General features: G+C 31.5%; 66 protein-coding genes (1 of these 66 cut by a window edge). 24 read left to right on the top strand and 42 right to left on the bottom strand.

Annotation, left to right across the window (positions count from 1 at the left end):
• Positions 1-770, top strand: the end of a protein-coding gene (locus C6368_RS03560) for an efflux RND transporter periplasmic adaptor subunit (RefSeq protein WP_199851585.1). 988 nt of this gene lie to the left of the window's left edge; only the last 770 of its 1,758 coding nucleotides appear in the window; its start codon lies off the left edge, out of view; it ends in the stop codon at positions 768-770.
• A 241-nt stretch (positions 771-1,011) separates the two neighbouring features.
• Here C6368_RS03560 and C6368_RS17610 read toward each other — a convergent pair whose 3' ends face one another.
• The 3 genes from C6368_RS17610 to C6368_RS03545 form a co-directional block, all read right to left on the bottom strand.
• A complete protein-coding gene (locus C6368_RS17610) occupies positions 1,012-1,233 on the bottom strand; it encodes a T9SS type A sorting domain-containing protein (RefSeq protein ID WP_107037806.1) in 222 nt (73 codons plus the stop codon).
• A 260-nt stretch (positions 1,234-1,493) separates the two neighbouring features.
• Entirely contained in the window at positions 1,494-1,934 is a 441-nt protein-coding gene (locus C6368_RS03550; RefSeq protein WP_107037805.1) for an SRPBCC domain-containing protein, read from the bottom strand.
• Between the two features lie 204 nt (positions 1,935-2,138).
• Complete coding sequence (locus C6368_RS03545) at positions 2,139-2,492, bottom strand: hypothetical protein (protein ID WP_107037804.1); 354 nt, start codon at positions 2,490-2,492, stop codon at positions 2,139-2,141.
• 291 nt (positions 2,493-2,783) lie between these two features.
• Here C6368_RS03545 and C6368_RS03540 point away from each other — a divergent pair, with 291 nt between their 5' ends.
• Positions 2,784-4,919 (top strand): catalase, encoded by a 2,136-nt coding sequence (locus C6368_RS03540; RefSeq protein ID WP_107037803.1) that lies wholly within the window; start codon positions 2,784-2,786, stop codon positions 4,917-4,919.
• Between the two features lie 256 nt (positions 4,920-5,175).
• Here C6368_RS03540 and C6368_RS03535 read toward each other — a convergent pair whose 3' ends face one another.
• Positions 5,176-6,345, bottom strand: a complete 1,170-nt coding sequence (locus tag C6368_RS03535; protein ID WP_107037802.1) for a baeRF3 domain-containing protein — start codon at positions 6,343-6,345, stop codon at positions 5,176-5,178.
• Positions 6,346-6,782: 437 nt separating this feature from the next.
• Here C6368_RS03535 and C6368_RS03530 point away from each other — a divergent pair, with 437 nt between their 5' ends.
• Entirely contained in the window at positions 6,783-7,031 is a 249-nt protein-coding gene (locus C6368_RS03530) for a DUF7218 family protein (protein ID WP_107037801.1), read from the top strand.
• Positions 7,032-7,042: 11 nt separating this feature from the next.
• The gene (locus C6368_RS03525) at positions 7,043-7,894 is read left to right on the top strand and encodes an SDR family oxidoreductase (protein WP_107037800.1); all 852 of its coding nucleotides are present in this window, start codon (positions 7,043-7,045) and stop codon (positions 7,892-7,894) included.
• 129 nt (positions 7,895-8,023) lie between these two features.
• Here the strand turns inward: C6368_RS03525 and C6368_RS03520 are convergent, their stop codons facing one another.
• Both C6368_RS03520 and C6368_RS03515 read right to left on the bottom strand, forming a co-directional pair.
• Entirely contained in the window at positions 8,024-8,407 is a 384-nt protein-coding gene (locus C6368_RS03520; RefSeq protein ID WP_107037799.1) for a hypothetical protein, read from the bottom strand.
• Between the two features lie 479 nt (positions 8,408-8,886).
• Positions 8,887-9,297, bottom strand: coding sequence for a hypothetical protein (locus tag C6368_RS03515; protein ID WP_159038417.1), 411 nt, complete (start codon positions 9,295-9,297; stop codon positions 8,887-8,889).
• Between the two features lie 351 nt (positions 9,298-9,648).
• Here C6368_RS03515 and C6368_RS03510 point away from each other — a divergent pair, with 351 nt between their 5' ends.
• From C6368_RS03510 to C6368_RS03500, 3 genes are read left to right on the top strand one after another with little or no spacing between them, the layout of a single operon-like run.
• The gene (locus C6368_RS03510; RefSeq protein WP_234369078.1) at positions 9,649-11,478 is read left to right on the top strand and encodes a flavohemoglobin expression-modulating QEGLA motif protein; all 1,830 of its coding nucleotides are present in this window, start codon (positions 9,649-9,651) and stop codon (positions 11,476-11,478) included.
• Position 11,479: 1 nt separating this feature from the next.
• A complete protein-coding gene (locus C6368_RS03505; protein WP_107037797.1) occupies positions 11,480-12,532 on the top strand; it encodes a glutathione synthetase in 1,053 nt (350 codons plus the stop codon).
• Positions 12,533-12,543: 11 nt separating this feature from the next.
• The gene (locus C6368_RS03500) at positions 12,544-13,449 is read left to right on the top strand and encodes a M14 family metallopeptidase (protein ID WP_107037796.1); all 906 of its coding nucleotides are present in this window, start codon (positions 12,544-12,546) and stop codon (positions 13,447-13,449) included.
• A 196-nt stretch (positions 13,450-13,645) separates the two neighbouring features.
• On the opposite strand, the gene C6368_RS03495 is transcribed toward C6368_RS03500, so the two are convergent.
• The 4 genes from C6368_RS03495 to C6368_RS03480 form a co-directional block, all read right to left on the bottom strand.
• On the bottom strand, positions 13,646-13,990 hold the full coding sequence (locus C6368_RS03495) for a hypothetical protein (RefSeq protein ID WP_107037795.1): 345 nt from the start codon (positions 13,988-13,990) through the stop codon (positions 13,646-13,648).
• A 332-nt stretch (positions 13,991-14,322) separates the two neighbouring features.
• Positions 14,323-14,676, bottom strand: a complete 354-nt coding sequence (locus tag C6368_RS03490) for a DUF4180 domain-containing protein (RefSeq protein ID WP_107037794.1) — start codon at positions 14,674-14,676, stop codon at positions 14,323-14,325.
• A gap of 6 nt (positions 14,677-14,682) precedes the next feature.
• Positions 14,683-15,039 carry an iron chaperone gene (locus tag C6368_RS03485; RefSeq protein ID WP_107038021.1) on the bottom strand — a complete coding sequence of 119 codons (357 nt, stop codon included), beginning with the start codon at positions 15,037-15,039 and terminating at the stop codon, positions 14,683-14,685.
• A gap of 343 nt (positions 15,040-15,382) precedes the next feature.
• The gene (locus tag C6368_RS03480) at positions 15,383-16,414 is read right to left on the bottom strand and encodes a helix-turn-helix domain-containing protein (RefSeq protein ID WP_107037793.1); all 1,032 of its coding nucleotides are present in this window, start codon (positions 16,412-16,414) and stop codon (positions 15,383-15,385) included.
• 386 nt (positions 16,415-16,800) lie between these two features.
• Between C6368_RS03480 and C6368_RS03475 the strand changes: the two genes are divergently transcribed.
• Both C6368_RS03475 and C6368_RS17230 read left to right on the top strand, forming a co-directional pair.
• On the top strand, positions 16,801-17,712 hold the full coding sequence (locus C6368_RS03475; RefSeq protein ID WP_107037792.1) for an AraC family transcriptional regulator: 912 nt from the start codon (positions 16,801-16,803) through the stop codon (positions 17,710-17,712).
• A 120-nt stretch (positions 17,713-17,832) separates the two neighbouring features.
• Positions 17,833-18,030, top strand: coding sequence for a hypothetical protein (locus tag C6368_RS17230; RefSeq protein WP_159038416.1), 198 nt, complete (start codon positions 17,833-17,835; stop codon positions 18,028-18,030).
• On the opposite strand, the gene C6368_RS03470 is transcribed toward C6368_RS17230, so the two are convergent.
• Positions 18,007-18,438 (bottom strand): hypothetical protein, encoded by a 432-nt coding sequence (locus C6368_RS03470; protein WP_107037791.1) that lies wholly within the window; start codon positions 18,436-18,438, stop codon positions 18,007-18,009. The two genes, C6368_RS17230 and C6368_RS03470, sit on opposite strands and share 24 nt — an antisense overlap.
• Before the next feature lie 181 nt (positions 18,439-18,619).
• Between C6368_RS03470 and gntA the strand changes: the two genes are divergently transcribed.
• On the top strand, positions 18,620-19,267 hold the full coding sequence (gene gntA / locus C6368_RS03465; RefSeq protein ID WP_107037790.1) for a guanitoxin biosynthesis heme-dependent pre-guanitoxin N-hydroxylase GntA: 648 nt from the start codon (positions 18,620-18,622) through the stop codon (positions 19,265-19,267).
• Positions 19,268-19,272: 5 nt separating this feature from the next.
• Positions 19,273-19,860: a DUF1989 domain-containing protein gene (locus C6368_RS03460; protein ID WP_107038020.1), complete on the top strand. Its 588-nt coding sequence runs from the start codon at positions 19,273-19,275 to the stop codon at positions 19,858-19,860.
• A gap of 112 nt (positions 19,861-19,972) precedes the next feature.
• Here the strand turns inward: C6368_RS03460 and C6368_RS03455 are convergent, their stop codons facing one another.
• Positions 19,973-20,356 carry a hypothetical protein gene (locus C6368_RS03455; protein ID WP_107037789.1) on the bottom strand — a complete coding sequence of 128 codons (384 nt, stop codon included), beginning with the start codon at positions 20,354-20,356 and terminating at the stop codon, positions 19,973-19,975.
• Between the two features lie 323 nt (positions 20,357-20,679).
• On the opposite strand from C6368_RS03455, the gene C6368_RS03450 reads away from it, so the two are divergent.
• Positions 20,680-21,024: a PRC-barrel domain-containing protein gene (locus C6368_RS03450; RefSeq protein ID WP_107038019.1), complete on the top strand. Its 345-nt coding sequence runs from the start codon at positions 20,680-20,682 to the stop codon at positions 21,022-21,024.
• 239 nt (positions 21,025-21,263) lie between these two features.
• Here the strand turns inward: C6368_RS03450 and C6368_RS03445 are convergent, their stop codons facing one another.
• The 3 genes from C6368_RS03445 to C6368_RS03435 form a co-directional block, all read right to left on the bottom strand.
• Positions 21,264-21,773, bottom strand: coding sequence for a hypothetical protein (locus C6368_RS03445; protein ID WP_107037788.1), 510 nt, complete (start codon positions 21,771-21,773; stop codon positions 21,264-21,266).
• A 140-nt stretch (positions 21,774-21,913) separates the two neighbouring features.
• Entirely contained in the window at positions 21,914-22,603 is a 690-nt protein-coding gene (locus C6368_RS03440) for a LytR/AlgR family response regulator transcription factor (RefSeq protein WP_107037787.1), read from the bottom strand.
• Positions 22,600-23,376: a sensor histidine kinase gene (locus C6368_RS03435; protein WP_159038415.1), complete on the bottom strand. Its 777-nt coding sequence runs from the start codon at positions 23,374-23,376 to the stop codon at positions 22,600-22,602. The genes C6368_RS03440 and C6368_RS03435 overlap by 4 nt, the downstream gene beginning before the upstream one ends.
• Before the next feature lie 442 nt (positions 23,377-23,818).
• Between C6368_RS03435 and C6368_RS03430 the strand changes: the two genes are divergently transcribed.
• Both C6368_RS03430 and C6368_RS03425 read left to right on the top strand, forming a co-directional pair.
• Complete coding sequence (locus C6368_RS03430) at positions 23,819-24,430, top strand: porin family protein (RefSeq protein WP_107037785.1); 612 nt, start codon at positions 23,819-23,821, stop codon at positions 24,428-24,430.
• A 224-nt stretch (positions 24,431-24,654) separates the two neighbouring features.
• Positions 24,655-25,212 (top strand): DUF4382 domain-containing protein, encoded by a 558-nt coding sequence (locus C6368_RS03425; RefSeq protein ID WP_107037784.1) that lies wholly within the window; start codon positions 24,655-24,657, stop codon positions 25,210-25,212.
• 241 nt (positions 25,213-25,453) lie between these two features.
• Here C6368_RS03425 and C6368_RS03420 read toward each other — a convergent pair whose 3' ends face one another.
• Positions 25,454-26,083, bottom strand: a complete 630-nt coding sequence (locus tag C6368_RS03420) for a hypothetical protein (RefSeq protein ID WP_107037783.1) — start codon at positions 26,081-26,083, stop codon at positions 25,454-25,456.
• A gap of 183 nt (positions 26,084-26,266) precedes the next feature.
• Here C6368_RS03420 and C6368_RS03415 point away from each other — a divergent pair, with 183 nt between their 5' ends.
• The 5 genes from C6368_RS03415 (at position 26,267) to C6368_RS03400 (ending at position 28,220) form a co-directional block, all read left to right on the top strand.
• Positions 26,267-26,476 carry a hypothetical protein gene (locus tag C6368_RS03415; protein WP_159038414.1) on the top strand — a complete coding sequence of 70 codons (210 nt, stop codon included), beginning with the start codon at positions 26,267-26,269 and terminating at the stop codon, positions 26,474-26,476.
• Positions 26,477-26,629: 153 nt separating this feature from the next.
• The gene (locus C6368_RS17225; protein ID WP_159038413.1) at positions 26,630-26,794 is read left to right on the top strand and encodes a hypothetical protein; all 165 of its coding nucleotides are present in this window, start codon (positions 26,630-26,632) and stop codon (positions 26,792-26,794) included.
• Positions 26,795-27,082: 288 nt separating this feature from the next.
• Positions 27,083-27,460 (top strand): hypothetical protein, encoded by a 378-nt coding sequence (locus tag C6368_RS03410; RefSeq protein WP_159038412.1) that lies wholly within the window; start codon positions 27,083-27,085, stop codon positions 27,458-27,460.
• A gap of 75 nt (positions 27,461-27,535) precedes the next feature.
• Positions 27,536-27,739, top strand: coding sequence for a hypothetical protein (locus tag C6368_RS03405; RefSeq protein ID WP_107037780.1), 204 nt, complete (start codon positions 27,536-27,538; stop codon positions 27,737-27,739).
• Positions 27,740-27,749: 10 nt separating this feature from the next.
• Positions 27,750-28,220, top strand: coding sequence for a hypothetical protein (locus C6368_RS03400; protein ID WP_107037779.1), 471 nt, complete (start codon positions 27,750-27,752; stop codon positions 28,218-28,220).
• 103 nt (positions 28,221-28,323) lie between these two features.
• Here C6368_RS03400 and C6368_RS03395 read toward each other — a convergent pair whose 3' ends face one another.
• From C6368_RS03395 to C6368_RS03325, 15 genes are all read right to left on the bottom strand, one after another.
• On the bottom strand, positions 28,324-29,532 hold the full coding sequence (locus C6368_RS03395; RefSeq protein WP_107037778.1) for a PDDEXK-like family protein: 1,209 nt from the start codon (positions 29,530-29,532) through the stop codon (positions 28,324-28,326).
• A gap of 82 nt (positions 29,533-29,614) precedes the next feature.
• Positions 29,615-30,745: a reverse transcriptase family protein gene (locus C6368_RS03390; RefSeq protein ID WP_107037777.1), complete on the bottom strand. Its 1,131-nt coding sequence runs from the start codon at positions 30,743-30,745 to the stop codon at positions 29,615-29,617.
• A gap of 170 nt (positions 30,746-30,915) precedes the next feature.
• On the bottom strand, positions 30,916-32,199 hold the full coding sequence (locus C6368_RS17690; protein ID WP_107037776.1) for a phosphoribosyltransferase-like protein: 1,284 nt from the start codon (positions 32,197-32,199) through the stop codon (positions 30,916-30,918).
• Between the two features lie 100 nt (positions 32,200-32,299).
• Positions 32,300-33,664 carry a restriction endonuclease subunit S gene (locus tag C6368_RS03380; RefSeq protein WP_234369076.1) on the bottom strand — a complete coding sequence of 455 codons (1,365 nt, stop codon included), beginning with the start codon at positions 33,662-33,664 and terminating at the stop codon, positions 32,300-32,302.
• The gene (locus tag C6368_RS03375) at positions 33,661-35,295 is read right to left on the bottom strand and encodes an HsdM family class I SAM-dependent methyltransferase (RefSeq protein ID WP_107037775.1); all 1,635 of its coding nucleotides are present in this window, start codon (positions 35,293-35,295) and stop codon (positions 33,661-33,663) included. The genes C6368_RS03380 and C6368_RS03375 overlap by 4 nt, the downstream gene beginning before the upstream one ends.
• A gap of 83 nt (positions 35,296-35,378) precedes the next feature.
• Positions 35,379-38,450, bottom strand: a complete 3,072-nt coding sequence (locus C6368_RS03370; protein WP_107037774.1) for a type I restriction endonuclease subunit R — start codon at positions 38,448-38,450, stop codon at positions 35,379-35,381.
• Between the two features lie 138 nt (positions 38,451-38,588).
• The gene (locus tag C6368_RS03365; protein WP_317045964.1) at positions 38,589-38,912 is read right to left on the bottom strand and encodes a DUF6804 family protein; all 324 of its coding nucleotides are present in this window, start codon (positions 38,910-38,912) and stop codon (positions 38,589-38,591) included.
• 197 nt (positions 38,913-39,109) lie between these two features.
• Positions 39,110-40,054: a hypothetical protein gene (locus tag C6368_RS03360; RefSeq protein ID WP_107037773.1), complete on the bottom strand. Its 945-nt coding sequence runs from the start codon at positions 40,052-40,054 to the stop codon at positions 39,110-39,112.
• 21 nt (positions 40,055-40,075) lie between these two features.
• Positions 40,076-40,837 (bottom strand): DUF6090 family protein, encoded by a 762-nt coding sequence (locus C6368_RS03355; protein ID WP_107037772.1) that lies wholly within the window; start codon positions 40,835-40,837, stop codon positions 40,076-40,078.
• A gap of 22 nt (positions 40,838-40,859) precedes the next feature.
• Positions 40,860-41,423 (bottom strand): class I SAM-dependent methyltransferase, encoded by a 564-nt coding sequence (locus C6368_RS03350; protein ID WP_107037771.1) that lies wholly within the window; start codon positions 41,421-41,423, stop codon positions 40,860-40,862.
• A gap of 56 nt (positions 41,424-41,479) precedes the next feature.
• The gene (locus C6368_RS03345; RefSeq protein ID WP_107037770.1) at positions 41,480-42,640 is read right to left on the bottom strand and encodes a YHYH protein; all 1,161 of its coding nucleotides are present in this window, start codon (positions 42,638-42,640) and stop codon (positions 41,480-41,482) included.
• A gap of 102 nt (positions 42,641-42,742) precedes the next feature.
• Positions 42,743-43,198, bottom strand: a complete 456-nt coding sequence (locus C6368_RS03340) for a hypothetical protein (protein ID WP_107037769.1) — start codon at positions 43,196-43,198, stop codon at positions 42,743-42,745.
• Positions 43,199-43,249: 51 nt separating this feature from the next.
• Positions 43,250-43,720: a hypothetical protein gene (locus C6368_RS03335; protein WP_107037768.1), complete on the bottom strand. Its 471-nt coding sequence runs from the start codon at positions 43,718-43,720 to the stop codon at positions 43,250-43,252.
• 135 nt (positions 43,721-43,855) lie between these two features.
• Entirely contained in the window at positions 43,856-44,593 is a 738-nt protein-coding gene (locus C6368_RS03330; RefSeq protein WP_107037767.1) for a hypothetical protein, read from the bottom strand.
• Between the two features lie 77 nt (positions 44,594-44,670).
• Positions 44,671-45,672 carry an NAD(P)/FAD-dependent oxidoreductase gene (locus C6368_RS03325; protein ID WP_107037766.1) on the bottom strand — a complete coding sequence of 334 codons (1,002 nt, stop codon included), beginning with the start codon at positions 45,670-45,672 and terminating at the stop codon, positions 44,671-44,673.
• 107 nt (positions 45,673-45,779) lie between these two features.
• Here C6368_RS03325 and C6368_RS03320 point away from each other — a divergent pair, with 107 nt between their 5' ends.
• Positions 45,780-46,157: a Fur family transcriptional regulator gene (locus C6368_RS03320; RefSeq protein WP_107037765.1), complete on the top strand. Its 378-nt coding sequence runs from the start codon at positions 45,780-45,782 to the stop codon at positions 46,155-46,157.
• A 208-nt stretch (positions 46,158-46,365) separates the two neighbouring features.
• Here the strand turns inward: C6368_RS03320 and C6368_RS03315 are convergent, their stop codons facing one another.
• Entirely contained in the window at positions 46,366-47,229 is an 864-nt protein-coding gene (locus C6368_RS03315) for an alpha/beta fold hydrolase (RefSeq protein ID WP_107037764.1), read from the bottom strand.
• Between the two features lie 56 nt (positions 47,230-47,285).
• On the opposite strand from C6368_RS03315, the gene C6368_RS03310 reads away from it, so the two are divergent.
• From C6368_RS03310 to C6368_RS03295, 4 genes are all read left to right on the top strand, one after another.
• Positions 47,286-47,912: a TetR/AcrR family transcriptional regulator gene (locus C6368_RS03310; RefSeq protein ID WP_107037763.1), complete on the top strand. Its 627-nt coding sequence runs from the start codon at positions 47,286-47,288 to the stop codon at positions 47,910-47,912.
• A gap of 85 nt (positions 47,913-47,997) precedes the next feature.
• Positions 47,998-48,255 carry a Crp/Fnr family transcriptional regulator gene (locus tag C6368_RS17575; protein WP_317045962.1) on the top strand — a complete coding sequence of 86 codons (258 nt, stop codon included), beginning with the start codon at positions 47,998-48,000 and terminating at the stop codon, positions 48,253-48,255.
• A 51-nt stretch (positions 48,256-48,306) separates the two neighbouring features.
• Positions 48,307-48,549, top strand: coding sequence for a cyclic nucleotide-binding domain-containing protein (locus C6368_RS17570; RefSeq protein ID WP_317045961.1), 243 nt, complete (start codon positions 48,307-48,309; stop codon positions 48,547-48,549).
• 407 nt (positions 48,550-48,956) lie between these two features.
• Positions 48,957-49,274, top strand: coding sequence for a DMT family transporter (locus tag C6368_RS03295; RefSeq protein ID WP_107037761.1), 318 nt, complete (start codon positions 48,957-48,959; stop codon positions 49,272-49,274).
• A 107-nt stretch (positions 49,275-49,381) separates the two neighbouring features.
• On the opposite strand, the gene C6368_RS03290 is transcribed toward C6368_RS03295, so the two are convergent.
• The 10 genes from C6368_RS03290 to C6368_RS03245 form a co-directional block, all read right to left on the bottom strand.
• Positions 49,382-49,792: an OsmC family protein gene (locus C6368_RS03290; RefSeq protein ID WP_107037760.1), complete on the bottom strand. Its 411-nt coding sequence runs from the start codon at positions 49,790-49,792 to the stop codon at positions 49,382-49,384.
• A 300-nt stretch (positions 49,793-50,092) separates the two neighbouring features.
• A complete protein-coding gene (locus C6368_RS03285) occupies positions 50,093-50,632 on the bottom strand; it encodes a cupin domain-containing protein (RefSeq protein ID WP_107037759.1) in 540 nt (179 codons plus the stop codon).
• A 4-nt stretch (positions 50,633-50,636) separates the two neighbouring features.
• Positions 50,637-51,419, bottom strand: coding sequence for a fatty acid desaturase family protein (locus tag C6368_RS03280; RefSeq protein ID WP_107037758.1), 783 nt, complete (start codon positions 51,417-51,419; stop codon positions 50,637-50,639).
• Between the two features lie 271 nt (positions 51,420-51,690).
• Positions 51,691-52,146 carry a DoxX family protein gene (locus C6368_RS03275; RefSeq protein WP_107037757.1) on the bottom strand — a complete coding sequence of 152 codons (456 nt, stop codon included), beginning with the start codon at positions 52,144-52,146 and terminating at the stop codon, positions 51,691-51,693.
• A 64-nt stretch (positions 52,147-52,210) separates the two neighbouring features.
• The gene (locus tag C6368_RS03270) at positions 52,211-52,777 is read right to left on the bottom strand and encodes a Crp/Fnr family transcriptional regulator (protein WP_107037756.1); all 567 of its coding nucleotides are present in this window, start codon (positions 52,775-52,777) and stop codon (positions 52,211-52,213) included.
• Positions 52,778-53,125: 348 nt separating this feature from the next.
• Positions 53,126-53,860: an NADase-type glycan-binding domain-containing protein gene (locus tag C6368_RS03265; protein WP_107037755.1), complete on the bottom strand. Its 735-nt coding sequence runs from the start codon at positions 53,858-53,860 to the stop codon at positions 53,126-53,128.
• Positions 53,861-54,100: 240 nt separating this feature from the next.
• A complete protein-coding gene (locus C6368_RS03260; RefSeq protein ID WP_107037754.1) occupies positions 54,101-54,700 on the bottom strand; it encodes a hypothetical protein in 600 nt (199 codons plus the stop codon).
• A 732-nt stretch (positions 54,701-55,432) separates the two neighbouring features.
• Positions 55,433-55,930, bottom strand: coding sequence for a YdeI/OmpD-associated family protein (locus C6368_RS03255; protein ID WP_107037753.1), 498 nt, complete (start codon positions 55,928-55,930; stop codon positions 55,433-55,435).
• Entirely contained in the window at positions 55,931-56,563 is a 633-nt protein-coding gene (locus C6368_RS03250) for a hypothetical protein (protein WP_107037752.1), read from the bottom strand.
• Positions 56,564-56,632: 69 nt separating this feature from the next.
• Positions 56,633-57,337 (bottom strand): helix-turn-helix transcriptional regulator, encoded by a 705-nt coding sequence (locus tag C6368_RS03245; protein ID WP_107037751.1) that lies wholly within the window; start codon positions 57,335-57,337, stop codon positions 56,633-56,635.
• Between the last annotated feature and the right edge of the window lie 180 nt (positions 57,338-57,517).

Genomic DNA, 57,517 nt, shown 5'->3' with positions numbered 1-57,517 from the left:
TGATTGTTGTTCCAAAATCTGCCGTAATGTGGACAGGAGAACGCTCAGTTGTTTACGTGAAAAACGCAAGTTCTGATAAAGTCAGTTTCTTGATGAAAATGGTCACTTTAGGCCCTTCATTGGGCGACGGATACCTCATTAAAGAAGGTTTAGAAGTCGGTGAAGAAATTGCAACAAACGGAACTTTTAGCATTGACGCAGCTGCACAATTGGCGGGCAAACCAAGCATGATGAATCCAGAAGGAGGAGTTCCTGTTTCAGGTCATAATCATGGAGAGACTACTCACTCAGAATCCATGTCGACTGAAGAAATAGCAGTAGGTCAAAAGGAAAAAGCAGCGCTCTCTCCTCTTTTTGAAGCGTATTTCAAATTAAAGAATAATTTGGTTAATGACAATTTCAAAGCTGGAATTTCAAGTGCAAAGGAAATGACTGCTTTTCTAAATAAAGTTGACATGAAAATTTTCAAAGGCGATGCCCATAACTTTTGGATGAAGCGAAGTGACGTTCTAAGCAAGGAATTAAAAAAAGCAATTTCGACTAAAGAGATTGGAGAGCTTAGAAAACCATTTGAGGAAATTTCGAATCAATTAATTATGATTCTGAAATCTTTTGGAGCGATGGACAAGGCCATTTACATCGAACATTGCCCAATGGTCAATAACAACAAAGGAGCAGATTGGTTGAGTTTAGAACCTGAAATAAAGAATCCATATTATGGAGATGCAATGTTGAAATGTGGGGAGGTAAAAGAAGTCATAGGTAAATAATATTTAATGTTAATTATACGTGTATGAATATGGAAATGAGTATCTTTGAATTCGATTCGCTCATTCAAATAAAGACATTTAACACGTGATTTAACGTGGTCTATGTGGTGGTCATTCTTTTTTAGAAGTCACCAAACCCTATTAAACAAGGCATTCAGAGGTTTTATAGTGTATCCCAGCGGGATCACTAAAAGCCTCTCATTCGAGAGGCTTTTTTTGTTTGGAAAAACAGAGTTTATAATTACTTAACTACCTTAAATATCCTCACCTCTTTCTCCGATCGCACAATCAAAATATAAACCCCAGCATTCAATTCGCCAATATTAAAAGTAAAACTCTTCGAATCCTTTCTAGAAACTACAACCACACTTCCTTTAGCATCAATCATCTCAACAGAAACCAACGCTCCGTTTTCGTTTTTGATGTTTAACTCATCTGAAATTGGATTTAGATAAACATCAATACCTTACTCGAAAGTTGGTGGAATTACTTTTTAACTCAAAATTGACATCCTGAAAATTATAAAAGACAATAAACGAAACGACTAAACAGCAACTTAAACCTTCGACTCCCCCTCAAATCAGTAAACTTTTAGCAGAAAGTTCGAGGCTATAGTTCTAAAATATGCGACTTTTGATTTTCTGCTAAAAGTTTTAAAACATCTAAAATAGTCAAACGCTTAGCAATTCGATCTACAACTGAAAATAGTGCTTGAACTAAGTATTAATTTTTCCTCATGAAATCATACGCTCCTTTTCGGAGTTGAATTCCATATTCCAAATAAGCTTTCAAACATGCTAAAAAATTAGCCCAACCTCCAGAATTTTCCAAAGCCCATTTTACGTTTTCCTCATTCAGTTCTTTACCTTTTTCGTTGATTCGAACGATTGTACTCTTGTCAGGTAATTGTTCTAGCGATATGTTGACAACAGTTTCTGGATCCCAAACGAATGAAATTGACTTATTCTCATCAATTTCAACTTCGTTAATTACAAATTGATCATCAAATTCAGGAAATTTCCATGTCACTTCTTTTCCTGATTCTAATCTACCCGTACTTTCCGAAATAAAATATTTGGTCATGATTTCTGGATTTACAATTCCTTCAAATACTTCTTCAATTGGTTTTTGAATTTGTAATATCGCTTTGGATTCTAATATCATATCAAATTATTAGTTTAATTACTTCGTAAGTTTATAGATGAAATTTCCACAAAAAAGATTCGCGAAAATACAGTGTAAAAAACTTGTATCAATTACAAAGCATTCACAAAGCAAAGTTCTTAATTGTGTTGATCCTTATCTAATTAGATTCAAATAAAAATCAAGCTGCACTGAGAGTAAAGCTTGATTTAAAAAACTTTATTATTATTTCTCCTCCTCTCCATCAGGCGGAAGCATGTAATCATTTTTTACATTAGATTTAGGAACACTGTTCATAAATTCATGGATAGAATTATTCCCATCAGATCCATAACTCGCTAAAATAGTTCCTCTAGAGCCATCCTTTGTTTCAATTGCATATAATAAGGACATGTCCGATGGATTACTCATTCCTTCATATCTATGCTCGTTTAAAATCGATACTTCTTGAGGTGTATATCTATGTTTAGTCTCCATATTTTCTAATTGATTTTCAACTACGTGAAATTGACAAGTAAAACCTTCTTTCTCATAACGTCTGATATAATCCATCTCATTTTTATCATATTCACTTTCCATAATATTGTGTATTAATTTGTATAAACAATTTCTACCTAGTATAGAAACACCTTCTAAATCTATGAAATAAATTTGGAATGTATTGGTAGTTTAAAGAATAATATTGAACCAAAAAAAATTATAATTGAACCAAAAAAAACAATTCTAAAACTTAGATAAATGTTAACATTATTTGGGTTTATTTTTCTTTTTGACAATTGATTAAAGTACACAAAATCCTTAGTTTCGAATAAAAAAAACTCAATAACTACTTAAAAACACATTACAAATCATTTTTTAAATTCAAAAATCATGGCGAAAAAGAAAAAGAAGTTTGAAACCGAAAAACAAAATCAATTAGAAAAATCTATTAAAGATGGTCAAGGAAAACCTCTAACAACGAATCAAGGTTTAAAAGTTAACGACACTAACAATTCTTTAAAATCTGGTGAGAGAGGATCAACCTTATTAGAAGATTTTTTATTACGTGAAAAGATTACAAATTTCGATCATGAGCGTATTCCTGAAAGGATTGTGCATGCTCGTGGAAGTGGAGCTCATGGATATTTTGAGTTATATAAAAGTATACCAGAATTATCTAAAGCTGGAATTTTTAATGACACAGAAAGAAAAACTCCTGTTTTTGTACGATTCTCAACAGTTGCAGGATCAAAAGGTTCTCCAGATTTAGCAAGAGATGTTCGCGGATTTGCCGTGAAATTCTATACGCAAGAAGGCACATGGGATTTAGTGGGGAATAATATGCCTATTTTCTTTATTCAAGATGCGATGAAATTTCCTGACCTAGTACATTCAGTAAAACCAGAGCCAAATAATGAAATTCCGCAAGCAGCTTCTGCTCATGATACTTTTTATGATTTCGTTTCTCATGCAACCGAAACATTGCATAATCAAATTTGGGTGATGAGTGACAGAGCAATCCCTCGTAGTTTGAGAATGATGGAAGGTTTCGGAATTCATACTTTTAGATTAATTAATGATAAAGGAGAATCTCATTTTGTGAAGTTTCACTGGAAACCAGTACTTGGCGTTCATTCTGTAACTTGGGACGAAGCAGTAAAAATCAATGGGGCTGATTCCGATTTTCATAGACGTGATTTATGGGATGCTATTGAGGCAGGACATTATCCTGAATGGGAATTTGGAGTTCAAATCGTAAAACAAGAAGACGAACATAAGTTTGAATTTGATTTACTTGATCCAACAAAGCTAATTCCTGAAGAAATGGTTCCTGTACAAATAATAGGAAAGATGACTTTGAATAAAAATCCAGAGAATTTCTTTGCTGAAACCGAACAAGTTGCTTTTTTACCAGGTCATATTGTTCCAGGAATAGACTTCACAAATGATCCATTACTCCAAGGTAGATTATTTTCCTACAGAGACACACAATTATCACGCTTAGGTGGTCCGAATTTCCATCAGATTCCTATTAATAGACCAGTTGTAGAAACACATAATAACCAGCGTGATGGAATAATGCAAACAGAAATTCCAAAAGGTCAAACAGCTTATTTTCCAAATACTTTAGGAGGTGGTTGTCCACATTTATCTAAAATGTCGGAAGGTGCTTTTGATTCTTATGAAGAACGAATTGATGCCAAAAAAGTGAGAGGAAGAAGCGAAAGTTTTAGTGATCATTTTTCTCAACCTGCTTTATTTTACAGAAGTCTTGCAAAATGGGAACAAGAACATGTGGCAGAAGCTTACATATTTGAATTAGGCAAATGTAATCAAGATCATATTAAACAACGCATGTTATGGATAATTGCTCAGATCAACAAGGATTTAGCGAAATCGGTAGCTAAAGGCTTAGGTTTAGCCGTTCCAAAAGAGATTGATAAACCAATTAATCAGGCCATAGGTGCAGACAATGACGGGACTAAAAATCAACCTCCAAAAGCTAAAAATTATTTGGATAGTGATCCAGCTCTAAGTCAGTCCAATACAAAATTCGATAGTATTGCAACAAGAAAAGTCGCATTTTTAATGGCGGATGGTTTTTCGATGAAACAATTCAAGAAAATGTCCAAAGACCTTAAAGAAAAAGGAGCCATGGTAGAAATTATCGCTCCACACGGTGGGAATTTGGTATGCGATGAAGATATGGAACATAAAATAGATGCCTCTATCTCTACAACAGAGAGTGTTTTGTTTGATGCTGTATATATTCCAGGAGGTAAAAAATCCATTAAAAAACTCAAAGAGGAACCTAAATTTGTGAAATTTATAACAGAAGCTTTTAAACACTGTAAAGCAATTTCCGTTGATGGTGAAGGTGAGGAATTACTTGATGACACAATCGTTTCAAAGCATAAGGACGACAAGTCGATTTTTATTAATCAAAAGCCAAATGACTTCATTGATGCAATAGCCAAGCATAGAAATTGGGAACGAATGGATATAGCAGCGAAAATTCCTGTATAATTAATTTCGAATTAACCCGATAAAGATTTAGAAAGAGAATCCTTCAAAATTGGAGGATTTTCTTTTTTTACAAAACTCTATAAATAGATTATGAAAGTTTTATTGTGTGGTAAAGCAGCTAAAATCACATAAAAGGATATGCATCTAAAAGCAATTTTTCCTTAAATATCGGAAGTAAATAAAACAATAGATGCAAGCAAAACAAGAATGAACAATAGCTCATTCTTGTTACTAATTCTTAAAAGAATTGATGATTTTAGAATCTGAAAGTGGCAGCCAATGTGAAATCTGATATTTGAATATCTTCTTCACTCAACGATACAACATTTCCTCCATTGTTTAAGGTTTCGATCACCGCGAAATTGATTAATTCATTATCTCCTTCAGATCTGTCTTTTGAAATTTCGACAGAATGATTTTTGGAATCATATTTTCCAAATTTCTCAACCTCCTCATTAATAAAAAGTGTCTCGACTTTACCCGAAATAATAGCCGGTATTATTTCTTCAATGTCTTTAGACCCCTGCTGGTGAGAATATAATTCATTAAATCTTTCAATTCTATCTTTTCTTCGTTTATCATCATACTTGGATAAAATACCTATCGCTTCTTCAGCCAATTCATCGATATTCACATTCTCTGGATTTCCTTTAATGAATTCCTCTTCTAAAAAGTTATAAGAATTCGCATCTTGGTAGATAGGGAAAAGATAATCTACACAAGCCACTACCAATGGTATTTTCTTTTGATTTAACCGTTTCTCCAAACCATTATTGATTTGATGGAAATATTGGAGCGCTTCCTTTTTCTTGACTGTATCGTTACTTCTACCATGTCCATGATAATTATCATAACTTACGCCTTGCGCTCCTCTATTACTACTGGCTCTACCCTCGAGATGTTTCTCTTCATAATCCTCCCCTACTGTATCGGTCATCTTGTTGGGAATAAGATTTCCTACATTTAGTTCGTTGACTTGATTTCCATCTAATTCAAAAAGTTTTACTTCATTTAAACTGAGCGACATTAGAAAACAGTTTTTTCTTTCGTTCATGTAGGAAATTAGAGGTTTAATGTAAAAATATTCACCTACAAAGGAGACTGCTTGAAATGAAGTAGGTAATTTGAATTTGTAAAATTGATCATTTGTTTGATATAATGCCAAACCGTCAGATTGATGAGCCCAAAAGTCTTCGTCCTCCAACATTTCATAAAATGGAGCTAATTTTTTATCAATTTCTTTATCATCTACCTTTTTATATTGAAGGTCATTAGAAATGTTCTTTAGTTCATTTTTTAAGGAAAGCTTGTCCTTTTCATATCCATTTTTGTTGTTAACTCTACTCGTTGGAATAAGGATGCTAATACAATTATCACCTTTTGTATTGGCTAAATCATTCAGTAATTCATTCGTTAAATTTTTCATAGCTTTTAAAATTAGTTGTTAGTAAATAAATAAATGAGCAGGAATTTATTAAAGCTTCACGACCTATTAATTAGTTCAAACAGAAGCGAGAAATAGATAATTCCATACATTCCTAATTTACGAAAATGAACTTTTTTTAAAACTTAGTTTAAAGCATTTTAACCTAAAAAATGTTAGAAAAAGTTCTAAAAGAACACCTCATCTAAAATTCTAAAATTGAAGGAGTAAAACATTGCTTAAAATGTTGATTTAACATGGGGTTATTCTAAAAAGACTACACATTATAGCTTAAAGAATAATATTTTTTTTTGCGTTAATTTAATTTTCCTTCAAGCTAATAAATTGCTTTATGATTGATTAATTTTAATTGAACTATTGTTAGCTGAAATTATCATCAGGTAAAGTTTAAAAACAATTATTAATTAAAATCTAAAAAGATGGCTAAAGATCATGGACCTCAAATTAAAAACGACGAACAATACGAAGCCCTACGCAATGAAGGAATGAGTAAGGAAAAAGCAGCGCGAATTGCTAATACTAAAGATGCAGGAGAAAAAGGCGGAAAAGCAGATAAATACGAAGATCGTACTAAAGCTGATTTACTCAAGCAAGCTAGGAAAATCGGAATTGAAGGTCGAAGTACTATGAATAAAGCAGAATTAATTAAGGCATTACGTAATAATTAAAAACCAATTAGATGAGTAAACCAGCAGAATTTCCTGAACAACAACAAGAATCTCAGCCCGGGAAACAGCATAAAATGCATCCCGAACCAGAGATAATAAGAAAAGGTTACAAAGGGGCTGAAAAACTTAAGGATAAGGTTGTAATAATCACGGGAGGAGATAGTGGAATTGGCAGAAGTATAGCAATTCATTTCGCCAAAGAAGGTGCTAAAGTTGCAATCATATATTTAAGTGAAGACAAGGATGCTGAAAAAACTAAACAAGAAGTTGAAAAAGAAAACACAAAATGCATCCTTATAAAAGGAGATGTGAAAGATGAAAAGTTTTGTGAACATGCCGTAAAATCGTGTATTGATACTTTCGGAACAGTGAATATTCTGATTAATAATGCCGCCGTACAATTTCCTAAAGATTCTATAAATGAAATTGAAACCCAACAATTTCATGAAACTTTTCAAACGAATATATACTCCTATTTTTACATGGTAAAAAATGTCCTACCTTATTTCGAAAAAGGAGACACAATTATTAATACCGCATCTGTTACCGCTTACAGAGGCAGTGATCATTTATTGGATTATTCGAGTACGAAAGGAGCTATTGTTTCTTTCACCAGATCACTTTCAAAAATGTTAGCAAAGAAAAATATACGTGTAAATGGTGTAGCTCCCGGTCCTATTTGGACACCTATGATTCCCTCCACTTTCGATTCAGTTTCAGATTTCGGACAAGACACACCATTAGGGAGAGCAGGCCAACCAAGTGAAGTTGCTCCAGCCTATGTGTTTTTAGCGTCCGAAGATAGTAGTTATATCACTGGACAATTTATTCATGTAAATGGAGGTGAAATTATTGGAAGCTAAATTTCAAGTGCGCTTTCTTTGATTGTGGATCAGAGCAAATCTCAATTTAAAAGGAGTACCTTCCATTGAAAATACTCCTTTAAATCAATCTTTTCATATTGTAAAAATCACATTCAACTTATAGTCTTCTTATTTTTTAGTAGAATTTGATTCGTCAGTACGTTTTCCATCATTGCTTTCATTTTCACGAGAATTCGTGTTTTGTGCACGGTGGTCTCCTGAAGGATTACTGTTACGGCGTTCTCTACCTTCTTGATCATGTTGATCACTTCGTGAATGATAATTCTTTCTGTCCCATCGGTCATTGCGTTCATTACGGGCCTGACGATCTTCTCTGTCCCAACGGTCATTGCGATCATTTCTTTTTTGACGATCTTCCCTTTCCCATTGGTCGTTTCGCTCATTACGGCGTCTGTTGTCATCATCGTAATTTTGATCATAAGAAGCTGTACTTTCTTCCTTTATGGCATTTTTTGTGTTTTGATCTTCCCGATCTTTTTTTGAATTACTCATAATACTATGTTTTTAATGTTATACAGTAAAACTAAACACATATCAAGTGAAATATTGACGCGAAACATCTTAAAATTATCACTATAAATAAATTAACTTAAAATGGCTACCTCATACTTAACAAGTAAACATATGTTGTGAAAAAAGTTGAAGTAGAGCTACAACTTTCAACTAACCAGTTTTTTGTAAATTATTATTATCCAGAAGTTGAAAGGAAATTTCACGTGGTCTCAATTTATCGGAATGAGTAGATTTATTTGGCTTGACAGGTTTAGAATGCGAATTTATTTCTTTTAGAAACACAGCTACTATAATTAGTAACCCAAAAATATTTTCTGATTGATCGGTTTTATCTAAAAATCATAGATTTGATTTTAGGAGCCAAAAAAATGATGTTCACATATTAAGTAAACATCATTTTCATCTAAAGTTAAATTTCAAATTATTCTAGCATAGATTCTATTACCTAAATAATCAGGTTATTTATTTCTTTCTTTCCATTCATTATAATCATTAAATTGGTCATCAGACAAAACAGATTTTAAAATTTGATCTTGTTTTTGTTCAATGCGTTTCTCTTTTTCTACCATATCCTGATTAGAATCTTTAATTCCTTTGATCGCACTGTTGTATTCCTTTTCAAAACGATAGATTTGTTCATCGGTCATTTCTAAATCATTATACATTTTATCCATTCCTGGACTATTTATCTCAGAATTTAAATCCTCTTCTCTATCAGCCATGATATTGTCATCATCCAAACTATTCTTATTATATGGTCTTTCTGTTTCTTTTACACCATCATTAATTAGTCTTTCATCTTTATTATCACAAGAGAAGAATATTAAGCTGAAGGTAGAGAACATGATAATTTTAGTAAAATACTTCATAATCTTAGCTTTTTGGTACGGAAATAAAGTTAGTATATACAATGATTTAATTTGTACTCATTAGAATAAATGTTTAACGCTAAAAAATAATTCACGCTTGTTATAAAAGCATTCAATTCAATTTTACACAATCTAGATATAGAACAATCAAACCAACTCAAAAACACACACAAGTCACTGAAATAACAACACTTAAAGATTAATACAATTAGAAAATTGAGTTCAAAACCACTTCTTAAAGACATCTTTAAACTGAATTTAGGAAAAATATTTTAGGATTAATTACAAAAAATTGATTGTCCTTTTAGAATTATACTTTTTATATTGAAAATCCAATACTCAAATTTTACCATGGAAATAAAGACAGAAACTGAAAGAATTATTGCGATGATTGATAAGGAAAAGAGAACAATTTCTGAACTTCCTTATGGTGGATTCTTATCCTTAGAGCATGATGTACCTTTCCTAATGATTTACAGAAATATTGAAAATGACGAAGGCACTTTAAGACTTGCCAGAAGTGGTGGTTCATATTTAATAATTAACGATGAAAACTTCCACTACTTTTATTCATTTCTTAACGCATTAAGTAAAAAAATGGCGGAAAAATATGGCGCATTCTTGATGCTTGAGTTGTTTAGTGGACCAGAGGATAGTAAGGAATTTGTCATTAAAGGTCCTTCGCATAAACTTCCAATTTCCTTGAATGTGATGGAAAAGAATCTAAAAAAGATAGAAAGTAAAGATTTAGATTATCAAATAACATGTAGAATAGAGCAAACAAATTTTCGACAAACTGATGAAAGTTTGCCACTTTTCGAAATAGAATCTTTAAAAAATAATGGAGCTACTCTTCTTGGTTTAGAAATTCCGCCAGTTTATAGAGATGAAAATGGAAAGCTTTTTCCAGTCTACTTTCGCGAATTTAGAGATAGTTTAACAATAGCTATTCAAAAAACGATATTTGAGTTTTTAAGAATACAAACTTCATCAGGAATAACCGACTATCATTTACTTGGAAGAGGAAGAATTCACGAAAAAGTTTTAGAAATAGATAAAGCGTTAACATCAATTCAAAAACAATATCAATTTCTACTTTTAGTTGCTCCAGTCAACATCCAAAATATACGTAAAACATTCTTTAAAAGCGATTTCAAGCAAATATTGAATTATCACTATCGTTTTTTACCCGTGGATCCAGATATTTTAAAAAGGGAACTATTTAATTTACGTATAGATGAAATTGATGATCCTGCAATTGCTTATTTATTTAACGAAAAGAGAGAAGAAATAGCACATGAATTAAGTATGCTAAAGGAAAGAGGGACTAAAAATTTCTTTTACAGTAGTGTAAGGTTGTATGAAGGAGTAACCACTGAGCTTGAGAACGAAGCAAAGCATATTCTAAATGATATTCCAGAATTAATTGAACCTGAAGATACTAATTTAATTGATGCTATTGGATTCAAAAGAATGGCTGAGGCAGAATTTAATTTTTTCAAAAGTCAAGATTCAAACTTCTCTTCAAAGGTTCATATAAAGGACAGTGTAAACATTATTATGGTTTCCAATGGAGAACTATACCTCCCTTCAGATTACACTATGAATGTAAAAGAGGCTCAAGCACTCATTCAACATGAAATCGGAACACATGTCCTCACCTATTTCAATGGTTGTCAACAACCTCTTAGTCAGTTATCAGTTGGATTGGCAGGGTATGATCCATTGCAAGAAGGTCTGGCTGTATTAGCTGAATATTTAAGTGGAGGATTAACGGGAAATAGATTAAGAATTTTAGCTGGACGAGTAATCGCAGGAGCTGCACTTTTAAAAGGAGCAGATTTCGCAGAAATATTCAATTCACTAAAAAACGATTATGGATTCAGTAAAGAAAATGCTTTTAATATCACCTCAAGAATGTTTCAAGGTGGTGGTTTCTTAAAAGATGTAATTTATTTAAAAGGGCTGTATAATTTGAAAGTCTATTTACAGAATGGAGGAGATTTTGAAATTTTATTGACCGGAAAGTTCGCACTTAAACACACGGATGCAATCAGTGAATTAGTTAATCGTGGTTTATTAAAAGCTCCAAAACTTTTACCGAAATATATGTATGAAGACCATTTTAAAGAAGCATTAGAAAAATTCAAAAACACAGAAACTCTCTCTAAACTAATATAATATAAAAATATGTTTTGTAGTTAGTACAATTGATGCAGAAACTGCTGGTACTACAATATTGATGATGAAAAAAGCGCATGAACGTGGTCACAAAACCTATATTATGGGAGTTGGAGACTTTAATTTTCATTATGATTCGCCAATAAGTATTTATTGTAAAGAAATTCCGAAGACATTTAAAGCGAAGAACAAAGAAGATTTTCTTTTAAAAATTCAAGATGAAAAATTAAAAAAGAAAAAACTTTGTACGAGTGAACTTGATGTACTTTTTCTGAGAAATAATCCAACGGAAGAGCCTACTGATAGACATTGGGCTGAACATTCAGGAATTGCATTTGGGAGAATGGTTCAGCAATCAGGTGTTTTGGTCCTCAATGATGCATTTGCACTTTCACATGCTTTTATAGACAAATTATATTTCGAAGAATTACCTCAAATTATAAAACCAAAAAGCATAATCACGCGATATAAAGCCGATTTGCTTGACTTCTATGAACAAAACGGCAATAAAATGGTGTTAAAACCATTAGAAGGTTCAGGAGGTCAAAATGTTTACCTCATTGATGAAAATGAACGTAATCTTAATCAAATCATTGAAACAATTAGTGAAAAAGGATATGTAATAGCACAGGAGTTCTTACCAGAGGTTAAGGAGGGAGATGTTAGAGTGATTCTGATGAACGGTCAAATTTTAGAAGAAAATGGAAGTCAAGCCATCATTCGAAGAATCAGTACTCGTGAAGATGAATTTAGAAGTAATTTATCCTTGGGGGCTAAAGCTGAGAAGGCAAGATTAACACCTGAAATGCAGAGAATTGTTGACATCACTGCGCCAAAATTGATAAGAGATGGATTATTTTTCGTCGGTTTAGATATAGTAAAAGATAAACTGATTGAAATTAATGTATTAAGTCCAGGAGGTCTAGATTACATACAAGGAACGAGTTTACCAGATTTCACGGAGACCATTATTCAATCCATTGAAAAGAAAGTAGAATACAAAAAGTTTTACAAAAACAGCATTAGTAATCGTGAATTAGCGACAATGAAATAAAGGAAGCAACTATGAATTTAGACAAGGATCATTCAAGAATTATTGGAGAATATACAAATGGGAAAGATGGCCCCTTACTTTTTATTAGCGCTGGAGTCCATGGAAATGAACCAAGTGGAGTTCTAGCACTTCAAAAAGTTTTTGAAGAACTAAACATATCAAAACCTAAAATTAATGGAGCAGTTGTTGGAGTTTTGGGAAACATTAAGGCTTTAGAAAAAAAGGTAAGGTTTATCGATGAAGATTTGAATCGAACTTGGACAAAAGAAAACATTACTAAGCAAATCACTGATTCTAGTGAGAAGGTTGAGATGTTTCAAATAATTGAGTTGTTGAAAAATTATCCTTTAGAGTCATATGAGAAAAGGTATTTTCTAGACTGCCACACTACCTCTTCAGACAGTTTACCATACATTTCCGTCCAAAATGTGAATGACAATTATCAATGGGCTGAGCATTTTCCAACACATATTATTCGTGGATTTAGCGATATTGTTTATGGTTGTATTGATCATTATTTAAGTAGAACCGGACTAACTGGATTTGTTTTTGAAGGTGGCCAACACGAAAGTAAATCTGCAATTATGAATCACGAAGGAATGATATGGTTGGCTTTAAAAAATGCGTGTTCGCTCGAATTTGATGAATTATCAAATTTTCCAAAAGCAATAGACCATCTTAATCAATTTAAACCGCAACAGAAGACCTTTGAAATACTTTATCGTCATGGATTGAAAGACGAAGATAACTTCGCAATGTTGAAAGGTTATACAAATTTTCAAAAATTAAAAAAAGGAGAAATACTTGCCTTACAAAATGGAAAGGAAATTATAAGTGAATGGGATGATTATATATTTATGCCATTTTATCAATCCCAGGGAAATGACGGTTTTTTCATAATTCGAGAAGTAAAATAAATTCAATATCTAGTTTAAAATCAATAGGTAATCAATTGATAAAACTGTAGATACATGACTTTTATTCACAAAAAAAACTTGGTTCTCACACGAACCAAGCTTCTCAACTGTTCATTGTCATATTAACTCCGATACGGGCCAATCAAAGCTTATATTTCGAAAAGTGCAGGAAATCAAAAAAATATTACTGTTTAATTTATTTTCCTTCAGGGCGCAACTTAGAACTTTCCTTTATACTAGTTTCTGGCACTTTTTCCATAAAATCATGAATTGATGTATTGGAATCCGAACCATAACTTGCTAAAATAGTTCCTTTGCTCCCATCATTAGTTTCAACAACATATAATAAATATACATCAGAAGAATTATTTATCCCTTCATTACGATGTTCAATTAAAGTAGTAATTTCATCGGGTGAATAACTTCTTTTAGTTTCTAAATTTTGTAATTTTTCATTTATAATTTGAAATTCTTCAGTATAGCCTGCAGCTTCATACTGGCGAACGTAATCTAACTCGTTTTTATCAAAATCACTTTCCATAATAGTTTTCTTTTGTTTTAGCTTTCGAAAATTAAAAAAGAAAACTTAAATTCATCAGTGTTTCATTGGAAACTTTTAACCCTCTAAAGTATATTATTAACCCAACAAAATAAATGATAAAGTTATCTCAAAAACGAAATTCGTAAAACAAATAATATCATTATTTATGCAGTACTATTCCAAACCTCTTCTATCGATTTAATATTTGAAAAAGTTCCTAAAATTAACTTCACATCAAATAATTCTGCATTTGATAAATCACAGTTTTTTATTTGATGCTGAGAAAATTCTGAAGCCTGAAGTCCGTAATTCTGAATTTTACTTCAGATCATTTAAACATTTTTTAAAGCTTCATCGACTGAAAACTGAAAATTAACTTGTTTTCCTTTATTGCTTTCGAAAATAAAGTCTTTTAAACTATTACTTGAATAATTTGAAAAATCTCCGATTATAGTTAACGGCATTCGATATTGAGTGAATTTTTGGAGTACGTCTCCAGCCAATTTTGTTTTTAAATCAAAAAAATCGGGTGAAATATTTTTCTCATGAAGCAACATTCTATCAAATCCCTGGTAATAAATATTTCCAATTAAATCCAAAGCATCCTCTATGCAATTAATCAGTATTTTATCAGAAATTACTTCAGCAATTTTAACCTCATTGTGCGAATGTTCTTTAATTTCCATCTGATCTTATTGTTCGTTTAGTTTTACCTGTTCTTTAATCAACTTTTTAAACTCAATTTTTGGTACTTTTTGATTGAATTTAATTTGTATAGTTTTCTTCCCTGTTTTATAACCCTTTTCTTCCAGTATTTCACGCATATCGTCGGTTAATGAATCTATTCCAAAACTGACATGCTTTTGAGCCAATGAAAATCCTGCAAGAACACCGTTTAGTTTGTAAATGGGTACATTCCAACTAATTCCACCCTCTGCATTTGGTGCTGTAGCTTCGATTAGTTTTTTGAGCGTCATCATAATATCTTGAGATTCTACAGGTGAATTATCGATATATTCATCCACTGTTTTAGGTTTTAATTCTTCCATATTCATCGTTTTCTATTTGCTGGACTAAAATACCAAGATACTAAAATAAGAACCAAAAAAACTCGAGGTAAAAGGTGGAGTTAACATTTCTCCAAATATCATATTTATAAATAACACATGCCATTACACCGAATAAACCTGCAAAGACCCATAATTTATACAATGATAAATTTGGAATAAGTTATGTTAGAACAACGGGGTTTTCCATAAATAAAAGAAGATTAGTAAATAACCAAGACTGCAAAAAAGGTTTATACACTTCTAATTTTCTTCTGTTTTTTCAATTAATAATTACCAACAAATAACATTCCCAATGAAAACAAAATTATAGCAGAAGGGAATTCTACTTTAGCCGTTTTTGATTTTTATTGTTTTTTCTTACTGTTGAAGGAGAATGACCATATTTCTCTTTAAATAGCTTTGAGAAATAGCTCTTACTAGATAAACCAATAAGATCTACAATTTCTGAAATTGTATATTCGGAATTCTTTAAAAAATTATTCGCTAAATCTAACCTTCTATCTTGAACATATCCATTTACGGTGGTTTGGTAGAGCACTTTAAAACCATTCTGTAATTTATTTACATTTATTCCTACTTTATTGGAGAGATCCTGAACACTTTTAAAGTTTAAAATTTCGCTATTGATAATTGAAGAAGCCTCTTGAACTAACATCATTTCCATTTTTCTTAAAACCAAACTATCTCCCTTGGGAGCAATATCGTCGCTATATTGTATTAATTGTAAACTCAATATTTTAAATGCGCTTCCTTCTAAAAAGAGGTTTCTAACAAAACTCTCTTCTGCAAATCCATTTATTTCATTAAAAAGATCTGCCATTCTCACGCTATAACTACCATGGTGATAAAAGGATTGGGTTGCCTTAACATCATTAAATAACAACTGAAGATGTTCATCCAATTGATTGATTTCACAACTTTTCTTTTCGGCAAATAATTCACGATTTACTTCCAAGCTATTGATAATAGTTTTCTGTGCTGCTTTAAAATTAATTATGTGTCCATTATGAGCTGAACTTGCAATAATGATATTTTCGAGTAAATCTATTTTATGTTCAACTTCATCATTTTCGAAATAATGGGTTAAATGACCAGCTTCACAGAACAAAAATTTTAAGGGATGAACTTCATTCACAATAAAACGAATTTCTAAATCAATATTAAAAGTACAGTTATAAATAATTATACCTAATCCATCTTTGAAATTGATACCACTAATTTTTCCTGAACCGAAAGGCGGTGGAATATTTACAGTGTATTCATCACAGTTTTCAGTATAAGAAGTTCCAAACTCTTCAGCTAGATCTCTAATGACTTCCTTTAATGGTATTGAATGAATTTGTATCGTAGTCATATTTAAAATTTAGTTCGCAAAACTAGAGTTAATAAAAATTTACTATTAACTGAATTCAATAAATTATTAGCAGAATTGATAATCGACTAGAATATTAAATCGAAATAGGTACACTCGCATAAACCTTTAATCTTAAGAAGCAAAAAATGTAGTGAAATCATAACATTTTTTATGTTAAATTGATTTAAACTGCATAAAAATATACAAGCTTGGTTGTAATTTAGGTGCATAAAATTTTGCCGCTTTATAATGTTAAAAGCTTTTAAAATTTCTTTTAGGTTAATTTTTATGCGTTTTTCATCATTATTACTTTGAAAAGATTCATAAAATTGATGAATATAAATAGTGCTTTAATTTCAATGAATATGTTTTAACGATTAAAGAAAATGGAACCAAATACAATTACTACTAATGAATTCCCTACTTCTTTCGCTTTCGAAAGTTGTTCTTTTGTTAATCATTCACTCAACGACTTCTATTATAAAGAGTATTCTTTTATAGGTGTGGACAATCATACATTTAATATAAGTTGCGAAAGTAAAATAGGACTGTATTTTATCTTTAGTTGGAAAGGAGGTCTGGATATAAGTTTTAATATTGACAAACAAAAGTCAATAACAGATTTTCAAAGTGCTGTAATTTATGATGACAATTTGGAAGGTGTTAACCTTTTCTTTGAAAAAAATAATTACTATCGATTTTGCATAATAGGATTTAATCAAAAGGCTCCAGATGAAAATTTTTCTTTCATGAAATTCGAAAATGCCTTCTTGTCACAGATTTCTTTTAATATCCCTATTTTCATTGGCAAACCCTATTCTAAATTAATCAATAATATCGATAAATTGTCTAATAGAATTCATGAAAATAAAGATTCGGAATTAATTTTAGAAGGTTTAATTTATCAAATCTTGGGATTGAAAGCAGAGTATTTCAAGGACTCTTTAAACAATGAACTCAAGAGTAAATCCATTTTGACGAATGAGGAATTGAAACGTTTTAACAAGGTTGCTGAAGAAATTAAAAATACCCCTTCTTTCGAATACTCTATTGAATATTTATGTGAAAAAGCTGCACTATCACCATTAAAACTTCAAGAAGGTTTTAAAGATATTTACGATTCTACTGCCATGGAGTATGTACGAAATAGCAGACTAGACAAAGCCGTTGAACTCCTAAAAAGCACCAATCTCAATATTTCAGAAATCGTTTATAGTATTGGATTAACAAGCAGAAGTTATTTTTCTAAGATTTTCAAGTTAAAATTCAAATGTTCACCTAGAAATTATAGGAAATAGGAGAATAATTTTACAAGATTGAATCTATAAGGTTAAACTAAATTCGTATTGAGTTAAAAAAAGTTAAGATTAAAGTCTATTTTTGATACACTATTACTATTCACTACTAATTAATATTATATGCGGACTTTAAGAATATTATCAAGTTTTGCCTTCATCATGATAGCTTATTCATGTAATGACACCTCTTCGAAAAGAGTTAATATTGAAAAAGAAGAAAAAGTAATTAAGAAATCTAATTTATTCGAACCAGATGAATTGGATGAGAAAGTAGAGAGCAAAAACGGTTATTATTTAGACACCACTTATATCAGATGAAAGACAATAAATAAGGGCTAAGGAATAAACAATGTGGACCAGAAAAATATGTAAAAGATATCCTAATTTAAACTTCTCCATTTTTTTATTACTTATTCCAATGATCAATCTCCAACCAATCATTCCCATTATTCCACAAATTACTCCATAGATTAATCCGTCATAAATTATATTTTCCGTTGATATATAGGAATCAATAAAAACCCAAATTAGAGCAAAAATATAACCAATTATAAAATGAATAATCCAAGAGATTAATTTAGGAATGAAACCATCTTTATTTGGAAAAAAGAATTGATTGATTTTCGTTGGGATAAAATAATTGGTTCCAATCAAAATTGAAAAGATTAGACTTGCAACTGTCATTAAAGCAGTTGCGATTAGCGAGGAAAAAACAATATTTAACATCTAATTGAAGTTTTTATTATTAAAAATAATAGAAAATAATCAGCTAAAACGACAAGTCATTGAATGCGTCAAAATAAAAACTTATCCCGTTAAAAACACCGATTTCACAAGGCTTCATCCAGTTTCAAAAACTCTAAATTTAAACTTATTCATTAAAAAAATAGGAATATAATTTCACATCATGGAAAGGGATATAGAATTAGAATTCAAAGCATTTATTTTACAAAACGACCATCCTTGTGTAATGGCTCAATCAGCTTTTGAACATGATCAAGTTATGATCAAAGATTTGGGTGAAATGAGATCTCTAAATGCTGCTCAAGAAATAATTGAAGGTTTGGAAGAATTTTTGAGAAATTTTGACACTGACACAAAAAAAGAGTTTTATTCTTTTATTGCTGTTTTCCCACAAGAAACTATAGATTCAGAAATTGAATTTGAAAAAAAACCATGGATGTTATTAAATCAAATTCATAAGTTAGATGAATCAGAATGGGATAATTCAGTGAGCAAAGATCCAGAAAATAATGAGTTTAGTTTTAGTATAAGCGGCAGAGCTTTTTATATTGTGGGAATGCATCCCAACAGTAGCAGATTTGCGCGACAAAGTCCATATCCATCTATTGCTTTTAATCTACATTCTCAATTTGAAAAGTTGAGAGAAGATGGAGTTTTCAAAGTTGTAAGAAATAAAATTAGACAAAGAGATAAAGCTCGTCAAGGCACGATTAATCCTATATTAAAGGATTTCGGTTCAGATAGTGAAGCAAAACAATATAGTGGTAGGGCTGTCAAAAAAGACTGGAAATGCCCATTTCATTCAAAATAATTCAAATGGAAAATAAAATAAACGAACAAACAGGAGCAGCATTTACCATTTCAAAAAATCAATATTTAAAAATTATTGACCCCAAAGGCGGACAAGTGAGTGATTTGGTGTTTTTTTCTGAAAAAGATAAAAAGGAAAAAATATCCGCTGGAAAAACAATGGATTTTGAAGAAAGTATCCTCATTACCAAAGGCAATTATTTATGGAGCAATCGAGGACGTAAACTTATGGAGGTTATTGAAGATACAAATGGCAGGAACGACATTCTCCTTGCTCCTTGTAGTCCTGAAACTTTTCAAATTATGTATGAGGTAGAAACATATCACCCGAGTTGCTTTGAAAATCTGTATAAAAACTTGGCTCCATTTGGAATTAGTCCTGATGATGTCCCCACCGCATTTAATGTTTTCATGAATGTCCAATTTTCGGAAGAAGGGAAACTATCTGTTTTACCTCCAACAAGTAAAGCAGGTGATTATTTAATCGTTAAGGCATTGGACGATTTGATCATTGGGTTGACAGCTTGTTCGGCGGAAGACAGTAATGGTGGTACATTCAAGCCCATACATTATGAAATCCTCAATTCAATTTAAAACCTTTTTTTAAAATCTTTAGGTCATAAGAAAACCCTCTCAATTGAAAGGGTTTTCCGTTTTCTATCAAATTTCATTGATTAATAACTTTTAAAATTTTGCTTTTAATCAATTAACTTGATGGACGCTCTTGAGATTTTTGAGTTTGATCCGTTGGTTGGTTTTGAGTTTTACCCTGTGTATCATTATCAAGTTGTGACATTTGATAATTATTAGAGCGATTTTCTCTTTCCCAACGATCATTATTGTCGTTTCTCGTTTGACGATCTTCTCTATCCCATCGGTCATTACGTTCATTACGGGCCTGACGATCTTCTCTGTCCCATTTGTCATTACGCTCGTTACGCATCTGGCGATCCTCTCTTTCCCAACTATCATTTCGCTCATTTCGAGCTCTCATGTCATTATCATAATTTTGATCCTTTCCATAGCTGTTTTCTACAGAATTTTCATTGTTTTGTTTTTGATCTTTTTGATCTTTTTTTGAAGTACTCATAATATTAATTTTTTAATGTTTGTACGACAAATTTAGAGTACTTATTTTCTTAAAATTGACACGAAACATTTAAGTTTTAACCCAAAAACTTTTTAACTTATTTTAATGAAACCGGCTTTTCAAAACCAACATAACCGACTGATTAAAAGCTAATTAACGCAATGAGCGATGAAATATAAAATAAAGGAAATTCCCAAAAAAAATTAAAAAACGAATCGCGTCAAAATATTTATTTTTCAAGTCAAAAATACAATTTCAACATCCTTAATTTCATGCAAAACAGGGGAAATAATTCCATCTGTAAAACTTTAAAATTTATTATTATGGAAAGTAGATTGTTATCATCATCAACATTAGTTGGAACATCAGTAGAAAACGCAACTGGGGATAATCTTGGTCAAATCGAAGATTTAATGATTAATTGGAAAGAAGGGAAAGTTGCTTATGCGGTTTTGTCCTTCGGAGGATTTTTAGGAATAGGCGATAAATATTTCGCTGTACCTTTAGAGTCATTTAAAACTTCACCAGATCCAGACAGAAATGTATTAGTTCTAAACGAATCTAAGGAGCGTTTAAAAAATTCGCCAGGTTTCGATAAAGATCATTGGCCAAGTACCGCAGACAATGTGTTTACAGAAAAAGTTTATAAACACTACAATGTTTTATAGAATCTAAATGAACATATGTTTTGCAATCAAAAATCTTTAAGGAGTCAAAAGTTTACCTTTTGACTCTTTTCATTTTAGAATGTGAAATCTTAGTGGGTCGATAGTTTTCCAAGCGCTAGTCCCGTATAGCTTTCGGGATTTTTGCTTTACTTTTTAGGGCAACCGACCGAAGGAAGCTCATGAATACAAACAAAAATAGACAGGAATGAATAATGCTAAAAAGTAAAAAAAACACAAAACTACAAAAAGCACTCCCCTACCATTCTTGAAAACGACTTTTTAATCCCCGCAGAAAGTGGTTCTACAAATCGCTTATCCGTCAGCGCTTCAACTTCATGATTCAACTCCGGATAACGTTTCGCTAATCCCACAATCACCTCAAATGCCTTTATTCTCACAGAAGACTGCTTTTTTATATCCAGCCAAATATCCACACAAACGTCAAACAGCAACCCTTCATCCTCTTCATCAACTTCCATCTTCAGTAAAATGTTAATCAAATTGCGTTGGTGTCCATCTTTACACTTCGGGAGTCGCTTTACTATCGCTGAAACAAAAGGCAGAACCCGAGCATCATTCTTCTTCATGCAACTCCATAACAACCACGTAGCGCGCCACGAATAGGGTTGTTTATCCGAAATGGTCAATTCAATCAATTCTCCAAAATCCCCAGGGTTTGAATCGATGTAAGAAAGCATATCCTGTTTGTAGGAATTTGTGAGAATGGATTCTAGAGGGGATGTTTGCATTTTGCATTGAAATCTGATGTATGGAGTATAAATATAATGAAGTGATTGGAAAAAAACTAAATTAATACCTGACTAGGTTATCATTAATGTGTTGGTATATTCCAAGTTGATATTTTATACAATTTCATATTTGACTTACATTAATTTTCTAAAACTTCCAACAACATTGCTTTTCGTTCACGAGAAATAGGCAAAACATGATCGACTAATTTGACTTGAAATCCTTCGATGGAAAGTATTTTATTAATTTGAATGACATATGAACGATGTATTTGGATGAAATCTACTTTGGAAAGTTCTTCTATTAAACTTTTTAAAGTTTTATGAACGATAATGCTTTGACCGTCTTCGAGATGAATTTGAACGTAGTTTTGTAAACTTTTTATGTAAATGATATCCTTTAAAATAATTCTTTTGTCGACACCGTTCTCCCTGAAAAAAATAAATTTTGAAACTTCGTTCTCTGGGTTCATTAAACCAAACATTTCCTTTGCTTTTATAACAGCTGCCTCAAACTCTTTGAAAAATATAGGTTTAATTAGGTAATCAATTGTATTCACTTTGTATCCCTTCAACGCATATTCTGGATAGGCCGTGGTAAAAATAATCATAGTTGATGAATTATTTATCTTCTCAGCAAATTGAATCCCATTAATATGAGGCATATCGATATCCAAGAATATAATATCAACTTGTTTGTTATTAATCAATTCCAATGCATGTAAAGCATTTCCAAAATCACCAATGCATTCTATAAAATCGAATCTTTTTAGGTATTCCAGAAGGCCTTCTCTAGCTATTCTTTCATCATCTATTACTATCGCTCTCATAACTGCTTTAAATTTAATTCTAATTGTACAGAATAAATTTCATTTTCCTGCTGAATGACCATTTTAAAATTGTTAGGATACAGTAATTTAAGTCGTTCTTTAACATGCTCTAATCCTACACCGTTTGGACGTTTACTGGTTATATTTTCATCATACGAATTACGAAGAATAAATACTAGATTGCTGTCTTGAGTAACCACCAATGATTGACTAACAAAAAATTCATTATTGCTATTTGGTTGCACATGTTTAAAGGAATTCTCTACAAATGCAGAAAGTATAAAAGGTGTAATCTGAAAATTATTTTCAATAATTCCCCAATGACAATTAACTGCTAAATCAGATCGGTGCCTATTGATTTCTAAATCAAAATACTCTTTCAAAAACATTATTTCACGTTCAAGAGTAATGTATTTCTTTTGAGATTCATAAACGTAATACTGTAGAATTTTGCTGTACCTTGATAGCATTGCCAACGCTTCATCTTTGTCTTTAATAATCAGAAACTGTAAATTATTCAGAACATTAAATGTGAAATGAGGACTTAATTGATTTTTTAGAATATTTATTTCCATTTCCAGTGCTTTTCTCTTAACCGTTTCCAACTCTTTCTCTTGTTCCATAAAGTGTTTGAATTGATTGAACGAGTAATTGAGTCCAGTCACCAAAACAACAAATAGAAATTGCCCAAAAAACAAGGATTTCCATTCTTCTATTAATAATTTAACTTCTTCCTCTCCCATAGTGAAATTAACGACTAAAAAACCTTCCATGGAGAGAATTAACGCAACAAAAAGGCATGAAAGAGTCAAAGTGAATATCAATAAAACTGAATTCAATTTGAATAGAAAAGCAGATACTTTTTGATTAAATATAAGCTGAGTATATAATTTAAGTGTGATAATAATCAATCCAGAATAAATCAATGCGGTAATGAAAGAAAATGTTTCATTGGATGATAGCTGCAAAAAGCTGATCAAAAATATAAATACCCAAAAGAAATTATTAATCCGGTTTATTAAGTTCATTATCCATACTTAGTTTAAAGCAAAATTAATCTATTTGCTTTAGCAGGACAATTCATTCATCAACAAAAATCGACTATTCGTCAAAGCTTAATTCGTTTGTCAATAAATGATTGCAACTGGTCAAAACGCATGTTAAAAACACTGGCAACGTACTACTTTTGGTCAACAAATTAAAAAAATAAGAAAAATGAAAACAAAAATTATTTTAACAATTGCATTGTTTGGTATAGCATTTCAACTCTTTTCTCAAGATGAAAAATCAAAATTTACGTTGAATTTTGGAGCTGGTGGAAATTACAATTTAATGAACTCAGGTAGCAAAATAAAAAATCATAATGCAATTAGAGGCTTGATCGATTTAGTAATTAAAGAAAGATGGGTTATAAATTATTCGCAACACGGCTCAGTAAATCAAAAAGGACTCAAAAAAGTAAAAGTTACAGAAGATGATCATTTTGGAATATATGAACACAGCTTTGGTTTTGGTTATAAATTTAATTTCGAAAACCAATTTTATGTGTTACCGACAACAAACATTGGAATCGGTCTATTAAAGTCAATAGAATATTACAACTCAGACTGGGAGGAAATAAAATCTGAATTTTCAAAAGAAGTAGAAGGCGCTTTCTTTGTTAGTCAAGAAGTAAGATTTGGATATGATTTCGGGAAGCATCTCGCATTGGAAACACACATAAATTACAGCTATTATTCTGATATTCATCTACCTTCAACAGTTTCTTCAAGCGATCTTAATGGACTAGGTTTTGGCTTAACCATTATTGGTAAAATTCCGTTTTAGTAAAGTATTCGCGTTCCTAGACTAAATTTTAAGTAGAATAAAAAGGACATTGATTGATCAAAAAATTAAAGAGCGGAATAACTCAAAACTTATTCCGCTCCTTGATTGTAAAGCGCTTCACTTTCTTTAAGTTAAAAGATTATAAAAGATAAAGTGTACTTTCTAATAGTATTTAGAAATTCATAGCTTTATAACTGAATCTAATATTATTAAAAAACAAAACTATGAAAACAATAATCAAAATTTTAGTTCCTCTACTTGTAATATTAGCTTTTTCATTTGCCTGTAAAAAAGAAGAAGACGGGAAAGGCCAGTTAAAAGTTCTATTAACTGATGACCCTGCAGATTTTACTGAAGTAAATGTAAATATTACAGAAGTTTGGGCGAATTATAATGGAAGTGGGAATTCTCAAAGTGGATGGGTTCAACTAGATGCCAACCCTGGTTTTTATGATTTGTTACAATTGCAAAATGGAGTAACAGATGTAATAGCAGATCCTACCTTAATTCCAACAGGTGACATAAATCAAATTAGATTAGTTCTTGGTGAAGACAATTATGCAGTTGAAATTATTGATTCAATCGAGGTGCAACATCCTTTGTTACTTTCTAGTCAAGATAAAACAGGAATCAAAATCAACTTAAACTCTGAAATAATAGCTAACCAGACTATTGAAGTAACCTTGGATTTTGATGCTGGAAGCTCTATCATAGAACAAGGTAATGGAGAATATAGATTAAAACCAGTGATCAAAGTTGAAAACGTTACCTATATCCCATAATTTTTCTAAGATAGAACCAGAATAATATGCGTAGTATCAACTGAAAATAGTTTTCTCCTAGTAATGTTTAAAACGTATTGACTTTCGTAACTAGAATATACCGACCGATTAGAAATAATTTCTAATCGGTTTTTTATTGTGTATTGTAATGGTTAGGAATTAATTATATAAACACAGATTTGAAGGTTTATATCAGTATTACCAAACAAATGAAGATAAAATTAAATTTAAGCAAGTGGTTTCAATCATCTAAATCATCTGAGAAATTTTCCTCTTCATCATAACGAAATTTCCAACTTGCATAAATAAACAGACCAAATAATCCGATTCCAATTAATACAAAAGCAATGCCCAAATATAAATTACTGTTCTTCCTCGACCTTTCTATCTGATTATACTCTTCCAAATCGAATAATTGTCGTTTTTTATAAGCGAAATAATAGGTCTGAGGATTGTCTCGTGATTCTATAAAAACATTACGCTCTTTATTCCAAAATCCGATATTTTGTGCTTTTTCTAATTCACTTTCAATAGTTCCCACCTCTATCATTTCTCCTTCTTCCAGGTAATCTAGCGCATTATTTTCATCTAAAATATTATACGAAGCATTGGAAATCTTAAAGGTGTAATCTGAAGTATTCAATTTATATCGAACGATGATATGCCTTTTACCTCTTCTTGTTCTTGTTCCTATTGTTTCTTCTTCAACGAAAATCACAGCTACTTTATACTTAACAATATCTGACTGCTGAAGATCTTCGTCGAAAAAGGATTTAACGAATCCACTGAATATTACCAACAGAATTAAAAGGGCAATTGAAGATCCAATTATCGTATTGACACTCTTTTTATTTAGTTTTTTGTTTTTCATGTTAGATAACAAAAGGAAAGACTGAATTTAAGAAAGTGATGACTGAAGGTCAGAATGACCACAATTCAATGAAATTAGGTTGTTTAATTAATCTCATAACTACTCGTCACTTCTATATCCGGATCCAACGACAAAAGAGCAGAACAATATTTTGTAATTGCTAAGTTAATTGCTCGCTCTAATTTGTCAGTAGAAAATGTGATGTTACTCTATCCCGGAGATCCCCGAAAAAACAAAGATGATGTTTTTGAAACGACAGACTTGGTTTCTTTTGCTAAAGGTGATTTCTCGCATAAAGGGTATTTGAGGTTTGTGAAGGTGGTTGAGGATGGGAAGTTGTTCGAGAAATTGGGAGAGAAGGTTTTGGATGGGTTTATTGAGATTAAAAAGTGAATTTTACAATGGTAATTATTTACAAAAATTTTGTCTTAATTAAAACTTAATGGATTGCTGTTCATAAACTTACTACTTGTACATCTTTTGTGCAATATTTGCGTATCTGCATTTTATTTACGTATATTTGCATCCAATACAAAGATATTAGCCATGGGAACAACACCTAGCTTAAATAGAGTTACAAAGCCAAAAACTGAATACTCGATGAATAAAGAGAATAAACTTCAAAAAAGATTAAGAAGTGAAAAATCTATTCAGGTAACTGCTAAACAACATGAAAGTTACAGGCTGAGCGCTTATGCTCCAGTAAGATAAAATTTACATTTTTTTTATAATATTATAGACCGTTAAATACGGTCTTTTTTTATGACTTCTAACCAACTTAAATACTGCCATTATACACCAATTCGAAACTCGAAACTGACGAGAAATATCTCTTTGCCCTTTCAAAAAGATAATCCAGACAGAATTAAGACATTTAAGATCAAAATAAAACGGAATCTTATCTATATCGTTGAAATCTACTATTACCTAGAGTATGCATTCATTAAGTTTCATCCTAAAATTCATGAAAACCACCCACACAAATATCAAATTATTGGTATGGGGTTATCCGTAGGAGAAATTAAAAAATTATTGAACACTTCATGTAAAATCATACTTGATGAAATAGATAAAAGTGATGATGAAAATATCGTCTATGCTTTCTTCGGACAATGGTATAAGAAAGACAATGAGAAAAATAGAATTGCCTCAAAGAGATTTAACCTTTATAGAAAACAAGTGAATACGTTTTTTACTTTAGATCGATTTGTTCATTCGGAAGAAGAAATAATTAATTTCTATTGTATTTCACCAAAACAGAATAAAAGATTCAATGATCAAATAATCAAGTTAAGGAACGAGCTTGCAAATGACCTAAGCTTAACGGAATTATTCATGACGGAAAAAGCAAAAGAAGATTTTTTGGGGTATGATTGATTTTCTGAAACTATCACCTAATGCAATGATTCATAACTTCACCTCAATAGTTCTAAATTATATGTTTGCAATGTAATGTTTTTCTATCTTGGTGATAACCGAAACAATACAATTGATGTTTTTGAAACGACGGATTTAGTTTCTTTTGATGAAGGTGATTTCTCGCATAAAGGGTATTTGAGGTTTGTAAAGGTGGTTGAGGATGGGAAGTTGTGTGAGGAATTGGGAGAGAAAGTTTTAGATGGGTTTGTGGATTTAATTACTATTTTTAAAATCTAAATTTACATAGATGAAAATAACTTTTAACAATTTAAAAAATGAGAAAGTAATTGGAGGCTCAGATAACGGAGTTATGGTCCTAACAAATCAAAGAATTCACTCAAATAATGGATCATTCTTTGGAGGAGAATACATGACTATGAATTTGGAAAATATTAGTTCTATGGAAGTTAGACATTCAAGTAATTCCCTATTTTTATATTTAGGTATTATTGGAATTATATTAACATTATTTTTCTACACTAATAATACTCAGCAACCAATCATAGTGGGATTATTTATATTTTCTGTTGTTTTTTTAGGTCTCTACTTTTCTTCTAGATCAAGGGTAATTTCAATATACTCAAATGGAGCTTCCAAAATGATCATTCAAGCAAACAACATGAATTCTGCTGCTATTTCAGACGTTCTGAATAAAATAGCTGAGGCCAAAAGTGAGAGAATTAATGAATTAAAACAGTTTCCTTCAATTCATATATAACATTTTGATCATCTAATAAAAAGTCATAATAATTAACTTAAATGTAAACCCTGTTTGAAAAATTAGATTTTAGGTCTTTAATTTTTATTTCATTTGCTTGTGTCTAAGTGTTTTCTTTTTTTTCAAAATCCTCAATCACACTCAAAGCCATGTCCAAAACATCCTTCATTTTTGATTCAAACTCTTCTTTAAATTTACCAAAAGCCATCTTGTATAAAGTATCTATGTCTCCCCAGTTATTATATTCTTGCCAATACGAATTACAAAGCCACCATTCATTTTGAGGATTTGGCTTATCCATTACATTTTTTGCTTCTTTAGCGATAATATGATAAATAGGTTTCTCAACAGGATTTATATTAATAAATGACAAACCATAAAACATATGACGATTCAAGTGGCCACCAAACTGAACAGATAAACGCAGACCATACTGACTTAACTTTTCATGAGAAAAGAAAAAGCCAACAAATTGTTTTCTTTCATTAATCAAACTCTCATCTAGATCATGAGCTTTCATATTGTTTTCACTTGCGAATTCTTTAAAAAAGGGCATTAGACTATCCTGAATAACATTTTTATAAATTTCATCCTCAGTTTTACGCATAGAACGATACGCTTCAAAGCTTTCTTTGCTCTTAGTGATTTTTTTCGCTATCTCTTTACTCATTTCTTTATTGATGTTTTGGAAGGTTAGTTTTTTGACCAAGTTTAAATATTGAACGATGCTCTCTCTGACTATTGGAACAGTTGCGCTTTTTTCAATACAGGCTTCCAACCATTCTTTAATATCCTTTTTATATGATATTTGTTGATAATCTACTCCTAAACGATCTAACTCTTCATGAACTCTACTTTCTTCACCTTTCAGCGTTAGGTAAATTAAGCGTCCCTGGTTTTTATAATTATGATACCTCAAAAGTTGATTTTCTTGTTCGCCTGCATCAATCTTATTTTCAATCTTAATTACTTCTCCTTTTACTGAACGGATAAGTAAATCTATGTTTCCTCCTCTCGTTTTGTCATCGCTTATTCTTCCAGTATAGTATTCTTTTAAACAAGTAGCTCCCTCACTATCGAAGTCTTTAATATCCAGTTGCTGCAAAAACAAATCTAAATACAATGTTTCTTGTTGATGCGAACCCTTTGGATTTAGTAACTCTGCAAGAAACATAGAGTGCAAAGGAACTTCTTCGTTCTCTTTTTTAAGAAGTGTAAATAGATTAAAGCTTTGTCCAGACATCTTATTGATTCTAGAATAACTATTCACAATCGTCTGTACTTGCAATAATAATGTGTTTACTTCTGTCATAAATATTAATTGATTTTGATTTGAAGAATTTGTATGATAACGAACTCCTTCATGATTAGGTTGAGTATTCTTTTAATGTAATTTATATTGTCCAAGTTATCTTTTTATACTCTTCTATCAATTTTTTATAACAATTTTCATTAATTGATTTGATATAACAAATATGACCATAAAGCCAATCATGAAAACTAAGTCTATTAAATCCAAACAAGGTCTTTTTGTTTTTGTTAAGGTGATTATCTACACCGTATTTCCTACAGAAATATAAGTGTCTTTCAATCATTTTTCTGTACTTTTTATTTACGTTAACTCCGTTTGCAATTGTTAACCCTGTAACATATTGAGCACATCCTTTATTAATAAACTTTGTTTTTTTCTTATTAACATAAAAACCTTCACTCTCTATTATTTGATAAATTACATTTAAAGATGGTAGTTTTTGACCTTTTTTAATTGAGAATGTTAAATCGTCTGCATATCTGGTATAATTAAACCCTAGCTTTTTAGATAGACCTCCAAAGCGTTTATCCATTTTTGAAGCAACAATATTTGCCAGAAGTGGGCTTGTTGGAGCTCCTTGAGGTAAAACCCTAGAAGAAGAGTTAATAGTTTGTCCAATTACACTTTTCACTTCCGAATCGACTTTCTTCCAATATTCTTTAGGGTGAACAACTGTGCATAAATTTGCAAAGTCATGACTAACATTACCAATATACCCCATTTTCTTAAAACAGTAGTAAATTCTTTCTACTTTTATTGTATCAAAAAACTGTAAAAGATCAATTTTTAAAATCGTTTCAGCAAACTCATGTTTTTTAGCATTATCTTTTATTGATTTTCCAATAATAAATCCTGTACAGCTATCTTCGAATTTATAATTATTCAAAATATTGAATTGTATCCATTTTTGCAAATATTTTAAATCCTCTTTAGGAGCCATGATTAATCTTTCACCACCATTCCTTTTTCTTAAAGTAAAGCATGAATATTTACTTTGAAGAACATCCTCAAAGTCCTCCCCATAATCATTCAATAAATAATCTATAAATGTAGACTGGATTTGCATCATTGAAGCCCAATGTTGCCTAGTGAAAATAATTGGAAAATCATTTGACTCAAGATTTTTAACATAATGAATCACAGAATTAATGTATTCTTGTGACTTATCCTTTGTTTTTGCTAGTTCAATAAATTCATTTAGAGGGAATTCCATTTTTACTACTTTCTTGAATGTTTATTTGTAATTCATCATTGAATGTTTGAGCTTTTCACGAGAACATTTAAGCATAAAATATAGATAAAGTTATGCTACCGTCAAAATCAAACCTCAACTTTATCTCTATACAAGGCACAGAGATTACCCGTAGGTAAAATGCTAAAAATCTAAGAACTCCCCCCAAATGTTTTTGGTAAAAATAAGTAATTTTTAATCGCTAAATTTGGTTTAGTTATTTTTCTTATTGATGATTTTTTTCTTTTATGTTTTAAATCTTTTATTAATTCTTCTCCTTCAACAGATATATCAAAACTATTTTTACGAATATACCCTTTACGTCTTCCTTCAACATAAATAATTCTCAATTCTTCTTTGGTAACACCAAAGAAGTTGCAAATAAATTGATTACACATATTTGGATCAGATTTATATTGGTGCTTTAAATAAAGTAAGCTCAGAAGAAAATAATTATTTTTTAATCGTAAAATGTTATTAACTTTCCTTTTATCCTTATCATCTGAAATAAGCTCAGCTCCACCTTCAATTTTAAGGTTTTCATGAAAAAAAGTATTAAGAAAATAAGAAAGATTCTTCTTTAAATCTTTAGCCTTTTCCATTTTTAATTTAGAATATCTAGGATACAATGGATACCAATTTTTTTCACCCCAAATAATAGGGAAATTATTGTTTGGGGCACCGTAATAAAAAGAAACTAGTGATTGAGAATTCTTATAACCTCTTGGTAAGAATTGTTTCGGCGGTCTGTTTACCTCAATTATTGCTCCGTATTTATCGATAAGATTTACTAACTCTTTACTTTTGGGTAATAATTTTAATGGTGATTTTTTACTTTCAATAAATTTAAATCTTATTTCTGAAATAATCTTCAAACCTCTTTTATTAATACAATTATACGCCTTTTCCATGATTATGGGGCACATCAAAATCATTTTATGATCATAATTATGAGTTTTTATGATCGTGTTATGCAATTTGAAATAGTCCAAAAAGGTTTTTCCAGAACCTACGAAATCATCTATAAAAATTATATAATCATAATTCTGAGTCCCTTTTAATTCACTTTCAAGATCATGAGAAAATTTAAAGTTGTTATTTTTCTCTTTATTTTTATACCGGTCAAGATGAGTCAATGGATAGGTTACCAATGTTGAACTTTTCCCAATTTTCCCAAACGGAATAAAAAGTAAATTTAAATCGGTTTTAACGTATTTAAACAAGTCTTTTAATAGATGATCGAATCTTAACAAAAGTTCTTCAGGACTTATATATTCATAAAACCTCAATAAATCTAGAGCTGTTGTGATTTCTTCTTCGTCAAAATTTTCAAGCCATTTGATTATATAACTAGGCAGCACCGAATATTTTAATCTGCCAAGAACACTTTCAAGTAGCTTAATATTGTTTTCATGATATTTATATTGATGAGGCATTTGACTATAAATAATATTTAATATTCTCTCCGGTATAAACCCTATTTAGTTCGGTCTGATTAATCGATTTTATTCACTTACCCTCCCCATATTTACCTCTCTACTCAGCAACCTCCCGATAACTATCGTGGACCAATCTCTCCTCAGCCTCACTAACCGAAACCTGCCCATTCATTAACATAGGCAACAACCAATCACGAAGCTCTGCAAGTTTTTGGTTTTCTTTTAAATTAGTTTGAATCTGAGCATGAATAGGTTTAGCATAATCATAGAAAAGATCCATAACTTTTGAATCAGGAATTGCAACTTTGTGATTTGTTACAAATGATTCAAACAGCAAGTTTTTAATTCCGCTTGTCTTACCTTCCCAACCAAACAGAACTCCAGCATCATACAACCTATTCCATTCATAAGCGAAGTTATACAAAGCGTTTTTATCTTTTAAAGTTACTGCTTTACAGAAGTTTGAACAGATTAAAGGATTTTCAAAGCGGTCTAATGTTTCTTCTATTATAAATGCCATTCTTCCTGTTGATTGTGTTGGGCTTCCACCTGAAATTTCTATAATGAAATCTCCAACCTCTAATAGTTTATGGTTGTTCTTTTCAAGAATAAATCGTGTTGGACTCTTAACTTCACCATTTCCATTTAAACCATTTAAATCGGCTCCTCGAATACAAGAAACCTTATTAACATAGTTTCCTTGTTTTGTTTCTTTCCCCCAGTCTCCGCTTTTGTCATTTTTAATCCAATCTGAAAATGAATTCACCTCCCAACCCGCAGGAACCTCCCTCTTCAATTCTTCATTATAAACCATTTTACCTCCAGATGATTTATAAGGCTTTCCATTTACATCAGGTATACCCTGAGCGAAGTCGAAGGGAAAATCAAACTGTACAAACCAATAATCATAAAGCGTTTTGGCCATCGCTTCTAACTCTTTATTGATTTTATTGTTAACTTCTATTTTCGCGTCTAAATCGGAGAGGACTTTGGCGATTTGTTTTTGAGATCTACTTGAAAACAATGGTAATTTTACATTTGCTAATATACCTTGATTTAGATTTTGAATATTTGTTCCACCCGAGGTAGAAATTGAAGATTTAAACCTATCTGATCGTGTATAATATGCACAAAAAAGTGGATCAACCACTGAGGAAGTTAATCTCGCCCGAATACAAAATCCTGAATAAACAGCTTTAATATCTTTATCAATATATAAACTTCTTCCAACTAAATCTTTATTACCATTTGATCTAACAAATAAAATATCTTCTTTTCGTAAATAATCTTCCTCCTTAATAATTCCTAAAGGATTTATTTCACCTAAAGAACTGTAATCAGGATAAAATCTGTCTTTAAAATCTGGAATACCGATTATCAAACAACCCATTCCGTGACTATCTTTACCAAAGTTTAAACCATTTCTAAATTCTGCTATTTCTCCAAAACTAATTTGTTTCATAAATGATTATTTAAATTTAAGCTTGATAAATTATTCTGAATCTTTATTTCCAAACTTTTAGACTCATCAAAAAGCTCACTTAAATTACTTTCAAAGCTCCCCATTTTAGCAGTAAACTCTTCAGCAGTAATATCAACATATTCTATTTTAACTTCAAAATATTGCCCTGCACTTAAGCTATAATTTTTCGCTTTAATTTCATCATATCCTACTACGACAGAAAAGTCATCTTCAGCTTTCTTCGCATTAAAAACATCAATAATTTGTTGTTCTTCTACTTCGCTTAAAACTGTTTTTTGGTTTTTTCCTTCTTTTACTTTTGTACCTAAGTTTGAAGCGTCCACCAAAACTACATCTTTGGTATTGGTTTTATCTAAAAACAAAATACTTACGTTGGTTCCTGTTGTTGCAAAGATATTAGAAGGCATACTCACCACTCCTGCTAACATTTTACTTTCTACTAGTTTTTGTCTGATCTTTTTGTCTATTCCAGACTGTGCAGTAATAAACCCTGTAGGAACAACAATTGCTGCCTTTCCTTTTGCGGTTAAACTGTACATGATGTGCTGAATAAACAACAAATAAATAGCCATGGAGTCTTTCTTGCTCTTAGGAACTTTTGGTATTCCAGCAAAAAAACGTTCTTTGTTCGCTTTACTGTCTAAATCTGCACTATAGTCTGAAAAGTCCAACTTAAATGGAGGATTAGAGACGATATAATCGAATTTTTCTAATTGCCCGTCCTCTTGCTTATGGTAAGGACTTAAAATCGTATTTCCTTGAATTATGTTTTGGATAGAATGAACGAGGTTGTTTAAGATCAAGTTCAAACGTAACAATGCAGAAGACTTTTGAGAGATGTCTTGAGAGTAAATCGTACACTTAGCTTCCCCAATGGAGTGGGCTAAATTCATCAATAAAGTTCCAGATCCCGCACTTGGGTCATAGCAGGTCACGTTGTTTACATTCTCTTCTGTAACTAAACATTCTGCCATAATTTTAGCAACGGCATGTGGTGTAAAGTACTCAGCGTATTTACCTCCACTGTTCGTGTTATAATCTTTAATTAAATATTCAAAGATGGTAGCAAAGAAATCAAATTTCTCTTTAAAAATGTGTTCAAAACTAAAGTCAACTAATTTGTTTACTAAAGCTTTACAGAATTCATCTCTATTATCGGTAACGTATTTGCTTAGATTATCAAACAAAACTACTTTTTCACCACCTTGCGTCAGTACAGAGAAGATGTCCGTATTGTCTTTGGCTACACTGAGTAAAGTTTCATCAAAAATATCAGCAAACTTTTCTTTGTTTTGTTGTTCAAATAAGCGTGAAATTAAATTCTTAGGAGCAATATGAGCCGTATTCTCACTAATTTGCATTGTTAAAAACTCTAAATCATCATCTGAAAACTTTTTTAGCGCTTCATCGAAACTCTCAGCTTTCGCCAATTCAGGCTCCAATTTTTTTAATTCATAAACATATTTATCATTCAAGAATTTATAAAGAAACACTTGCGTAATCACCTTAAACTCATTTCCGTCATTTCCTAAACCATAATTTGCACAAACACTCTTTAAGCCATCAATTAGCTCCTTGGTTTGCTTTTCAAATTCTATTGTAGTTGTCATATATTTCAATTGTCAATATTCAATTACGAATTTTCAATGAATATCATCAAAATCGTAATTCGTGATTAAACTAATTCGTAATTTTATACAGCGTATCCGTTGTATTCATTCATATATTCACGAACAATAATTCTATTAATTCGCTTTACATCTGTGGTATTAATGTCGATTTTCTGTTCTTTTTTAAATTCATTTACCACTAAGCGAGTAACCATGCGTTCAACATAACTCTCATTATCAAGTAATCTTGAATTCTGTAAAATTTCCTTATCCACTGCTGTTTTCAAACCTTTGAGCGCCTCAAATAACTTTCTTTCGCTATCTGTTAATGGATCTTTTTCCATCAATCTTTTATGAATACGAGCATACTTTGCATCATAATCGTACTTCGCCTTTAAAAGTTGGTTTTCGCGTTCTAGTTTTTTAGCTGAACTATAAATTTTATTAAGTGCTTTTATATTGGCTTCCATTTCTTCTTTGGAAACCTCACTCAAATTTTTCTTTTTAAATAAACGTTCTAATTCTGCCTTTAGTGAAATAAATTCAGGATCTCTAGGATCAAAATTTCCTCCAAGAATTTCACGTGTTTTTCCTAAGACATCCTTTAATTCATCAGCTAGAATCATCTCTTCTTCCTTTACTTTTGTAAAAGCAAAAATGACATCTTCTAAAGCTGTATTTAATATGTTCTGAGTTTCTTCGTTATTTTCTAATGCCTCCCTGGTATTAATTATAGACAACCTATCGTTAGCCATTCTCGAAAGAACCGATAACTTTCTAAAGTCTAATTTATCGAGAAGATCAAAATTTCCAGACAAACGGATCAGGTTATAAAGTTCTTTTGAATTGTTTAACGCTTTTGCAATCTGTCTAACCTCTTCTCTATCATTAATTTCTGAAACCTGTCTACTAAAAATCTCAGCATCAACAGTGTCATATTTAAAAAGAATATCCTTTATTTCTTCTATTTCTTCCTCAACTTCCTCAGGCTTTTTAAAAAGATTAGAATAATGTTGCATTTCATCTCCCAATTCAGATTGAAGTTCATTGAAATAGTCTCTGTTTGTTTTATCAAATTCTTGTTGAATATCTGCAAAATCGACTACATAACCATATTTATGCGTTCCGTATGTTCTATTCACACGTGTCAAAGTTTGCAACAAGTTATGGGCTTTAACTTTTCTACCGATATATAATTTTTTCAATCGTTTTGCATCAAAACCAGTGAGCAACATATTGTAAACAAAAAGAAAATCTATATTTCCTGCCTTAAAATCTTCTACCCAGTCAATACGATCTTGTTTTGTACCAATATCATGTAAAATTACTTGAGCTGACTTCACTTTACTATTCCTTACTTTTTTAGATCCATAGCTTGCTTGTTCTTCTGCAGCTTGAGCTTGATAAAAGTTTGTTTGCTCAGCATATTCTTCTTGAAAAACTTCATACATCATTTTTGCTTGTTCTGAAGAATCACAAACCACCATTCCACCTATTGAATAATCATCCATTGAAATTCTTGCTTGTTCCATATCTTGAACGATATATTTAAGCATAGGCTTCACATACGGTTTTTTGGCATAAACCGTTTTTTTATTACCGTCTCCTTTTATAACTTTTATTTTCTCAAGTACTTCTTGTAAAACCAATTTATAGTTTGACTCAATCTCTTCTCGAATTAAACGAAGCGTATATCCATCTTTAATTGATAAGTTGTAATAATATTTATGGATGTAATCTCCAAATAATGATTTTGAGTTATATTCAGTTCCTAATAACGGAGTTCCTGTCAAACCTATTTTAATAGAATGTTTATCCGCTAATTCTAAATTTGCCAAAAAGCTTCCCTTCGGGTTATAGCTACGATGAACTTCATCTAAAAAGAACACACGTTGAATATTTAAATTGTAATCGTTATTCTTAATTAAATCTGGATCATCTTTAAACTTATGAATATTGACAACCGTAATTTCCGGCTTACCTGAATCATTATGAATTACTTTTGTAGATTTAATATCTTTACTAAAGTCTTCACGCGAATTAATTTTATACACTTTCAAACCACGAGCAGTAAACTCTTTAGCTGCTTGAGTTAAAAGATCCAATCGGTCAACAATAAAGTAAAACTTAGGAATAACATTTTTCTTTTGAAAGTAATGCGTTAAATGTTTAACATTGAAGAAAGCCAATGCTGTTTTCCCTGAACCTTGCGTATGCCAAATAATTCCTTTTTTAATCCCTTCTTCCAATTTACGTTCAATCGCTTTTGTAGCAAATATTTGAGGATATCGCATTATATGCTTTTCTAACCCTGTTTCTTCATGAACATAAGCAAAAGCATATCGTAAAATGAATTTTAACCGCTCCTTGTGAAATAAAGATGTTGATATTGAATTTGTAGGAGTACTTGCGTTTTTATTTGTCACATATTCTTTAGAATTCTTGACACTTAAATAATTCGTATCTTTAAGTACAAATAACTCATCCTCTTCAGTTAACGGTTTTAGCAATTCAGAAAGATCAAAATCTTCCTCTTCTCTAAAATAATTAAAGGAAGGTTTTCTATAATTAGTAGTACTGTAAAAAGCACCTTCTAACATTTGGGTGTCTTCATCATTATATTGCATATTATTAGAAAACACCATCAACTGTGTAAGATTAATAAACTTACTGAACTTCTTATTTCTAAAACGTGATTCCATGCGTCTATGTTCTGCACGAACACCATCACGATTATTAGGCTTTTTTACTTCGATAAAGACCAATGGCATACCATTTATTAACAATATAATATCAGGTCTGAATACCTCGTCATCCTTTTCATAAGGAAGTTCAGTTACCACATGGAATGAGTTATTTTCTTCGAAATTTTCAAAATCGATGAGCTTTATTCCAGTTTGATCAATCAATTTGTTATAAAACGCACGACCTAAATCTTCGTTTTCTAAATCCAAGGACACCGCATCATAAATTCGTTTAACCTCACTTTCTGAAAGTTCAGGATTAATTTTAGCAATTTGTTCCTTAAAAATATCTGTAAATATATTCGTATCACGATCCCAAACACTTTCTTTTAAAGACAAATATTTATAACCTAACTGAATGAGGTGCAGTATTGACGGTATTTTCACTCTAGAATCTTCGTTGAAAGCCATAGGTTAACTTAAATTAGATCAATCATAATCTTGTGCAGTGCTTAAAGATATAAAAAGAAAGGAGTTTGAGCGCGTAAAATAAACGTAAATATTACGTGGAGCTGTTTGAGATTCGTGTAATAATTAATAGTGTAAAATCTACTCCGTACTTCCCACCTTCCCCTTCCTAAAAACAGTCACAACCAACCCTACCCCAACAATCACATCCACGACATTCCACATTTCTCTACCCAATGCTATTTTGAAAAAGGGTTGGAATAGCAAGGCCAAGGCACCATAAATAATCATTTCAGTTTTATCGTCTTTATCCTTCGCTTTATAAGCTAAAATACCGAAACCAACGAGCGCTGCGAAACGCACAAACATATAAAAGCCATAAGGCATATCGAGTAAACACATAAACATCAAAATCGCCAAAGCCAACTTGATTACAGATTCACTATCTTTTAATTTCTCTATCATAATTTTCTCTATTTTTTTACTCTTGTTCAACCATCAATGATTAATTTCTTTATCAACTATTTCAAAACAATAAAAACACAATGCACAGGTTGCCCCACTTAATGATCGCAACCGAATTTGATTAGCATGATTTATTTAGATTAAAGTGGTTATTAATTTGTTCGAGTAAGATACGGATTACTTAAAAATCCCCCCCTTCAATAATACTCAATCACCCTATCCACAATAAACCACTCATCTTTGTAGGTATGTACCGTTTTCTTTATCCAATTTCCAAAAGAATCATATTCATAAGCGTAAGTCCATTTTATTTCAGATTCATCCATAAAATCTGTTTCGATGATTTCTATTTCATTTCCATTTTGATAGGTATAGACAATTTTTCCTTCGGGTTCACCATCCATGTAATTCTCCCACTCTGACGAAACAAGTGCAGCGCCTTTGTAATGATTGGACTCAATTTCTAATAAACCTTCAATATTGTCAAACCAATTTACATTGAGCATATTTCCATTGGTATCATATTGATAAATAAACCAATCTTTCAAACCATCGAAATAGGCTGTTTCTTCTTTTATGACAAATTCCTTTTCATTATAAAAGTAAGTTGTTTTTGCCGTGGTATCCTCCTTTTCATTCAACCAAAACCCACGTTGTTTTAGGTCTGTGGTGTCGTACTCGAATTGCACAGAAAATACTTCTTCATCGCCTAATTCATCAATATTTGATGCACTTATACTTCTAGGCGTGCGGTCAATAATTATTTGACTTTCTAATCTGTTTTGAGCATCATAAATGTATTTTATTACCTTGTATTTGGTTACCGATTGAACCAGCAATTCGTTGGAATACAGGAATTCATCTGTCCTCTTAATTTTGCCATCTAAATCTCTGAAAACGATTTTTGTAATATTCCCGGATTCATTAAATTCTATGGTCTTATCTACTTCTCCCGTTTCTTCCCACCCTTTTTTGACTTTAACTAAGCCATTTGAGGTCTTTTCCCCTAAATAAGAATCGAAAACTACTTTCTTGACTTTTCCTTTTAGATTGTAATCAATTGCTGTTGTTAACTGCCCAAAAATACATTCCGGACTTAGAACGTAAACAATTAATAATAAGCTCAATATAATTTTCGTCATAACATTATCAATAAAATCACTTTACTCTTCAACCTTCTCCAAAATCTCAATTAACCTTTTACATTCTGCCTTTCCTTCCATCAAATAGTTGATGTAGGAGTACGTCAGCCTATTATAAATGCTTGCTCTATTTCCTAACTCGGTAAGCAATCGTTCGTCGGTTTCAAGGAGGCGCGCAGTTTTAAAAAAAGTTTCGATGTCAAATACCTTGGTGTGTAATACGGGAATATACTTGTAATTGATGATTGGAACTCCAGCGTCAACTAGATTTCTGAGTGCTCCTTCATACCAGCCTTGCTGATTGTATAAGCGTTCAAATGATTTTTCATAAGCTATGATGGCTTCAACTTTGGTTTTCTCCGTAATCAATTGCATTCCTCCAGAATTTTTTAGTTGGGAAAGGGTTCTGTCGGTTTGGGCAACAAAATCTGGACGTCGTAGACTTTTCATATACCAAAGAATGAGCTCAGGGTCTTTTCTGGCTTCTACATCGTAATTATAGCAACTTAAAGCAAGGGTGTCTAAGTTTGACATACGTTCTTCGTTTGCAGAAATTGCATTATCAAAATTAGATAAATCTGTTTTTGCATCTTCAATCAACGAGGAAATATAACCTTCTTCTAAATGCTGATCTGCTCTGTTTTGATTCCAATTATTAATGTAAAGCGCAATTAAAATTCCAATAACCACAAGAATAATTTCACCTGTCGCGTATACAAGGTATTTTCCAAACCTATTTTCGGTGAGTGTTTTTTGACGGTTTTTTCGAAAGAATTTTATCATTGCTTAGGTGTTTTTCATAAATTTATTTTTTCTTTCCAATAAGGACCAATGAATCTCCTTCGTCAAATTCCATGTATTCTTCAAGCAATAGAATTTCAAAATTCTTTTCAAATAGAATTCTTAGACTTTCAGCACTTTGGTAATTCACAAACATTCCTTTAAACTCTTCTTCTCCCTCACCTTTCCAAAAAGAATGACAAATTATTCCATTCAAATTCAATATTTCAGCTTGTCTAAAAATTGATTTTTTCAATTCTTCGTCTGTTAAATGCTGAAGAACTTTATTAGAATAAATTCCATCAAAATTCTTGTTAGTAGTTAAGGTTACCGCATCTAAATTTAAAAATTCATCATTTTCATTATTGCTCACTAAATGATTCAAAAATTCTGACGAATAATCAGAACCAATCACCTTATATACTTTTTTCAATAATCGAAAATCAGTACCAGGTCCAGATCCAATCTCAAGTAAAGTCGAATTTTTCGGTAAAAAATCATTCAATTTCATAATCAATTTCCCGCTGTCAACATCTTTCGCCATTTTGATGTATTCTGCAACAGATTCTTTCTCAGTGTAATATTTCATTTTTAAACAAGTCTATATTTCTAATTATTGATAACCGTTGTCAAATTCCATGTATGCTATTCTTTTACTTCCGTATATCCCGGCAAACCGTGTAAACATGCAATAATTTGATTTCCTCCTGGTTCTCCCGCGTGGTAATGGTAACCTCTTTCATCATCGAAATGTCCACCACATTCGTCCAAATCCGTAGGTGCATTTCCATTCTCATCTAGCAAGGCATAAATTCCAAAACCATCAATTGCATAACCTATCATTGGCGCGTGTGCATCGGATTGGGCAACTTCTTTTGTTGAACCCGTTATGGCGTGATAATGATAACCTCCATGAGGATTAACGTGTCCACCGTGGTCATCCAAAGGTGCGATGGTGTGAGCAGCTAAAATTGCGTGCGTTGGTGCTGGCGGATCATATTTTACACCGTTAAATGCAACACCAATTCCACCTCGACCAAAACTTTGGGTTTTCTTTAAATATTGTGGATTTACCGGAATAACAAAAGTCGTTACTTGATCTTTAAAATACTCAGGCAAACATTCTACACAATGGTTATGGTATTTTTCCTCAACGTCAGGTTTGGCTGCAGCTAAACAACTAATTTCAGAATCGGTAACCTTTACAGAACCATCTTCACGGAACAATTTCCATTTATCATCACTGTAAAACTCATCCAAATTAGCAATGAAATGTCCCGAAACGTCATAAACTTTATCATTTTCAAACCAGATTCCTGCCTTTTCCATTCCGTCTTCAATGTGCCTTGGACACCATGGTCCCATTTGATGTTCCGTGGCTTGAGAATGTGTTTTGATTACATAACAATTTGTTTCTATTCCTGACAAATTCACTTTCTTTTCAGTGATTTCACCAATGATATTCTCCTTGATAAAATAAGAAGTATTTACAGAAACTCCTTTTACCGTAGCATCAATATCTTCTTTATTCACCACCGTTTGCTCTCCTCCTTTCCTTGGTGGTTTCGGAGCTAACTCTAATTCTTTTTCACTTAGAAAACCATCCTTATCAGCGTCAATCTTCTGGAAATCACTAGCCAATGGTCCACCCACCTCAGATTCAGAAAGTTTACCATCTTTGTTGCTATCGAATTCATTGATCAACTCGTGAACAGAGGGTCTACCTTGGTGTTCAGATTCTTCCTTCTGATTAGAATTACATGAAACTATTAAGGTTGATATGAATAAAAGTGAAACGATTTTCATGATTTTCGTTTAGTAAATTAAATATTTAAAGTTTAAATATAACTATGTATTTCGACAGTTCTAAGTAAAAATGATATTGATTTAAACAGGGATTATTTCCTATTAATTTATTGTCAACTTTCCCTTTTTTATTTTATAACTTATCAATTCTCTAGTATCTACCGCATCTCCATTTAAGGTTCCTGCTTTCCACTCTTTGAATGTAAGAGCGATTTCAAGAATTTGTTGATCGAGTTCCTTACTTTTTGTTTTAACTGAAATACTCCATTCCAAAGGTTCTCCCTCACAATTAATATAAACACCTAACATTCCTGAACTCTTAAATTTGGGATTTTCTTTCAAAAATTGAAGGTTTTCATTGAAAACAGTTTGCATTTCGACTTTACTTAACAAGGACTTTGGTTCTACTTGACCATCAAAACCGTCGAACAATCCATAAACCTCATCATGATTGCAAATTCCTTCAACGATTTCATCCATTTGAACAGTGGCAATTATTTGTGCGCTTGATACAAACCCAAGAAATAAAAAGGCTAGAGATAAAAGTAAATTTTTCATGTGTGAATATATTTAAGTTTAATTTTCAATATTTAACTGCAAAGCCCTCCTCTATTTCTCTTGAGAATTAATAATTTTCTTGGCTTTCAATTTCTTTTTTCTTCTAAAATAATTTAAATCGGTATTTCCTTCAAATAATCTCGAACCACTGCAAACGCTAGTATGAATTAGACCGTCTTTAAGTTGTCCATAAAATAAATAGGTTTCTCCTTGTACCAATCTTAACTCACAATTACTCTCATTTGGAGCTATTTTCATGGTATCTTGAATGAAATTTCCTTTATAGTATGATTCAATTAAAAGGGTGGTATGATAACCAAAAAGGGTAAAAACTCTTACAGAGTCTCCATTGCGATCTACCATTATTTCCCCATCACCATTCGCTTTTTCGACAGATAAAACTTTTGCTTTAACGATCACGTCGTAGGCTTTCACGCGTTCTTTGACAGTTAAAGTAATGCATGTGCAAGAAGAGGAATAAAAGGAAGTTAAAATCGCAATGAAAATTAGTATGGCTTTCATAAGTTATTTTCTCTTAATTGAGCTACAAAATAATCAAATTCACTGATGTAGGAACATTAACTTTAATAAATGATTTCTACGCGAAATCACCGAATATTCAAATGTAAAGGATAGCTTAATACAATGCCAATTCATTTACTTTTTATAAAATCCGAAGGTAACTTGTTGATGAATGTCTCTTTCTTTGAATTTTGCTTTGTATTTTAAATTTCCCAAGGAATCAAATTCTGTAATCAATTCATTGGTATAATCGACATAACCTTTGATGTTTCCATTCATGTGATAAACTGTATGGACACCATAACTAAAAGTTGATAGACGACCTTTGTTTAAAGGATCAGGAAGAAGACAGAAATCACCTTCATACCACGTTTCACCATTTATATAAGGCGCTTTTATGTGAATAGAATCCTTTTTAATTTGAAAATTCTTCGGTGGAATTAAGTAATCTCTTCCAGCTCTTGGACATCCACTCCAAATGAATTCGCCATTTTCATAATAACTGACCGATAAAATACTTTCTTTCTCTCCATAATAATGGAATTCAAAACCTTCTTTTTTGCCTTTGATATAATCACCTTCCTTATGCTCAGTTTCAAAGTGTCCATGCAAGGTATCGTTGACATAATTATAACTTTCAATAAGTTTTCCCCGCCATTTTCTAACCCATCGACCTTGTTTTAGTCCATTCTCATCTGTATAGTTAATTGAGTCCTTATAATCGACTTTCACTACTGAATCTTGTTTAAACTGGACTGATGGTTCAGATGACAATTCCGTTTTTAAATTCACGGGAAGGTCCTTCTTTAATGAATTTTCGCTACAACCATAAGAAATCAAAAACACCAAAAATAAAAATATTAGTTTTTCCATTTATTAATCCATTTATACCATCAGTTGATGAAGTGTTATCTATTTCATATTGTGAAATTTAAAACTAAGAATTTTTCTTAAAAGGATTCCTTTGTTAGTTCAGAATTAACCATAACCCCAGCAATATTACCGCCGTAAACAGCGTTGGCTATTGATCTCATCATAGTTGAGTTATCTCCACATGCAAAAACACCTGAGACCGAAGTTTTTTGCATGGAATCTACTTCGATAAATCCGTGTTCTGTCAACTCACAACCAAGTTGTTTAGGAATCTCTGAGTGTTGAGTAAAAGGCAGAGCAGCATACAATCCAGTAAAATTTTCGGACGAACCATTTTTGAATATCACACGTTTAAGATGGCCATTTTCATGTTCTAGCTCTGAAACTTCCGTAGTAATAACCTTAATATTATTTTTTTCTAGTTTTTCTAGTTGTTCAACATCAAATTCCATTTCACCATTGGTCAAAATTGTGAGATTATCTGTGAGATTATTCACCATTGCTGATAAATGAAACGCGCGTTCTCCATTGGCTAAAATACCAGTTTTTTGATCTCGTAGTTCATAACCATGGCAATACGGACAATGGACGACTGAAATACCCCAACTTTCAGATAGCCCAGGTATATCAAGCATCGTATCTTTAATTCCAGTTGCAAAAATGATTTTTTTAGCCCTAAATATCTTTTCCTTTCTGGTTCTAATATTAAAACCTAATTCCGTTTTTTCACCACTTATTGCAAAATCTTTGTGAAAAGTAACAGTTGGATATTCCAATACTTGTTGTTTGGCTAAAGTAGAAATCTCTAAAGGTGTTTTCCCATCTTGAGTTAAAAAATTATGAGAATGTGGAGTTTGTTTGTTGCATGGACTCCCGCCATCTATTATTAAAACACTTTTTAGTGAACGCCCCAAAGCCAAGGCTGCTGATAGACCAGAATAGCTACCACCAATAATAATTACGTCAAAATTTTCCTTATCTATCATCTCATTAAATATTAGTAAATTAGTAAAAGGCATTGGAATCGTGGCCGCTAGTGATGCGACACCCCCGATTTTTATCATTTCTCTTCTTGTCATACATTCTTTATTACAACATGGTCGCATTAATTCTTTGCAAGTATATCGTTTAATTTGTATTATTGCAAGTGAATCGCAATAATTATTGCAACATAGTCGCATTTATTATGAAAAGAAGAAATACCGAATCGAAAGAACTTGTACTGTCCATTTTATCAAACAGTACTAAAGCTATGAGTCAAGACGCTATTGAAAGGAAAACCGAAGGAAAAATTGATCGGGCGACTATCTATAGAATTCTCAATAGATTTTGCGAAGATGGTATTGCACATAAAGTAGTTGCAGATGACGGCAAACGGTATTTTGCCATTTGTGTAAAATGCGATGATCCTTCAAATTTACCCAACAATCATTTTCATTTTAGATGTACTGAATGTGAAACGATAGAATGTATGCCTGAGATAGTAAAATATTCTCAACCTGAGAATTACACAATCAAAAAAGTCAATTGCGTTTTGATTGGTGTATGTTCTGAATGTGCTTAGTTGTTCTAAAAATCAATGAACTAATTTCACTATTTATTACCTTAAACCATGTAATTATTGACTATTGTTGTAAATCCAGCACGCTTCTCGATACACCTCCGCATGGCTACGGCACTCGAAGTGACGTGCTTCATGATGTAAATTCAAAGCAGTATTCCACATTACGAACCTCATAATGCAATTAGTCAAGGAAAAATTCACAAGCACACTATTTCAAATCTCCAATAATCAACTCCTCAATCTTTAGATTATCACTTTTCGATTGCACATGTTTTGAATTTTCAAGCAATACTTCCCGTTTTAAAGATGGGAATATTTTTTTCGCTCGTTTCAGCATTTTTTCACCTGGGAACATTACATCATTTTTGGCAGCAATTAATGTAATTGGTGTTTGAATGGCTTGTGCTTTTTTCGTGGGAATAACAGGAACAGGAGTAAAATCCATGTTAAAATTAAGGAATACTTTAGATAAGAATTTGATGGCGAATTCATCTCGATCGGTAAACACTTCTTTGAGGAATTTCTCCACGTATTTCTCCTTCTTCGTTTTCATAAAACGTTTCATCGGAATGAAAAATTTGAAAATCGCCTTGATTGGGTTTCCATTCACAATGTAGGCGGGCGCAGACAAATAAACTTCCTTGATTTTACTTTCGTTAAATTCAAGTGTCTTTGAAATAATCAAACCACCAAAAGAAAATCCGGCTAAAGTTACGTTCTCCAGTTTCAATTGATCGATAAGTTCATTTACCCATTCCCCATAAGATTCATCTTTCATGCTTAATCTCGTTTCAGCACTCTTGTTGGGTTGTGCCAAGACATCCACAGCATAAACACAGAATTTTTGACTCAAATTTGGATAGGTTTCAAGGGCAATTGGTGCACAACCATTCGAACCGTGAAGCAATAGAATTGGTGGATTTTCTGGATTCCCAGTCACAATAATATTCGTTTCTCCGAATTTTGTAGCTACACTTTTGTAAGCATAATCAATATTTAATTCTTCTAATTTTTCATTGTAAAGACTTAAAATTTCACTTTTCCCTTCAGGAGATTTAAATAATGATTCCATTTTGATTAATTTTAGGACAAATTTACTAATAATTTACACTTAGGACAAGTTTACTAATGAGTAAAACCAAAAATAAAATATTAAATACAGCAAGAGAATTATTCAATGCTTCGGGATTTAGTAATGTCACCATTAGAATGATAGCACAAGAATTAGGAATGAGTTCTGGAAATTTAAACTATCATTTCAAGAAACGCGAAGATATTCTGGAAGCTTTGTACTTTGAAATGGTTTCAGTGTTCGATGCAAGAGTTGAGCAACTCGGAGAGCGAGAAATTAACTTTAAAAACATCAAGTTTGATATTCAAACAAGCATGGAAAGAATGGTTGATTATCGTTTTTTCTGGACGGATTTATATCACATTTTACAGCTCAACAATGAAATTAAACTTCATTTCGAAAAAGTATATCACGACCGAATGAATGGCTATGATTATTTATTCCAAACATTAAACGAACTCGGTTATTTGAAGTCTTTTGAATCATTAAAAGAGGAACAATTACTCGTAGAAAGAATGCTTGGTTTCAGTAATACCTGGCTATATAATTCCATTCTCAATCAGAAAGAAATCACTAAATCCTATATAGAATTACAAGCCGAAAGTTTAATGTTTATGCTTTATCCTTATCTCTTTGAAAAAGGGAAAATTGAATTTAAGAAAGTGGTTTTAGTAACTGAATAACCACCTTATTTAATCAAAAAAATAGTATAATCTAAAGCAGAATCTTACAACGATAATTTTACAAAGCACAAAAATGGTAATAGATATGATTTTCGATCGGACACAACAGCTTCCTGATCATTCAAAAGAACTCATCAAAAAGAATATTGAAATTGTAAAGTATCCTAAAGGTCATATCTTATTAAAAGAAGGTAAAATTGAGCACGATTTATACTTTATTCGTAAGGGTATTGTGAGGGCCTATTCAAATCATGATGGAAACGATGTTACTTTTTGGTTTGGGCAAGAAGGTGATTTGGCATTATCGATAAAAGGGTATGTAAATAATGAAAAAGGATATTAAAGTATTGAACTTTTAGAAGATTGTGAATTTTACAAGCTTAAAAACAGCACTTTGCAAATCTTATTCTCAGAAGACATTCACATCGCAAATTGGGGCCGGAAGCAAGTTGAAAATTTATTCCTTGAAACAGAACAAAGGTTGATTTCTCGATTGTTCAGAAATGCCTCGGAACGATACATGGACTTATTGAAAAATGAGCCAAAATTACTCCAGAGGGTGAAGCTAAGTCATTTGGCATCTTACCTCGGAATTACTCAAGTGAGTTTGAGTAGAATCAGAGGGAAAGTAAGTTGATTTTTTATCATTTGATAAAGTAATAATCACTTCTTATACGTATAAATTAACGCTTTTAAAATACATTATTCTTTTCATTTTTTTCTTGATAAAAAAACGAAACAAAAAAATCAATGGAATTCCAAGGCGAATGCTGCGCACCATGAGATTTTCTAACGTTACATGCTATATTTCTTTTCAAGAAATGCAATTCCACTGGAAAACTCATATTTCGCTGTGGAATCCCAAGCCCTCCGAAATAAAAATTTGGAAAATAAAAAAGGGTTACTTTCATTTTAACCTTTAGAAAAATTGAAAACAAATTAATAATAACATTCTAAAAGGCTAGAGTTCTTTTTTATCATTTGTTAAATTTTAAGCCATTCCCAGAACGTACTTTTGTATCCTTAATTATTAAAACAAAAAGTATGAATTGGGTTTATTTGATATTGGCTGGAGTATTTGAAATTGGTTGGCCTCTGGGATTGAAATTATCACAAACAATGCCTTCGAAAACAGGTGGAATTGTCATGGCAATTGTTTCAATGGCAATTAGTGGAATTCTTTTATGGCTTGCCCAAAAATCTATTCCAATCGGTACAGCATATGCTATTTGGACTGGAATTGGAGCTGTTGGAACCCTCATTGTTGGAATCATTTTCTTTGGCGACTCTGCAAGTATTTGGAAATTACTTTCCGCTTCTTTAATCGTTATTGGAATTATAGGATTAAAATTCGCTCATTAGGTGAAGGTCTTTGCCTATTCATGGTAAATGAATATAGAAAAGTGGTTTCAATCATCTAAACAATTCAGTCAGCCTCCTCTTTCACGTGAAGCAAACATGGTTTTAAATCATTTAATCTCATAACTACTCGTCACTTCAATTTTAGGATCCAACGATAAAAGAGCAGAACAATATTTCGTAATTGCTAATTTAATCGCACGTTCTAATTTGTCCGAAGAAATTTCTCCTGTAAGAATATAATGAAGGTGAACACTTTTAAATTCCTTGGCGACACCGCTTGATCTTTCTCCCGAAGTTTCAATTTTGATATCGGTTACCACTTGCTTTTGCTTCTTTAAAATCAGCAATAAATCAATCGTGGAGCACGAAGCCATGCCAGAAAGCATCAATTCCATTGGTCTAAATCCTTTGTTCTCTCCTCCTATTTCTGGTGATCCATCAATTTCAAGGCTTAATCCCGACTCGTTCTGTGCTGTAAAATGGAAAAATTCATTTTTTCTGTCTAGTGTAATTTTCATAATTTTAAATATAGGAGTGGATACTTTTATACTTCGTAATAATCCCTCAAAAAGACAATAATTATCTTAAATTCCTAATTAAATGGAAGCTTAAAAATGTTCTAATTTGATCAATCAGCTTATTTCTAAAAATAGAAAGTCTTATTTTTAGAAATACAATCACAAGTTATCTTATTGAATCCCATAGATTTTTTTTTTAGGGCTTCGAACTTGCTACCAATGGTAGAATTCAATACTAGTCTCAAAATACTCAAGTCAGGCTTGAGTGTAATGATAGTTAATTATAGTAAGTTGTTTTTTTTAGTGACAGTATTTATTGATTAGTTGTTTTTCTATTCCTAAGATTTTCCCTAGGTTATAAAAAAAAGAAATTCCTGTTTTCTGAACAATAAATGGGATTTTAGGAGAAAAAGCGTCCATTAGGTTTAATCCAATCGCTGTATGGAAAATATTATTAGGAAGTCCTTCTTTGTTTGTTTTTTCATCGCTACTTAGTCCATACATAATCTGTAGAGCATTCATCATTTTATTAGGACTTTTAATTTCTACATCAAAGACTACTTGTTTATCAGATTTATTATAAAACATATGATTAGTATATGGCAGAATAGAATATTCATCTCCAGTCCTTAATATTTTTTCCTCGTTATTAATAATAATATTTAATTCACCTTGAATAATTTTGAATGTTTCATTTATCTTAGAATGATAATGAAGTTGATTTTGACCTCCACCAGATTCAAGAAATGTTCGAAATATCAATTTGTATTTTGAATTTTCAATTATTCTTAAACGGTCTTTAATAATAGGATTTGAAAATTCAACTTTTTTGTATATCATGTTATTAAAAAGTCTGTTTTTTATCCATTTCAGGTATTACTTTATCGATTCTTTGTGCTAATTCGGGTAATTTAATAGTAGGCACAGCAGGGAAAAGATGATGTTCTAAATGATAGAACATACTAAAAGTAATTTTATTTTTCCAACCACTTCTTTGAGTTCTAGCAAAATTTGGATTGTCGTGTGTATCATGATGAACAGTCCATACTGCAAAAAAGGACATTAAGAATTCACCAAGAACCATTATAATCATATGATAAATCAACCAGTGTATGTTGAAATAAATGGCAAGAGATGCAAATATTACGATAGATATTAATTCTAAGACCATGTTTTTTCTATACTTTTTGTTTCCAATTTTCCAGGTAATTTGATGAATTTTAAATATGTGTATTGGACCATAAAGAATTGCTCCATACCAAGTCATATGAGCAGATTTCCCTTCCTGGTCTTCGTCTGATAAACAATATTTATGATGTCGTAAATGATTTAATTTAACGGCATGAATTGACACCATCATTAATATACTATTTAAATAAAGAGATGACCATGTCAAAAATTTATTGGTTCCTAAAGAATTATGAAAACCATTATGAACTTGTCTCAAAGCGGTTAAGAAAAAGAATGTGGAAAATGGCAAAGCCAGTAAATAATATTCAAAATAAGCTAGAATCCAAGAAGATAACGCCCAAGGTATTGTCAGATTATTCTCAACAAGCATTTCTTTAACAGAAAGTCTCCTTAAATCTTTCCACTCCACTCTTTTTAAAATTTCTTCCTGTGTCATTTTTAGAATTTGAGTTTAATTCGTCACAACATACTACACATTCTATTAAACTAAACTTCCTCTAAAAATAGAAAATTTATCCAGTTTTACAGTTATTAATCAATCTAAATGTAATGAAAACATTCATTTTAAATCGGTCAAAACCTTTTCCAACAACCCCAAACTATATCCATTCACTTTTTCATAGAATCAGCATCTAGCCCCTTAAAAACCTTATGAAATCCATAGCATAAATTAAATACCTGATTTTCTAATCACCATCCTACCTTCTTTAAACAATACGAATCGCGCTAAAATAAGTCCATGCAATTAACAAAAACTGAAATGGAATTCGAAACCATAAATAGGAAAGACCATTACCATTAAAAGTTCCTTTCTGATAATCAATAGTATGAATTGAGGCATAGATATTTGCTGGCAGCATCATTAACAGAAAGATAATAAAGGTCCAACCACTAATTACTTTAAATTTTGGAATCAGTAAGCCAATTGCCAAAACAAATTCAAAAATCCCTGTGAAATAAATGAGATTTGTTTTGAAGGGTATGAATTGTGGTATCATCATTGACATTCCCTTGGTAAATGCGAAATGTCCAATTGCCGTAAAACACAACATAATTGACATGGCTATTCTTGCAGATAAGGCAAAATTAAATTCCTTATTAAAAATTCTAATTAAAATTATCGCAATCAGAAAGCTTGATAAAAGTACTACTAATGGTTTCATTTATTCTTCTTTTAATTTAATTACAAAATTCCTAAATGATTTTAAAGTAGACAATGAACCCAAGTTAAGTAATTCGTTTGCGTATCCGACTTAGGGCTTGAGGAGTAACACCAATATAGGACGCGATGTATTTTAATGGCACTTGTTTCAATAAGTTTGGACGTTCCAAGAACAAGTTCATATATCGTTCTTCTGCTGTTTTATTCAAAAGGGAAATTTCTCTATTCGACTTGATTAAAAACATTTTCTCCGCCATCCTTCGGCCAATTAAATTACCGCTTGCAGTTTCTCTATAAACTGAATGCAAATCCTCGTATGATATTCGCCACAAACTAGTCTTTGTTAGCGTTTCTATTTGATAGATAGAAGGAGTTTGGGTAATAAAAGAATCATAGGCAGTTACAAACTCATTTTCAAAAACAAATCCAAAGGTCAATTCACTTTCTTCATGAGGAATAAAAAGTCTCACTACACCCTCAGTTATAAAAGACAAATAGTTCTCTACCTCTCCTGTTTTTATGATAACCGACTTCTTATTCAATTTTTCCTTATGTAATTTCGCAGAAAAATAATCCCAATCTGAATTGCTCATCGGATAGATGTTATCCATGAATTTTTTAATTTCTTCCATAAAGTTTTGTTTTATCTTCTAACTAGGTTCCTCTATTTCTTATCGTCCACTAAGATAGTTTTATTCTAAATTAAAATTGATTTCCAAATCACTTGCTCTAACATTTGATCAACATTATAGTATTGAGCTAGGGTAGCGTGGTTGACATTGGGAAAAGGAAAATTAATCAGCTTATTTCTAAAAATAGATAGTCTAACTTCTAGAAATACAATCACAAGTTTTTTTTAGTGGAGCCCATAGTTTTTTATGGCTTCGAACTTGCTACTAATGATAGAATTCAAGACCAAGTTCAAAGAAGTGAAGGTTGAGTTTATTGGTGGTTGATTGTTGTAGTTCGTTTTTCTTTCTTTAATGGTCTCCTGTACCGTCAAAATTGATTTCAGAAATAACAGTATCCATGTATTTTTCTCCTTTATAAACTTCAATAATTCTTAATGTTAAAACGAGCTTTTCATTTTCATCTCCACCAAGACTTCCCAGGTCAAAACGCTGTCCTTTGAATGTGTCTTCGAGATTTAAATAACCGAATAAATTGTCATTTATATAGAGCGAAAAGACTTTTACCCTAGAATTTTCTTTCCAAGCCTTTTCATTTTTTGAATAGCCATTGAAAATATCAATATGAGTTAATTTAAGGTGTGAAGATAGCTTAAACTCAAATTCAATTTTTTCTCCAATTCCAAAGTCTTCTCGACCTTCAACCCAAGCAGTTCTTAAGTCAAAATCATGGGCGTTTTCAGGCTTATAATTAATAATTTGAGTCGAGTCAAGTTGCGAAGTTGAAGTCACACTTAAAGGACCGACTGCACAATACCAACTACAACCTAACTCACCAGTGAAATAAGGTCCTTCGCTATGTAAAAGCTCATTTTCAAAAAGTGTCTTCTGTCGAGAAGTTAGTGAATGGTATGGGATTTCGTCAAGTAAAATTTGATTGTATTCGTCACTTAAGGCTTGATATTTTGAGAGTGTATCAGGGTCAAGATCTGGATAGTTAAATATAGAAGGCTCTAATTGACGTATTTGACCAACTGCTATTGAACTATTTATTATCGTAATTAATATGAAAATAATTTTCTTCAAGGTTGTTTTTTTTATGCTTCACAACTTTAAGCGAATTTAAAAAGCCGCCTTTCACTTTATAAATCTAACAATTTTTCCTTTCATTTAAAGCTTCGATTTAAAATCCATATGGAGATTTTTGGAAATTCCGCGTTATCGGAAGGAAATTAATTTATGGAGAGACCTAATCCGTAATCAAGGTGTTGAGTCTTGACCAACTTAGCGCAACGATCTCACAACCGCAGGGCATGGCACGCCTTTTTATTTGAACATTCTGTGCGTGTAATTACTTATTTGTCGTTTATCTCTTAAATCTATCAACTCTCCATTAAACCAATCAATGATCACCAAGTCATACGATTCACCGAGATTGTAGAACAGTTCATTAATCAAATTTATTTGTTCAACACTAACAATTAAACCAAGTTCAAACCATAGGTTCTTAATATATGCGCCTTCAATGTCGAAAAATAGCTTGAAATTATGATACCCAAACACTTTGTTGTCTGACTTTTCATATGTCAATACCCTTTTTGATTCTTTTTTAATTTTTGGAAACTTTGGAATCTTGCATTCTATAAGAAATCTTTCTAGTCCATCAACTCTAAATTCTTGGTCAATTGTAGAAAAGGGCATTTGTTGTCTTTCGACACAGTGGTTAAACCCGTTTTTATCTCCAGAACTGTTTTCAAATATTTTTAAAGTCTGCGATTTTATAAACTCTATATTTTTGGCGAGAACCATTTCATTTTGACAGTAGTCGTCAAGCCAAATATAAGCAGTGTCGTTATTCTCCAACTTCTTTCTGTTAGGACCTTCTTGAATGTTGTTTTTTTTTGTATAGAACGAAAATAATCCCATTAATTCCTTTTTCTAGTTGGAGCTAACCTCAAGCGAATTTCATAAACCGCTTTTCATTTTATAAATCTAAGAATTTTTACTTTAACCTAAAGTTTCGATTTGAAAACCTTATGGTGATTTTTTCCATTCACGCATTATCGAAAGTAAATTCATTTATTGAGTAGATCGCCAGGAAATATACAAGACTAACTAAAACATAATGTTCCATTATAGAACTGAGCTTAGGTGGCCAGCTAGGCACTGTTCTAAAATGGTAGCTGAAGTTTTTTCTTCCATTTTTTGCTCCAAACCTTAGAACGATCAAGTTAAGGCGATGTAATTTTAGGAATAAAGGCTTTTTGCTTTAAATGTCTTTTGCCAATAACTTGACTTTTACGTTTTTAAACCTTAACTTTTATCTAAAATCTGTTTGACGTGCCAACGTCACAAACACTCTAAAAAGAGATGTTTGCACGGTTTACCCGCAACAGATTTTAAAACTAATTAATTTTGCAAATTACCTGGTTATCGTTCTTGGTTTGGAGTAAAATCTTGAAAAAATAAAGCGTTCAATATAAGGGTGGGTTGTCCTTTACGCGATGGACTATTTTCGATTTAACGGTCTAGTATAAGAATAGTAGCGGATTTTAAGGCACTTTCCTTTCAATTTAGCACTAAACTTTATACAAAGATACTCACTTTGAGTTTGGCACTAAAACCGCTATTATTTTTATACATTGTTACCTGTAGGCTTTATTCCGTTTTCTTTTCATAGAAACTTTCATTTTTTATTGCTTTATCCATCATCTTTATAATCCTTTCAGCCTTTTTATTTTCAGTTTTTGCACTATATATCCAATCTAAAAATGCTTTCTGTTGTCCTTCTGTAAAGTTCATAAAATTTTTATACGTTTTTTGTGGTTCATTCTCAAAACATAAAATGATTTCTCTAGGTATTTTTAAAGTAGATTTATCTATTGATAGTTTTAACTTCACAATATCTCCAACTTGCTTTTTTATCTTTTTTCTAATTTCTGCCTTAACTGGAAGAAAAAGTTGATTATTACCCATTGAAAGTAATTTATGTTTTGACAGTTCATAACCATCTATAGATCCATTAACAATTACCCATCCAAAAGGTGTTTTTTTACTTAATGAAATTTCAGGAAGAGGAATGTAAGTCCAACCTCCTTTTCCCGAAAATTTCTCAAGCAAGCATTTCTTATTTACGAGATATTTTTTGTTGCTCATTTATGCGATTAAATACCAAAAATCAAGTTTCATTGTTGTTTCGTCTGCCATTTCCAATAATGGTTTACAAAAAACATTTTCTATATATCCAAAACAGGTTTCTTTTGTTTTTCCTAATGTTTCACCAAAAGTAACTTCGGAATATAAGTTTTCAGAAACAGTACCAATAAAATGTGCTTTTGTATTTTCTGTTTTGTTTAAGTATTCTTTCTCAATAGTGTTTGATACTTTTATTAAATCATCAAACCTATCTTTGTTTTTAAGCGAAAATGTACCGTGTTCCACACAAGAAAAATACTCTGGAAGCATAAATATTTCTTTTTCTATTTTGTGAAAAATCATATTAACTGATTCGTTGTCTATTAGACTAAAAAAATGTTTTGCTGAATCATTTTCATTTGCGGCTTCTAAAAGTTTGTTTAACGAATCCATATTATCAGTAAATAATACATTTGCATATTCGTTATTAAAATTTCTTACCAAGCAATGAAATAAAACGCCCTCTTGATTGGCTAGAAATGAAGTCTCAAACTGAATTACAGACTGTATTAATTCATCATCTGTTACACTTTCCTTTTTCTTAAATGAAGTAAATTCCATTACTCCAGCATTTTTTTCTCTTTTTTTAATCATAATTATCCGTTTTAAATTTTATAATAGGACAAAAATAATTTAGAGGTGTGACAGCCCTATGTCACGTATTTATGATATTTTTTCAGAAACATGAATAAAATAATCTGACAAGTTAAATTTATGATTATCAAAATATTTATTAAGAGGTTTTATGTTAAGTATTCTATCTAGTCTAAATTCTCGTAGTTCATTTCTTAAATTACACCAGGCAATTACTATCCAATTTTCATTTGAGAAGTATAAGCCTAAAGGTTCTATTTGTCTTTTAGTATGCTGTTCTTTTGATAATGATTTATACGCTATTTCAATTACAATCTGGTCTGTTATTGACGTTTGTATAAGTAAGAGAGAGTTGCTTTTAACCTGATTGTTTGTCTTTTTAGTTGTTCCAATTCGATTAGAAAGAAGTTCGATTTTTTCTTTGTCAGAATATTTAAGGATAGTTTTGATTTTAGTTACAATATTTTGGTAGTTTTCAATAAGTGAGCTATCTGTATTTGTTTGAATAATTTTTTCAATTGTAATTAATGTATTTGCTTCATCTGTTGAAAACATTACAGGTGGCAAATTATAACCTTCCATTAATGAATATCCTTTGCCTTCTTCTTTGAAAATTGGAATTCCAGCTTCTTCAAGAGCTTTAATATCTCGATAAACTGTTCGTTTGCTAATATTAAATTTGCTAGCTATTTCTGATACTGTTACTACTGTTTTTGACTGAAAAATTATCAGAATTGAGGTAAGTCGAGAAAGTCTTGGTATTTCATTTTCCATTTTGAAGTTCGGATGTTTTTTTAGCTTACAGGTAACGGTTTTGTATATGAAAAGTAGCGAATTTATAAAAATTAACTTTCGTAAAGCAATATACTTAATTTAAAAACAAAAACGGTTCAGATTTACACCTGAACCGCTATTTTTTATATACGTTGTTGTAAGCCGTTTTTATTTCACAAC

The sequence above is a fragment of the Brumimicrobium mesophilum genome (assembly GCF_003025005.1).
GTDB lineage: Bacteria > Bacteroidota > Bacteroidia > Flavobacteriales_D > Crocinitomicaceae > Brumimicrobium > Brumimicrobium mesophilum.
The sequence above is the reverse complement of the archived record's forward strand: the minus strand, read 5'-3'. Positions and strand labels throughout refer to the sequence as shown.

Coding starts and splice junctions, on each gene's coding strand:
- C6368_RS03325 (WP_107037766.1), bottom strand. CDS start 45,672: ATGACAAGAAGAGAAATGATAAAAATCGGGGGTGTCGCATCACTAGCG.
- C6368_RS03405 (WP_107037780.1), top strand. CDS start 27,536: ATGTTTTTCTATCTTGGTGATAACCGAAACAATACAATTGATGTTTTT.
- C6368_RS03455 (WP_107037789.1), bottom strand. CDS start 20,356: ATGAGTACTTCAAAAAAAGATCAAAAAGATCAAAAACAAAACAATGAA.
- C6368_RS17230 (WP_159038416.1), top strand. CDS start 17,833: ATGCGGACTTTAAGAATATTATCAAGTTTTGCCTTCATCATGATAGCT.
- C6368_RS03535 (WP_107037802.1), bottom strand. CDS start 6,345: ATGAAAAATTTAACGAATGAATTACTGAATGATTTAGCCAATACAAAA.
- C6368_RS03430 (WP_107037785.1), top strand. CDS start 23,819: ATGAAAACAAAAATTATTTTAACAATTGCATTGTTTGGTATAGCATTT.
- C6368_RS03425 (WP_107037784.1), top strand. CDS start 24,655: ATGAAAACAATAATCAAAATTTTAGTTCCTCTACTTGTAATATTAGCT.
- C6368_RS17575 (WP_317045962.1), top strand. CDS start 47,998: ATGATTTTCGATCGGACACAACAGCTTCCTGATCATTCAAAAGAACTC.
- C6368_RS03275 (WP_107037757.1), bottom strand. CDS start 52,146: ATGAAACCATTAGTAGTACTTTTATCAAGCTTTCTGATTGCGATAATT.
- C6368_RS03530 (WP_107037801.1), top strand. CDS start 6,783: ATGGCTAAAGATCATGGACCTCAAATTAAAAACGACGAACAATACGAA.
- C6368_RS03475 (WP_107037792.1), top strand. CDS start 16,801: ATGGAACCAAATACAATTACTACTAATGAATTCCCTACTTCTTTCGCT.
- C6368_RS03260 (WP_107037754.1), bottom strand. CDS start 54,700: ATGGGATTATTTTCGTTCTATACAAAAAAAAACAACATTCAAGAAGGT.
- C6368_RS03400 (WP_107037779.1), top strand. CDS start 27,750: ATGAAAATAACTTTTAACAATTTAAAAAATGAGAAAGTAATTGGAGGC.
- C6368_RS03515 (WP_159038417.1), bottom strand. CDS start 9,297: ATGAAGTATTTTACTAAAATTATCATGTTCTCTACCTTCAGCTTAATA.
- C6368_RS03435 (WP_159038415.1), bottom strand. CDS start 23,376: ATGGAAGGTTTTTTAGTCGTTAATTTCACTATGGGAGAGGAAGAAGTT.
- C6368_RS03395 (WP_107037778.1), bottom strand. CDS start 29,532: ATGACAGAAGTAAACACATTATTATTGCAAGTACAGACGATTGTGAAT.
- C6368_RS03345 (WP_107037770.1), bottom strand. CDS start 42,640: ATGAAAATCGTTTCACTTTTATTCATATCAACCTTAATAGTTTCATGT.
- C6368_RS03495 (WP_107037795.1), bottom strand. CDS start 13,990: ATGGAAAGTGATTTTGATAAAAACGAGTTAGATTACGTTCGCCAGTAT.
- C6368_RS03490 (WP_107037794.1), bottom strand. CDS start 14,676: ATGGAAATTAAAGAACATTCGCACAATGAGGTTAAAATTGCTGAAGTA.
- C6368_RS03310 (WP_107037763.1), top strand. CDS start 47,286: ATGAGTAAAACCAAAAATAAAATATTAAATACAGCAAGAGAATTATTC.
- C6368_RS03365 (WP_317045964.1), bottom strand. CDS start 38,912: ATGATAGAGAAATTAAAAGATAGTGAATCTGTAATCAAGTTGGCTTTG.
- C6368_RS03470 (WP_107037791.1), bottom strand. CDS start 18,438: ATGTTAAATATTGTTTTTTCCTCGCTAATCGCAACTGCTTTAATGACA.
- C6368_RS03360 (WP_107037773.1), bottom strand. CDS start 40,054: ATGACGAAAATTATATTGAGCTTATTATTAATTGTTTACGTTCTAAGT.
- C6368_RS03480 (WP_107037793.1), bottom strand. CDS start 16,414: ATGACTACGATACAAATTCATTCAATACCATTAAAGGAAGTCATTAGA.
- C6368_RS03550 (WP_107037805.1), bottom strand. CDS start 1,934: ATGATATTAGAATCCAAAGCGATATTACAAATTCAAAAACCAATTGAA.
- C6368_RS03335 (WP_107037768.1), bottom strand. CDS start 43,720: ATGAAAGCCATACTAATTTTCATTGCGATTTTAACTTCCTTTTATTCC.
- C6368_RS03540 (WP_107037803.1), top strand. CDS start 2,784: ATGGCGAAAAAGAAAAAGAAGTTTGAAACCGAAAAACAAAATCAATTA.
- C6368_RS03380 (WP_234369076.1), bottom strand. CDS start 33,664: ATGAAACAAATTAGTTTTGGAGAAATAGCAGAATTTAGAAATGGTTTA.
- C6368_RS03410 (WP_159038412.1), top strand. CDS start 27,083: ATGGGGTTATCCGTAGGAGAAATTAAAAAATTATTGAACACTTCATGT.
- C6368_RS03280 (WP_107037758.1), bottom strand. CDS start 51,419: ATGACACAGGAAGAAATTTTAAAAAGAGTGGAGTGGAAAGATTTAAGG.
- C6368_RS03270 (WP_107037756.1), bottom strand. CDS start 52,777: ATGGAAGAAATTAAAAAATTCATGGATAACATCTATCCGATGAGCAAT.
- C6368_RS03295 (WP_107037761.1), top strand. CDS start 48,957: ATGAATTGGGTTTATTTGATATTGGCTGGAGTATTTGAAATTGGTTGG.
- C6368_RS03320 (WP_107037765.1), top strand. CDS start 45,780: ATGAAAAGAAGAAATACCGAATCGAAAGAACTTGTACTGTCCATTTTA.
- C6368_RS03445 (WP_107037788.1), bottom strand. CDS start 21,773: ATGCAAACATCCCCTCTAGAATCCATTCTCACAAATTCCTACAAACAG.
- C6368_RS03255 (WP_107037753.1), bottom strand. CDS start 55,930: ATGAGCAACAAAAAATATCTCGTAAATAAGAAATGCTTGCTTGAGAAA.
- C6368_RS03315 (WP_107037764.1), bottom strand. CDS start 47,229: ATGGAATCATTATTTAAATCTCCTGAAGGGAAAAGTGAAATTTTAAGT.
- C6368_RS03500 (WP_107037796.1), top strand. CDS start 12,544: ATGAATTTAGACAAGGATCATTCAAGAATTATTGGAGAATATACAAAT.
- C6368_RS03520 (WP_107037799.1), bottom strand. CDS start 8,407: ATGAGTAATTCAAAAAAAGATCGGGAAGATCAAAACACAAAAAATGCC.
- C6368_RS03290 (WP_107037760.1), bottom strand. CDS start 49,792: ATGAAAATTACACTAGACAGAAAAAATGAATTTTTCCATTTTACAGCA.
- C6368_RS03485 (WP_107038021.1), bottom strand. CDS start 15,039: ATGGAAGAATTAAAACCTAAAACAGTGGATGAATATATCGATAATTCA.
- C6368_RS03420 (WP_107037783.1), bottom strand. CDS start 26,083: ATGAAAAACAAAAAACTAAATAAAAAGAGTGTCAATACGATAATTGGA.
- C6368_RS03285 (WP_107037759.1), bottom strand. CDS start 50,632: ATGATATACAAAAAAGTTGAATTTTCAAATCCTATTATTAAAGACCGT.
- C6368_RS03525 (WP_107037800.1), top strand. CDS start 7,043: ATGAGTAAACCAGCAGAATTTCCTGAACAACAACAAGAATCTCAGCCC.
- C6368_RS17690 (WP_107037776.1), bottom strand. CDS start 32,199: ATGCCTCATCAATATAAATATCATGAAAACAATATTAAGCTACTTGAA.
- C6368_RS03510 (WP_234369078.1), top strand. CDS start 9,649: ATGGAAATAAAGACAGAAACTGAAAGAATTATTGCGATGATTGATAAG.
- C6368_RS03370 (WP_107037774.1), bottom strand. CDS start 38,450: ATGGCTTTCAACGAAGATTCTAGAGTGAAAATACCGTCAATACTGCAC.
- C6368_RS17225 (WP_159038413.1), top strand. CDS start 26,630: ATGGGAACAACACCTAGCTTAAATAGAGTTACAAAGCCAAAAACTGAA.
- C6368_RS03390 (WP_107037777.1), bottom strand. CDS start 30,745: ATGGAATTCCCTCTAAATGAATTTATTGAACTAGCAAAAACAAAGGAT.
- C6368_RS03450 (WP_107038019.1), top strand. CDS start 20,680: ATGGAAAGTAGATTGTTATCATCATCAACATTAGTTGGAACATCAGTA.
- C6368_RS03460 (WP_107038020.1), top strand. CDS start 19,273: ATGGAAAATAAAATAAACGAACAAACAGGAGCAGCATTTACCATTTCA.
- C6368_RS03440 (WP_107037787.1), bottom strand. CDS start 22,603: ATGAGAGCGATAGTAATAGATGATGAAAGAATAGCTAGAGAAGGCCTT.
- C6368_RS03355 (WP_107037772.1), bottom strand. CDS start 40,837: ATGATAAAATTCTTTCGAAAAAACCGTCAAAAAACACTCACCGAAAAT.
- C6368_RS03545 (WP_107037804.1), bottom strand. CDS start 2,492: ATGGAAAGTGAATATGATAAAAATGAGATGGATTATATCAGACGTTAT.
- gntA (WP_107037790.1), top strand. CDS start 18,620: ATGGAAAGGGATATAGAATTAGAATTCAAAGCATTTATTTTACAAAAC.
- C6368_RS03250 (WP_107037752.1), bottom strand. CDS start 56,563: ATGATTAAAAAAAGAGAAAAAAATGCTGGAGTAATGGAATTTACTTCA.
- C6368_RS03330 (WP_107037767.1), bottom strand. CDS start 44,593: ATGGAAAAACTAATATTTTTATTTTTGGTGTTTTTGATTTCTTATGGT.
- C6368_RS03245 (WP_107037751.1), bottom strand. CDS start 57,337: ATGGAAAATGAAATACCAAGACTTTCTCGACTTACCTCAATTCTGATA.
- C6368_RS03350 (WP_107037771.1), bottom strand. CDS start 41,423: ATGAAATATTACACTGAGAAAGAATCTGTTGCAGAATACATCAAAATG.
- C6368_RS03340 (WP_107037769.1), bottom strand. CDS start 43,198: ATGAAAAATTTACTTTTATCTCTAGCCTTTTTATTTCTTGGGTTTGTA.
- C6368_RS03375 (WP_107037775.1), bottom strand. CDS start 35,295: ATGACAACTACAATAGAATTTGAAAAGCAAACCAAGGAGCTAATTGAT.